The sequence below is a fragment of the Cupriavidus sp. FW305-F7 genome, from assembly GCF_058782875.1.
The window spans coordinates 171,657-228,079 of record NZ_JBYSYC010000001.1; the positions used below are offsets into that span (position 1 = coordinate 171,657).

47 protein-coding genes and 8 pseudogenes (2 of these 55 cut by a window edge) are annotated in these 56,423 nt (G+C 64.2%); 33 read left to right on the forward strand and 22 right to left on the reverse strand.

What is annotated here, in order from left to right:
* The 3 genes and pseudogenes from AC3WL8_RS00775 to AC3WL8_RS00785 all read left to right on the forward strand — a co-directional run.
* Positions 1-323, forward strand: the end of a protein-coding gene (locus AC3WL8_RS00775) for an efflux RND transporter periplasmic adaptor subunit (protein ID WP_492377764.1). The gene continues 646 nt to the left of window position 1, outside the view; only the last 323 of its 969 coding nucleotides appear in the window; its start codon lies off the left edge, out of view; it ends in the stop codon at positions 321-323.
* Positions 320-1,801, forward strand: coding sequence for an efflux transporter outer membrane subunit (locus tag AC3WL8_RS00780; RefSeq protein WP_492377765.1), 1,482 nt, complete (start codon positions 320-322; stop codon positions 1,799-1,801). The genes AC3WL8_RS00775 and AC3WL8_RS00780 overlap by 4 nt, the downstream gene beginning before the upstream one ends.
* 1,201 nt (positions 1,802-3,002) lie before the next feature.
* A pseudogene (locus AC3WL8_RS00785) lies at positions 3,003-3,758 on the forward strand (AMP-binding enzyme); the annotation flags it as partial.
* A gap of 1,325 nt (positions 3,759-5,083) precedes the next feature.
* Here the strand turns inward: AC3WL8_RS00785 and AC3WL8_RS00790 are convergent.
* Positions 5,084-6,010: pseudogene (locus AC3WL8_RS00790) on the reverse strand (IS256 family transposase); the annotation flags it as partial.
* 10 nt (positions 6,011-6,020) lie between these two features.
* Between AC3WL8_RS00790 and AC3WL8_RS00795 the strand changes: the two are divergent.
* Together AC3WL8_RS00795 and AC3WL8_RS00800 are read left to right on the forward strand one after the other, a co-directional pair.
* Positions 6,021-6,374, forward strand: coding sequence for a hypothetical protein (locus AC3WL8_RS00795; RefSeq protein ID WP_228772622.1), 354 nt, complete (start codon positions 6,021-6,023; stop codon positions 6,372-6,374).
* 174 nt (positions 6,375-6,548) lie between these two features.
* A complete protein-coding gene (locus AC3WL8_RS00800; RefSeq protein WP_013952035.1) occupies positions 6,549-7,664 on the forward strand; it encodes a sensor histidine kinase in 1,116 nt (371 codons plus the stop codon).
* Positions 7,665-7,734: 70 nt separating this feature from the next.
* On the opposite strand, the pseudogene AC3WL8_RS00805 reads toward AC3WL8_RS00800, so the two are convergent.
* Positions 7,735-8,697: pseudogene (locus AC3WL8_RS00805) on the reverse strand (AraC family transcriptional regulator ligand-binding domain-containing protein).
* A gap of 296 nt (positions 8,698-8,993) precedes the next feature.
* On the opposite strand from AC3WL8_RS00805, the gene AC3WL8_RS00810 reads away from it, so the two are divergent.
* From AC3WL8_RS00810 to AC3WL8_RS00830, 5 genes and pseudogenes are all read left to right on the forward strand, one after another.
* Positions 8,994-9,338: a hypothetical protein gene (locus AC3WL8_RS00810; protein ID WP_013952033.1), complete on the forward strand. Its 345-nt coding sequence runs from the start codon at positions 8,994-8,996 to the stop codon at positions 9,336-9,338.
* Complete coding sequence (locus AC3WL8_RS00815) at positions 9,328-9,987, forward strand: Dabb family protein (protein WP_211979609.1); 660 nt, start codon at positions 9,328-9,330, stop codon at positions 9,985-9,987. Before AC3WL8_RS00810 ends, AC3WL8_RS00815 begins: the two co-directional genes overlap by 11 nt.
* Positions 9,984-10,859, forward strand: a complete 876-nt coding sequence (locus AC3WL8_RS00820) for an SDR family NAD(P)-dependent oxidoreductase (protein ID WP_013952031.1) — start codon at positions 9,984-9,986, stop codon at positions 10,857-10,859. Before AC3WL8_RS00815 ends, AC3WL8_RS00820 begins: the two co-directional genes overlap by 4 nt.
* A 16-nt stretch (positions 10,860-10,875) precedes the next feature.
* Positions 10,876-11,868 carry an NADP-dependent oxidoreductase gene (locus AC3WL8_RS00825; protein ID WP_041228527.1) on the forward strand — a complete coding sequence of 331 codons (993 nt, stop codon included), beginning with the start codon at positions 10,876-10,878 and terminating at the stop codon, positions 11,866-11,868.
* 29 nt (positions 11,869-11,897) lie between these two features.
* Positions 11,898-13,279, forward strand: a pseudogene (locus tag AC3WL8_RS00830) (DUF1329 domain-containing protein).
* Between the two features lie 242 nt (positions 13,280-13,521).
* On the opposite strand, the gene AC3WL8_RS00835 reads toward AC3WL8_RS00830, so the two are convergent.
* Positions 13,522-14,982: a PQQ-dependent sugar dehydrogenase gene (locus tag AC3WL8_RS00835; RefSeq protein WP_211979608.1), complete on the reverse strand. Its 1,461-nt coding sequence runs from the start codon at positions 14,980-14,982 to the stop codon at positions 13,522-13,524.
* A gap of 258 nt (positions 14,983-15,240) precedes the next feature.
* Positions 15,241-15,862, reverse strand: a pseudogene (locus AC3WL8_RS00840) (MFS transporter); the annotation flags it as partial.
* Positions 15,863-15,864: 2 nt separating this feature from the next.
* On the opposite strand from AC3WL8_RS00840, the pseudogene AC3WL8_RS00845 reads away from it, so the two are divergent.
* The 5 genes and pseudogenes from AC3WL8_RS00845 to AC3WL8_RS00865 form a co-directional block, all read left to right on the forward strand.
* Positions 15,865-16,371, forward strand: a pseudogene (locus AC3WL8_RS00845) (LysR substrate-binding domain-containing protein); the annotation flags it as partial.
* A 324-nt stretch (positions 16,372-16,695) separates the two neighbouring features.
* Complete coding sequence (locus tag AC3WL8_RS00850) at positions 16,696-17,124, forward strand: VOC family protein (protein WP_013952025.1); 429 nt, start codon at positions 16,696-16,698, stop codon at positions 17,122-17,124.
* A gap of 91 nt (positions 17,125-17,215) precedes the next feature.
* A complete protein-coding gene (locus AC3WL8_RS00855; RefSeq protein ID WP_041228526.1) occupies positions 17,216-17,680 on the forward strand; it encodes a YaiI/YqxD family protein in 465 nt (154 codons plus the stop codon).
* Between the two features lie 38 nt (positions 17,681-17,718).
* Positions 17,719-18,303, forward strand: coding sequence for an FAD-binding oxidoreductase (locus AC3WL8_RS00860; RefSeq protein WP_249221156.1), 585 nt, complete (start codon positions 17,719-17,721; stop codon positions 18,301-18,303).
* Positions 18,185-18,544, forward strand: a complete 360-nt coding sequence (locus tag AC3WL8_RS00865) for a BBE domain-containing protein (RefSeq protein ID WP_249678751.1) — start codon at positions 18,185-18,187, stop codon at positions 18,542-18,544. Before AC3WL8_RS00860 ends, AC3WL8_RS00865 begins: the two co-directional genes overlap by 119 nt.
* Before the next feature lies 1 nt (position 18,545).
* Here the strand turns inward: AC3WL8_RS00865 and AC3WL8_RS00870 are convergent, their stop codons facing one another.
* Positions 18,546-18,935: a cupin domain-containing protein gene (locus AC3WL8_RS00870; RefSeq protein ID WP_211979606.1), complete on the reverse strand. Its 390-nt coding sequence runs from the start codon at positions 18,933-18,935 to the stop codon at positions 18,546-18,548.
* Positions 18,936-19,196: 261 nt separating this feature from the next.
* A complete protein-coding gene (gene senA / locus AC3WL8_RS00875; protein ID WP_249221155.1) occupies positions 19,197-20,411 on the reverse strand; it encodes a selenoneine synthase SenA in 1,215 nt (404 codons plus the stop codon).
* Between senA and senB the strand changes: the two genes are divergently transcribed.
* From senB to phnE, 6 genes are read left to right on the forward strand one after another with little or no spacing between them, the layout of a single operon-like run.
* Complete coding sequence (gene senB, locus AC3WL8_RS00880; RefSeq protein ID WP_013952021.1) at positions 20,398-21,393, forward strand: selenoneine biosynthesis selenosugar synthase SenB; 996 nt, start codon at positions 20,398-20,400, stop codon at positions 21,391-21,393. The genes senA and senB overlap by 14 nt on opposite strands.
* The gene (gene selD / locus AC3WL8_RS00885; protein ID WP_013952019.1) at positions 21,390-22,463 is read left to right on the forward strand and encodes a selenide, water dikinase SelD; all 1,074 of its coding nucleotides are present in this window, start codon (positions 21,390-21,392) and stop codon (positions 22,461-22,463) included. Before senB ends, selD begins: the two co-directional genes overlap by 4 nt.
* Entirely contained in the window at positions 22,447-23,298 is an 852-nt protein-coding gene (locus tag AC3WL8_RS00890; protein WP_013952018.1) for a putative selenate ABC transporter substrate-binding protein, read from the forward strand. Before selD ends, AC3WL8_RS00890 begins: the two co-directional genes overlap by 17 nt.
* A gap of 10 nt (positions 23,299-23,308) precedes the next feature.
* The gene (locus AC3WL8_RS00895; protein ID WP_211979605.1) at positions 23,309-24,151 is read left to right on the forward strand and encodes a phosphonate ABC transporter ATP-binding protein; all 843 of its coding nucleotides are present in this window, start codon (positions 23,309-23,311) and stop codon (positions 24,149-24,151) included.
* Positions 24,148-24,969, forward strand: coding sequence for a PhnE/PtxC family ABC transporter permease (locus tag AC3WL8_RS00900; protein ID WP_249221154.1), 822 nt, complete (start codon positions 24,148-24,150; stop codon positions 24,967-24,969). Before AC3WL8_RS00895 ends, AC3WL8_RS00900 begins: the two co-directional genes overlap by 4 nt.
* A 3-nt stretch (positions 24,970-24,972) precedes the next feature.
* Positions 24,973-25,761: a phosphonate ABC transporter, permease protein PhnE gene (gene phnE, locus AC3WL8_RS00905; RefSeq protein WP_249221153.1), complete on the forward strand. Its 789-nt coding sequence runs from the start codon at positions 24,973-24,975 to the stop codon at positions 25,759-25,761.
* A gap of 162 nt (positions 25,762-25,923) precedes the next feature.
* Here the strand turns inward: phnE and ilvD are convergent, their stop codons facing one another.
* Complete coding sequence (gene ilvD / locus AC3WL8_RS00910) at positions 25,924-27,783, reverse strand: dihydroxy-acid dehydratase (protein WP_211979604.1); 1,860 nt, start codon at positions 27,781-27,783, stop codon at positions 25,924-25,926.
* A 224-nt stretch (positions 27,784-28,007) separates the two neighbouring features.
* Here ilvD and AC3WL8_RS00915 point away from each other — a divergent pair, with 224 nt between their 5' ends.
* Both AC3WL8_RS00915 and AC3WL8_RS00920 read left to right on the forward strand, forming a co-directional pair.
* Positions 28,008-28,343: a DUF3175 domain-containing protein gene (locus AC3WL8_RS00915; RefSeq protein ID WP_013952013.1), complete on the forward strand. Its 336-nt coding sequence runs from the start codon at positions 28,008-28,010 to the stop codon at positions 28,341-28,343.
* An 85-nt stretch (positions 28,344-28,428) separates the two neighbouring features.
* Positions 28,429-29,451, forward strand: a complete 1,023-nt coding sequence (locus AC3WL8_RS00920) for a class I fructose-bisphosphate aldolase (protein WP_211979603.1) — start codon at positions 28,429-28,431, stop codon at positions 29,449-29,451.
* Between the two features lie 14 nt (positions 29,452-29,465).
* Here the strand turns inward: AC3WL8_RS00920 and AC3WL8_RS00925 are convergent, their stop codons facing one another.
* On the reverse strand, positions 29,466-30,260 hold the full coding sequence (locus tag AC3WL8_RS00925) for a LysR substrate-binding domain-containing protein (protein ID WP_492377766.1): 795 nt from the start codon (positions 30,258-30,260) through the stop codon (positions 29,466-29,468).
* A gap of 114 nt (positions 30,261-30,374) precedes the next feature.
* Between AC3WL8_RS00925 and AC3WL8_RS00930 the strand changes: the two genes are divergently transcribed.
* Together AC3WL8_RS00930 and AC3WL8_RS00935 are read left to right on the forward strand one after the other, a co-directional pair.
* Positions 30,375-31,346 (forward strand): NAD-dependent epimerase/dehydratase family protein, encoded by a 972-nt coding sequence (locus AC3WL8_RS00930; RefSeq protein ID WP_211979601.1) that lies wholly within the window; start codon positions 30,375-30,377, stop codon positions 31,344-31,346.
* Positions 31,347-31,567: 221 nt separating this feature from the next.
* Positions 31,568-32,266, forward strand: a complete 699-nt coding sequence (locus AC3WL8_RS00935) for an alpha/beta hydrolase (RefSeq protein WP_153955751.1) — start codon at positions 31,568-31,570, stop codon at positions 32,264-32,266.
* A 381-nt stretch (positions 32,267-32,647) separates the two neighbouring features.
* On the opposite strand, the gene AC3WL8_RS00940 is transcribed toward AC3WL8_RS00935, so the two are convergent.
* The 4 genes from AC3WL8_RS00940 to AC3WL8_RS00955 are packed head-to-tail and all read right to left on the reverse strand — an operon-like array spanning position 32,648 to position 36,134.
* Positions 32,648-34,033 (reverse strand): efflux transporter outer membrane subunit, encoded by a 1,386-nt coding sequence (locus AC3WL8_RS00940; RefSeq protein ID WP_013952008.1) that lies wholly within the window; start codon positions 34,031-34,033, stop codon positions 32,648-32,650.
* Between the two features lie 44 nt (positions 34,034-34,077).
* Entirely contained in the window at positions 34,078-35,256 is a 1,179-nt protein-coding gene (locus AC3WL8_RS00945; protein WP_211979600.1) for an HlyD family secretion protein, read from the reverse strand.
* A complete protein-coding gene (locus tag AC3WL8_RS00950) occupies positions 35,257-35,808 on the reverse strand; it encodes a DUF3302 domain-containing protein (RefSeq protein ID WP_492377767.1) in 552 nt (183 codons plus the stop codon).
* Positions 35,805-36,134, reverse strand: a complete 330-nt coding sequence (locus tag AC3WL8_RS00955) for a hypothetical protein (protein ID WP_041228524.1) — start codon at positions 36,132-36,134, stop codon at positions 35,805-35,807. Before AC3WL8_RS00955 ends, AC3WL8_RS00950 begins: the two co-directional genes overlap by 4 nt.
* A gap of 268 nt (positions 36,135-36,402) precedes the next feature.
* Here AC3WL8_RS00955 and AC3WL8_RS00960 point away from each other — a divergent pair, with 268 nt between their 5' ends.
* Entirely contained in the window at positions 36,403-36,849 is a 447-nt protein-coding gene (locus AC3WL8_RS00960; RefSeq protein WP_211979599.1) for a hypothetical protein, read from the forward strand.
* Between the two features lie 94 nt (positions 36,850-36,943).
* On the opposite strand, the gene AC3WL8_RS00965 is transcribed toward AC3WL8_RS00960, so the two are convergent.
* The 3 genes from AC3WL8_RS00965 to AC3WL8_RS00975 form a co-directional block, all read right to left on the reverse strand.
* Positions 36,944-37,450 carry a glycine zipper family protein gene (locus AC3WL8_RS00965; protein ID WP_211979598.1) on the reverse strand — a complete coding sequence of 169 codons (507 nt, stop codon included), beginning with the start codon at positions 37,448-37,450 and terminating at the stop codon, positions 36,944-36,946.
* A 308-nt stretch (positions 37,451-37,758) separates the two neighbouring features.
* Positions 37,759-40,677 carry an ATP-binding protein gene (locus AC3WL8_RS00970; RefSeq protein ID WP_492377768.1) on the reverse strand — a complete coding sequence of 973 codons (2,919 nt, stop codon included), beginning with the start codon at positions 40,675-40,677 and terminating at the stop codon, positions 37,759-37,761.
* Positions 40,677-41,327: a response regulator gene (locus tag AC3WL8_RS00975; protein WP_211979597.1), complete on the reverse strand. Its 651-nt coding sequence runs from the start codon at positions 41,325-41,327 to the stop codon at positions 40,677-40,679. Before AC3WL8_RS00975 ends, AC3WL8_RS00970 begins: the two co-directional genes overlap by 1 nt.
* A gap of 524 nt (positions 41,328-41,851) precedes the next feature.
* On the opposite strand from AC3WL8_RS00975, the pseudogene AC3WL8_RS00980 reads away from it, so the two are divergent.
* A pseudogene (locus AC3WL8_RS00980) lies at positions 41,852-42,318 on the forward strand (DUF1697 domain-containing protein).
* Positions 42,319-42,428: 110 nt separating this feature from the next.
* Here the strand turns inward: AC3WL8_RS00980 and AC3WL8_RS00985 are convergent.
* A complete protein-coding gene (locus AC3WL8_RS00985) occupies positions 42,429-42,836 on the reverse strand; it encodes a PPC domain-containing DNA-binding protein (protein WP_013951999.1) in 408 nt (135 codons plus the stop codon).
* Positions 42,837-43,117: 281 nt separating this feature from the next.
* Here AC3WL8_RS00985 and AC3WL8_RS00990 point away from each other — a divergent pair, with 281 nt between their 5' ends.
* Complete coding sequence (locus AC3WL8_RS00990) at positions 43,118-43,696, forward strand: helix-turn-helix domain-containing protein (protein WP_249221151.1); 579 nt, start codon at positions 43,118-43,120, stop codon at positions 43,694-43,696.
* Between the two features lie 147 nt (positions 43,697-43,843).
* Here AC3WL8_RS00990 and AC3WL8_RS00995 read toward each other — a convergent pair whose 3' ends face one another.
* Complete coding sequence (locus AC3WL8_RS00995) at positions 43,844-45,442, reverse strand: hypothetical protein (RefSeq protein ID WP_211979595.1); 1,599 nt, start codon at positions 45,440-45,442, stop codon at positions 43,844-43,846.
* A gap of 267 nt (positions 45,443-45,709) precedes the next feature.
* Here AC3WL8_RS00995 and AC3WL8_RS01000 point away from each other — a divergent pair, with 267 nt between their 5' ends.
* Positions 45,710-46,828 carry a helix-turn-helix transcriptional regulator gene (locus tag AC3WL8_RS01000; RefSeq protein WP_211979594.1) on the forward strand — a complete coding sequence of 373 codons (1,119 nt, stop codon included), beginning with the start codon at positions 45,710-45,712 and terminating at the stop codon, positions 46,826-46,828.
* A gap of 133 nt (positions 46,829-46,961) precedes the next feature.
* Here the strand turns inward: AC3WL8_RS01000 and AC3WL8_RS01005 are convergent, their stop codons facing one another.
* The 4 genes from AC3WL8_RS01005 to AC3WL8_RS01020 are packed head-to-tail and all read right to left on the reverse strand — an operon-like array spanning position 46,962 to position 51,252.
* Complete coding sequence (locus AC3WL8_RS01005; RefSeq protein ID WP_211979593.1) at positions 46,962-47,150, reverse strand: hypothetical protein; 189 nt, start codon at positions 47,148-47,150, stop codon at positions 46,962-46,964.
* A gap of 57 nt (positions 47,151-47,207) precedes the next feature.
* Complete coding sequence (locus AC3WL8_RS01010; protein WP_492377769.1) at positions 47,208-49,481, reverse strand: xanthine dehydrogenase family protein molybdopterin-binding subunit; 2,274 nt, start codon at positions 49,479-49,481, stop codon at positions 47,208-47,210.
* Positions 49,481-49,969 carry a (2Fe-2S)-binding protein gene (locus tag AC3WL8_RS01015; protein WP_211979591.1) on the reverse strand — a complete coding sequence of 163 codons (489 nt, stop codon included), beginning with the start codon at positions 49,967-49,969 and terminating at the stop codon, positions 49,481-49,483. Before AC3WL8_RS01015 ends, AC3WL8_RS01010 begins: the two co-directional genes overlap by 1 nt.
* Entirely contained in the window at positions 49,966-51,252 is a 1,287-nt protein-coding gene (locus AC3WL8_RS01020) for a c-type cytochrome (RefSeq protein ID WP_211982241.1), read from the reverse strand. The genes AC3WL8_RS01015 and AC3WL8_RS01020 overlap by 4 nt, the downstream gene beginning before the upstream one ends.
* 428 nt (positions 51,253-51,680) lie before the next feature.
* Here AC3WL8_RS01020 and AC3WL8_RS01025 point away from each other — a divergent pair.
* A pseudogene (locus AC3WL8_RS01025) lies at positions 51,681-52,816 on the forward strand (FAD binding domain-containing protein).
* 147 nt (positions 52,817-52,963) lie between these two features.
* Here the strand turns inward: AC3WL8_RS01025 and AC3WL8_RS01030 are convergent.
* On the reverse strand, positions 52,964-54,079 hold the full coding sequence (locus AC3WL8_RS01030) for an amidohydrolase family protein (RefSeq protein WP_211979590.1): 1,116 nt from the start codon (positions 54,077-54,079) through the stop codon (positions 52,964-52,966).
* A 407-nt stretch (positions 54,080-54,486) separates the two neighbouring features.
* Between AC3WL8_RS01030 and AC3WL8_RS01035 the strand changes: the two genes are divergently transcribed.
* The 3 genes from AC3WL8_RS01035 to AC3WL8_RS01045 form a co-directional block, all read left to right on the forward strand.
* Positions 54,487-54,975 (forward strand): VOC family protein, encoded by a 489-nt coding sequence (locus AC3WL8_RS01035; RefSeq protein ID WP_211979589.1) that lies wholly within the window; start codon positions 54,487-54,489, stop codon positions 54,973-54,975.
* A gap of 2 nt (positions 54,976-54,977) precedes the next feature.
* Positions 54,978-56,201, forward strand: a complete 1,224-nt coding sequence (locus AC3WL8_RS01040; RefSeq protein WP_211979588.1) for an FAD binding domain-containing protein — start codon at positions 54,978-54,980, stop codon at positions 56,199-56,201.
* Positions 56,202-56,298: 97 nt separating this feature from the next.
* A protein-coding gene (locus AC3WL8_RS01045; protein ID WP_211979587.1) for a DUF485 domain-containing protein crosses the window boundary here: on the forward strand, positions 56,299-56,423 show its start. Its footprint extends 238 nt past the window's final position; only the first 125 of its 363 coding nucleotides appear in the window; it begins with the start codon at positions 56,299-56,301; its stop codon lies off the right edge, out of view.

Consider the following 56,423-nt stretch of genomic DNA (forward strand, 5'->3'; position numbering starts at 1 on the left):
GCGAGTCCAAGGTGCTACACGGCCACGTGCAGAGCATCGCTGCCGGTATCGAGGATCGTGACCGCACCGCCGGCTCGAATCTGCTGCCCAACGTGAACCCGACCTTCAACTGGGTGCGGCTGGCGCAGCGCGTACCGGTGCGCATCGCGCTGGACGACATGCCCGTCGACATCCGCCTGGTAGCGGGCCGCACGGCCACGGTCTCAGTGGAAGATCAGCGTGGCGGCAAGACCAGCGCCGCCCCGGCCGCCGCGGGCCTCACGTCCCAGGGTGGCCGCATGATCGCGCGGGGCCAGGCCGCCAGGCAGGAGTCGGTCCGGTGAAACGCTTTACGCTAGCCCTGATCTCCGCCATGGCGCCGCTGCTGTTCGCCGCCTGCACCACGGTGGGGCCGGACTACCGTGTGCCCGAGCAGGCAGCCGTCAAGGCGCCCGAGGCCAATGGCCCGTTCGCCGGCACCGATCATCCTGCCGTCTCTATCTCGCCCGTGCCTAACGGCTGGTGGCGCCTTTACGACGACCCCAGGCTCGACGCGCTGGTGCAAGAGGCGCTGGCTGCCAACACCGACCTTCGTGTAGCGGCAGCCAACCTGCGCCGCGCCGTCGCCACCTACCATGAGGTGGAGGCCGAGAACCTGCCGCGGGCGGCGGTGAAGGCAAGCGCCGAGCGCGGCCTGATTGCCGGCGAGACTCTTCTGCAGGAGGAGAAGTTGCCCGTCATGAACTTCGGCGATGTGGGCTTCGGTGTTTCCTACCTGATCGACTTCTTCGGCAAGCTCGCCCGGGCTGACGAAGCGGCGCTGGGCGCCGCACAGGCCAGCCAGGCAGCGCTCGATCAGGCCCGCGTCGTCGTCGCCGCCGAGACGGTGCGCTCCTACGTGGAAGGCTGCGCCGTCACGCACGAACTCGCCGTGGCCGAGCACCAGCTGGCGCTACAGGAGCGCGGCGTCGAGCTGACCCGCAAGATGGTGGCCGCCGGCCGCGGCCAGCCTCTCGAGTTGCTGCGCGCCCAGTCGCAGGCCGACACGCTTCGCTCCGCGATGCCAAGGCTGCGGGCCGGGCAGGAAGCGGCGCTCTACCGCCTTGCCGTGATGCTGGGCAGGCTGCCCACCGCAGCGGCCAAGGACGACTACGCGTGCCATGCCATTCCGAAGCTGACCCAGCCGCTGCCGGTGGGCGACGGTGCCGCGCTGCTCAAGCGGCGTCCCGACGTGCGCCAGGCCGAGCGCGTACTGGCTTCGGCCACCGCCAGGATAGGCGTGGCCACCGCGGACCTCTATCCGTCCATCAGCATCGGTGCCTCGGCCGGCTTTACCGGCGTCCTGGAGCACCTCGGGCAGCCGCAGACTGCGCACTGGAGCTTCGGGCCGTTGATTACCTGGAACATCCCGACCAGCGGCACTCGCGCCCGCATTCACGGCATGGAGGCCGGTGCGGACGCCGCGCTGGCACATTTTGACAGCGTCGTGCTCAAGGCATTGCGTGAGACCGAGACCGCGCTCAGCGCCTACACGCACGAACTGGAGCGCAACCAGTCGCTGCACGATGCGCGCGACAAAGCCAATGAAGCCGCGCGTCAGAACCGGCTGCTCTACACGGTTGGCCGCGCGCCCTACCTGAGCAGCCTCGACGCGGACCGCACGCTGGCCAATAGCGATGCCGCGCTGGCCGCATCCGACGGACAGGTGGCGTTGGACCAAATCAGTCTGTTCCTGGCGCTGGGTGGCGGTTGGCAGGACGCGCCCAACGTGCGCGAGCAAGTCGCCACGGCACGTTCGGACTCGACCACGTCCGGCCATTGATGCGCTCTGTGGCCTGTCCGGCGGCGCCGGATAGGCAAAGAGGGGAGGTGCGTACCGCCACATCGGAAAGTCATTCCGTTGGAAGGTCCAAGCTAAGCGAAAGCGCCGGCTCGCGTCGGCACAATAAGGGCCCAGGGCCGGTTGCTGTTCTATCTGCAAGCCGGTCAGCTCCAGCCACCAGCGCTCGGTGTCCTGGGTGGGTGGCGGCGGCAGCGCCCATTGTGTGCCCGGACCTCCGATGCCAGCAATCCGCCCAGATAGCCCGCTTCGGTGCCACGCGAAGGTCCATTTCGCATAGCAATACCATGAGATCATGGACTGCGCCTTCGAGGTCGCACATAGGATCGCCGCGTACTAAAGTGGGAGTGGTGTGAATGGCTCTCCGGCCCGAAAAAGGGGGCGCTATGAACATTGACTACACGCTGACACTGTTGGCGGTGCAGGCATGCTTGTTTGGGTGCGCGACAAGCTTACAAAATGGCCCCCCCGGGAAGTGACCAATGTGCCACTAGTGGCAGCGCCCCGAAATCTCGGAGAGGTCGCAACGGTTTCCCTAGCGCGGAAGGGCGAGGACACGAGTTTCGTGATCGTCGTGGGCGGAGTCTCGCCGCCCCTCACCCTCCCGGCTCGGTTTTACACTTTCATCTATCCCGGCTCATGCGGCAATCTGGCGGCAAAGCCAGCTTACGAGATGAATGAGACCCTGGTTGCAGAAAGTATGACGGTGAGGGGCCCGTGGACGCTGCACAAGGTAGCGCCCATCCATTTCAGAGAACTTCGATCGGGTGACTACGCCCTCGTGGTACGCACCGCGCCATGGGATGGCAGCGTCGACCTATTCTGCGGCAATCTCAAGTCTCATCAGCGGTCCTAGCCTCAGCGGTAATGCCCGCTCGCATCCATACCTTGTTGGTGCAGCATAAGGCGCTTTTTGCCCGCTAGAAGGGGGGCTGGTCCGGCGGAGCCTTACTGGGGGCCTGCATCAACGGCCACCAGTCATCCATTTCATCCTTCGCTCGTCTCGTGTCACTTCTCAATCATCCTTTCCGATCAGGCCACCGTGCTGGCCCTACTTGTCGCGCGCCCGCATTAGTTACGTCTTGCTCGATCTGGCTCGCTGCGCCGACTAGTACAACATCCCGTAAATGGCTTTAATAATTATCGGGCTGCAGATATAGGTGCAGGTGTTGCAGATCGCCATGAGAGCGGCTGGCCGATGCTAGCAATCGCGCGCGGTGCGCCAGGTGGAGACGATCTGTTGGCGAAATGGGGCTCGCCAGGCCTACCGTCGTATGGCTACAAACTGAAGATCGTGGACGAGACAACCGGTGAACCCTGCACGGCCGGCATGAAAGGTGTGGTCGCCGTCGAAGCCCCGCTGCCGCCGGGCTGCATGGCGACAGGGTGGGGGGACGACGCGCGCTATTTGAACACCTACTGGTCCAGCTTTTCCGGCAAGCCGCTGTATTCCAGCTTCGACTGGGGTGTGTGCGATGAGGACGGCTATATCTTTATTCTCGGGCGCACCGACGACGTGATCAACGTCGCCGGGCACCGCCTCGGCAGCCGCGAAATCGAGGAAAGCATTTCCAGCCATCCCGACATCGCTGAAGTAGCGGTGATTGGCGTTGAGGACAAGTTGAAAGGCCAAGTGGCGATGGGGTTCGCCATCGCGCGCAACCCCGAGCGCGTGCAAACGCAGGCCGACCGGATCGCGCTAGAAAACGAGGTAATGAAGACAGTGGAGCGCCAACTAGGCGCCGTGGCGCGACCTTCGAGGGTGTTTTTCATCAATGGGCTGCCGAAGACACGCTCCGGCAAGCTACTGCGCCGGGCGATGCAGGCTGTGGCCGAAGGACGCGATGCGGGTGACCTGACCACTATCGAGGATCCGGCGGCACTGGAACTGGTGCGAGCAGCGATGCAGGGTGAGCAAGAGGGCGCGCCAAAGCAGTAGCTAAGATCAGGTCTTGCCGCGAGAGTTCAATGAGCCATCTACAATGTGCTCATGCCCTTCGCCCCACAATCAGCTAGTTGGCGAGGGATTCGGCGGATTTTTGACGAATCTCGGCCATCCCTCGATCTCACCGTATCGCTAAGGCTTTGTCTCGTTGCTATGTTTGCATGTGTATCGAAGAAGCGGAGAGAAACGGCACAGGCGCGCTCACGCGCTTGCCCTACGGCCTGCGGATGCTGACGTCAGGTGGAATGCTTGGACGGGTTCTCGGCAAGCTTCTCCTTGAATCTACCGGTTGTCCGGTGTCATGACAGAGGCCAGTGGTAAAAACATGGGGAACCGGTCTGACACGCCGCTGTCTCGGCTGAGCGATCTGGTATGGGAAGTGCGCGCGCTCGCCCGCGAAGCGGACAAGCACACTCTTGCGCAGTGTGCCGGCCATAGGCATCAATATGCTGAGCGCCTCGAATCGCTGCTTGACGCCTGGATGACCTCGTTTACTGGTCGTCAGTTGTTGGTATGTTTTGGCGCGGCCCTTGAGTTGGGTGTGATTCCGGAGCGCCATATTTCAAGGTGCATCACGGCCGCAAGCGGCACCCAAGCGAGAGACATACGTGCTCTCTTTTGGGCAGGGATGCGAAGAGTTCAAGCCTCTCGGCTTTCCCCCGGCCGTCGTGCCGTTACCAACGCCGCTAGGGGGAGCGGGCAAAGTGAGGGAGTCTAATAGCGCGCCTTCTACGAAGGCGGCGATGAGCGCCCGCACCTGAACCATCTCGTCGAGCGAACCCGTGCCTGGCAGAGGTGCCCATCGCCCACGATGGCTGCGAAAGGCTGCCCCATAACGATTGCGGTTGATCTCGGTCAGGCGAGCCACAACGATCGGATCTTGATCGTCCAGACGTTTGATCAGCAGGTGACGCCCGTTGGCTTGCGGTGACGATCTGGTCATGACCCAGCAGGGCGCGCAGTTGACGCTGCAGTTCGGCAGCGTAATGTTTGGTGGCCAAAGCAGGCATGTCGGTTCCCCGATTACGATGCGCCGATTGCAGCGAATAGCCCCGGAAACTCCATTTGAAGGGACGTGCCCCTGATTGCGCTCGCGCATAGTCTGCTCGGTGCGCTCGCGCAGGTGTGCGGTGCTGGTATGGCTGTAATGGCTGGCATGGCGCAGCACACGACGGGCGTAGCGGGCAAGCCAATGTTCGATCGGATTGCCCCAGCTTGCGTGCAAACTTTATTAGGGGGTCTGGCCGCTTCTGCCAACCAGGAACCATGTGTGCAGGAGGTGTCAGGAATTCTGTGTGCTGAGGTCGGTTAAATAAATCTCAGCGTAGGGCGTTGGTGAAGCGGTCACCGAAGAGAATGGCGAACTGGTTGGCCGCTTGTTTCCAGGTGATGGGCGGCATCTTCCAATCTTTCTCGATGTTGCGCAAGGCCAGGTACAGCAGCTTGCTGGCGGCTTCGTCGCTGGGGAAGTGGCCCCGGTTCTTGACGATCTTGCGCAACTGCATGTGCATGCTCTCGATGGCATTAGTGGTGTAGATGATTCTGCGCACTTCCGGCGGATAGGCAAAGAACGGGATGACCTGCTCCCATTGCCGCCGCCACATGTCGGCCACCGTCGGGAATTTGCGGCCCCAGACGCTGCCGGCAAAGGCATCCAGCGCAGTGGCAGCGGCATCGGCCGTGGCAGCCTGGTAAATCGGCTTGAGTGCGGCCGCCAGGCCCTTGCGATCCTTCCAGCTCGCCAGGTTCAGTGAGTTGCGGATCAGGTGGACGATGCAGGTCTGGATTTGCGCGGCCGGGTAGACGGCCTCGATCGCCTGGGGGAAGCCGCGCAGGCCATCGACGACGGCGATCAGGATGTCGTCCAGGCCGCGGTTCTTCAGTTCGTTGAAGACCTTGAGCCAGAACTTGGCGCCTTCGGTCTGCTCGATCCACAGCCCGAGCACCTCCTTGCGCCCGTCGGCGCGGATGCCCAGCGCGAGGTAGACGGCCTTGTTCCTGACGGTGCCTTCGTCGCGGATCTTCAGGCGCAGCGCGTCGAAGTAGACAATGGGGTACATCGCCTCCAGCGGGCGCTGCTGCCATTGTTCGACCTCGGCCAGCACTTCGTCGGTGATGGTGGAAATCAGGTCAGGCGAGACCTGCAGCCCATACAGTTCCTGCAAATGGCCCTGAATCTCACGCACGCTCATCCCGCGTGCATACATGCTGATTACGTGGTCGTCGAAGCCGGACAGCCGGCGTTGCAGACTCACCTTGAAACTTTGGCCCGGTAGTGGTTACGCGGACAAGCTGGCGAAGTACCGGGACTACGTGTCGCAGCGCATGAAGTTCTGGGCGGTGCTGCTGTTCTGTATCGCGGTTCCGTCGGAAATTCCCGGTTATCTGTTCGGCTCCATGCATTACCCCTTCCGCAAATTCCTGGCCGCGATGGCGATTGCCGAAGCGGGCTATGCATTTGGTATCGTCGTCGCCGGGGAAAGCCTGGCAATCGATCGGCCCTTACCTTTTCTTATCGCCGTCGGCATCCTGGCGGTCGTCGCGGTGCTGGCGGGCCTGGTGCTGCGTGCGGTCAGGAAGCACAAGTCGGGCGGCCTGCAGCGGCGCTGAACGGGGCCGCCAGGGGTCTGCGGGAGACCACTTTCGCCCCATGGCCGGTCAACCGACGTTTGTGCCGAATCGGTCATGCAAGTCCGTTCCCAACGCTGCTGGAACCGCCGATTACTAGCGTAAGATAAATTCTCAAGCGTGCATTTCCGGGGCTCGCTCTCTCCAGGAGAAGACATGCGACTAGCTGACTTCATCTTGCGGGATACAGGCCGCATTGTGGCGGCGTGGGAGGAGTTTGCGACCACCCTGCTGCCAGCCGCAAGAAACATGGACTCCCTCGCGCTGCGTGACCACGCACCGCAGATCTTGCAAGCCGTGGCGAAGGATTTGTTGACCCCGCAAACGAGGGAAGCTCAACGCGAAAAATCCATGGGACAGGCTCCCAAGCTACTCGGTGCGCCGGAGACCGCTGCACAAACGCACGCCCTCCTGCGGGCGCGCGGTGGCTTCAACATCAATCAACTGGTCGCTGAGTACCTGGCGCTGCGCGCCAGCGTGCTGCGTTTGTGGATTGACGAATGTCAGCCGGCCGCCCCTTATCTGGACGACGTGATGCGGTTCAACGAGGCTATCGATCAGGCAGTCGCGGAATCCGTGGCATTTTTCCATTCGCAGGTAGAGCAGGCTCGCGACCTGTTGCTCGGCATGGTTGGGCACGATATGCGCAGCCCACTGCAGACCATCCAGACGACCGCCTCATATCTGGCGGCGCTGAACGCTGGGGAGAAGGTATCGGAAGCTGCAGCCCGACTGATTCGAAGTGGTTCCCGCATGAATTCTCTTCTGGATGATCTGTGCGATTTCAACCGAACGAAACTCGGCTTGGGCATCAACATCACGCCTTACGACGTCGATCTGGCTGAATTGGTCGCCGATACCGTGGACCAGTTGCGTGCAGCTCATCCGACCCGCCGCATCGAGCTTGAGGTGAAGGGCAACGTGCAGGGTATTTGGGACGGCCTGCGCCTGCAGCAACTGCTTTCCAATCTGGTGCTTAACGCGATAAGGTACGGCGCGCCGGACGAGCCGGTCTGCGTTGCAGTCACCGGCCATGACGCGGAAGTCAGTCTCGAGGTCAGGAACAGTGGTCCCGCCATTGACCCGCTGTCGCTGGAGCGCCTTTTTGATCCGTTGAGGAGAGGCCCGGATCAGGAGAACAAAAATGCGGACGGCCTCGGACTCGGGCTGTACATAGTGAGCGAGATTACCAAGGCCCATCAGGGATCGATCGAGGCGCGCTCCGACCAGACAGGGACCACGTTTGACGTGCGTCTGCCGCGTCGCACGTAACGGGCGCGGGCAGCCTGTTCTCTATTGCCGACAGCTGGATTGACCGCATCACCAACTCCCGTTCACCGCCTCACCCCCTGCTTTCCCGCCTGAAGCGCGTCGGCGCATGCCCGGTCCAGCGCTGGAACGCCCGCCGAAACGCTTCCTCGCTGGCAAAGCCAAGCTGCTCCGCGATTCTTCCTACCGACCAGTTGGTCGTGCACAGGCATTGTTCCGCGTACTCTTGCAGGCTGTGTTCGCGCAGTACCCGGTAGCTGCTGCCGTCGGCAGCGAGACGGCGGCGCAGGGTCGGCTCGCTCACATCAAAGCGCATGGCCAGCTCAGCCAGCGTCGGCAGCCGCGCGCCATGCACCAGCGCTGCGTGCAGGATGCCGTGCACCTGCTGGCTCACTGATACGACCTCGACCGGCGCGCCGATCAGGCGGTAAGGAAAATCTTCCAGGAAGGCGTCGAGCTCCGCGGCCTGGCGCACGACCGGCCGGTCGAGCAAGGCCTCATCGAATTCGAAGCCGTAGGTCTGGGCGCCAGACGTCACCGCGGCATGGAACAAGCCCAGGAAAGGTATGGCGTCCTCGCGCCGGGGATGCGCCAGGTAGACGTGGGTCGGGCGCAGCGGCTGGCCGACCAGCCAGCCGAACAGCAGCATATAGAAGAAGAGCCCGGTCAGGTCCACCAGGCAAGCCGCGGAGGAGTTCGCACGCCGCAGCGAATCCATGCGGAACACCGCCTGCCCTGCGCTTTACCCGAGGCTGAGCGCCCCGGCGCGCGGATACAGCATCGCGCAGAAGTCGGCCGCGCAGCGGATCGCCTCCCTCAGCGTCTGGCTGCTCAATACGCAACGGCACAACAAGTCCACTTCCTGCTTGCGCATCGGGGGGTGGCCGTTGCCTTTGGCGACCAGGGCTTCCAGCCGCTCGATCGCGGCGCGATAGAGCGCGGTGAACCGGGCCGCCGGCGCATGCCCGGATGCGCCGGCGGCAGGTGGAACCTCGACGCCCTGCCGCTTCAGTTCGTCCAGCAGGCGCTGCACCATGCCGTGCGGAACAGGTACGGGATTCCCCGGTATGTGGGCATTCATGGTCGCTGGTTCTGATTGCTTCGGTAGCGATGGTTGATCGTTCGGGTGGGGACTCGGTGCGGCCTGGCCTCCCATAATCATCCCGGCACTTCCACCCGCGCGACAGCTTGCGCACGGCCTGGGCGATGGAGGTTGCCATGCCCTGAACACCATGCCTATACGGGACAACCCATGACCGCGCTTCTCTCCCGCAAACCCCCGGCTCCGGCATCGCAGCCCTGCTGCCCTGCCTGCGCCGCTTGAGACACACCATGATCCACATCCTCGATGAAATCGTGCTCGCGCCCGGGCACCTGCCCACTGTGCTGAGCCTGCTGGAAAGCCAGTACCTGCCCGGCAGCGCCGCCAGGGGCCTGGCGCTGCTGCAGCGCTGCGTGTCGCCGCCCGTGGCGCTGGAAGATGCACCCAATACGTTGTGGCTGCTGTGGCAAGTGGCGGATGCGCCGGCTTACTACGCCATGCGCGCCAGCATCGATGCCCCGGTGCTCGCCTTCTGGTCGACAGTCGACACGCTGTGTGAAGCGCGCCGCCGCCATGTGATGGCCGATGCGACAGCTACGCTGCCCCAGCGCAAGGAGCATTGCGATGCGGCTTGAGACAGCACAGGTGCGATTGCTCGCCGGCTTCTGCTCCGGGACGTGCACACAGGAGCAAGCCCTGCTTGCCCGCATTGAAACGCTGCCGGGCCTGAGCCATGTGGCGATTGGCAGGAACCTGGCGGGAAGCTGGGGCGCTGGCGACTACACGCTCGACCTTCTATTCGACCCGACTGCATCCGGCTCGCCCGGTCACGACATCGGCCTGGTTGCCGCGCTGGACGGCATGGCAGAGGTGGATAGCGTCGCCTATCGCCCGATCTCGGACGGACTGCGCGCCCCTCCACTGTGCCACGGGATCTGGCGCACGCTGATGTTCCGGCTCCGGCCTGAAGCGCCGGACTGGCAGGTCCGCGCACTTGAGCAAGACCTGCTGCGGATGCCCGAGTACATGCCCGGCATCCTCAACTGGCGGCTTGCCCGCGTCCTGTCGCCCGGCACCTGGACCCATGTCTGGCAGCAGGAGTTCGCCAGCACAGACGACCTGCTGGGCGAATACCTGATGCACCCCTTTCATTGGGGCCATGTCGACCGATGGTTCGACCCCGAGTTTCCCGAATGGACAGTCCAGGCGATCTCCCATGCCTTCTGCCCGCTCGCGACAAGCCTGATTGCCAACCACAACCGCACCGAGGAATACGCGCCATGACCGCACACAGAAAACTGACAGGAAAGATTGCGCTGGTAACCGGCGCCAGCCGCGGCATCGGTCGTGCCATCGCGCAGCGCTTCGCGGCGGAGGGCGCGCTGGTGGTTGCCACGGCACGGCGCGCAGGCGAGTCCGAAGACGAACCTGGCACGCTGGCTGAGACGGTTGGCCAGATCCGGCGGCAAGGGGGCAGTGCCATCGCGCTGGCGGCGGATCTCGAGGATCCCGCGCAACGCGACGACCTGGTGGCGCAGGCGGCAAGTGCTGCGGGCGGTCTCGACATCCTGGTCAACAATGCCGGCATGGCGGAATACAGCCGCATCGAATCGATGCCGCTGGAAATCTTCGACAGGACGGTCAAGCACTACCTGCGCATCCCCTTCGTGCTCAGCCGTGCAGCGATCCCGCTGATGCGCACGCGCGGCGCGGGGTGGATCCTGAACCTGGGCTCCGTCACCGCCCTGTCGCCTGCTCGCCCATATCAGGACTTTGACCGGGCTGGCGGGGTCACGGCCTACGCCGCGGTCAAGGCCGCCATCAACCGGTTCACCGAGGGCCTGGCAGCGGAACTGGAGGCCGACAATATCGCGGTCAATTCCGTAGCGCCGAGCACGGCGATCCGCACGCCAGGCAGCGAGCGCTATATCCCGGACGGCTATCCCACCGAGCCAGTGGAGTACCTGGTGGAAACGGCGCTTGCACTCTGCAGCGTGCCGGCCCGGCTGCGCACCGGCCACATCGCCCATAGCCTGCACTTCCCCCTGGCGCACGGGCTGAACGTCCGTACGCTTGATGGCCAGGGCATGCTGCCGCCGCCCGTGATTCCGTCCTGGGCACATCCTGGTTTGAACCACGAACTGTCCGCAAGGTGAGGCCATGGAGAAGAGCATGCGCGCTGTCGTCATTGATCGTACCGGCGGGCCCGACGTACTCAGGCTTGGAGACCTCCCGAGGCCGGAACCCGCTGCCGGCGAAGTCCTGGTCCGCGTGGCCTGTGCCGGCGTGAATCCCGCTGACTGGAAATGCCGCGAAGGCTATCTGAGCCACTTCATGCAGTACAGCTTCCCGTTCGTGATCGGCTTCGATGCCAGCGGCGTCGTGGCAGCGGTGGGAAGCGGCGTCAAGGACTTTGTCCCGGGACAACGCGTGTTCGCGCAGACCGCGGTCGGCGCAGGCAAGTGGGGTTCCTATGCCGAGTACGTTGCGGTCAGCCAGGATTGCGTGGTGCCGATTCCCGACAACCTGGGATTTGCCGAAGCCGCGGCCGTCCCCACCCCGGCGCTGGCCGCCTGGACGGGACTCTTCGACGAAGGCGGACTCAAGCCAGGCCAGACGGTGCTAGTCCATGGCGGTGCCGGCGCGGTCGGCACGTTTGCCGTGCAACTGGCAAAGGCGGCCGGGGCAACCGTCGCAGCCACCTGCAGCGCGGCACGCCGCGACGAACTAATGGCGCTCGGGTGCGACCTGGCAATCGACTACCGGGGCGACGACATCGCTGCCGCCATGCGGGCATGGGCGCCGGCTGGCGTCGACCTGGTATTGGACGCGGTTGGCTGCGGCACCCTGCCGAACGGCATGGACCTGCTCAGGCCCGGCGGCATCCTTGTCGCCATCCTGACGCTGGTCAGTGGCGACAACGGCCCGGATCCTGCCGCAGCCGCGCAGCGCGGCGTCCGCACCGCCGTGGCGTTCAGCAAGATGCCCAGCGGCGCGCGGCTGCGCGAGATCGCAGCGCTGCTCGGCAGCGGGCGCCTGCGACCGCCCCGCATCGAATGCCTGCCACTGGAGCAGGCCGGGCGCGCACTCGATCTGGTCCAGTCGGGCAAGGCGGCAAGCAAGCTGGTGCTGCGTATCGCCGAGCCAGCCAATGCTGGCGCATGACCATGACACCATCGAACGGAGTAAAGACAATGAAGAGCAAAGCTCTCCTGCTATGCACGCTTGCCGGTGCGGTGCTAGCCGTTTCACAGATCAACGCACCTTCCCTGGCCGCGATGACGCCTGACGAAGTCAAGCGCCTAGACGGTCCCCTCACGCCCATGGGCGCGGAACGGTCCGCCAACAAGGATGGCAGCATCCCCGCGTGGAGCGGCAAGTGGCAGGCCACGCCCGCAGGCCTGGCGTTCCGGCCGGGCGATGCATATCCCGACCCCTACGCGTCGGAACAACCGCTGGCAACGATCACGGCCCAGAACCTGGAGCAGTACCGTGCCCGCCTGAGCGACGGGCAGCTCGCCATGTTCAGGCTGTACCCGGCAACCTTCAAGATGGCGATCTATCCCAGCCATCGCGACTTTCGCTATGGCGATGCCGTCTACAAGGCGATCCAGCACCACGCCCCCGGCACGCAGCTGACGAGCGACGCGAACGGCCTCAAGGACTATCCGCCCACCGCGCCTTTTCCCGTTCCCAAGAATGGCCTGGAGCTGATGTGGAACCTTCGCTTCTCTTCCGCCATTGCCGAAGAGGCCGCCGTCTATGACCAGGCAGTCGTGTATCGCGACGGCAAGATCGCGTGGGGCAAGTGGAAATACGACATCTGGTCGCCGGTCAACGGCACCGCATTCGAAAAAGGCTCGCCCCTGATCAACCGGACTTTCGCCCGCGTTGAAACCGAACTGCCCTTACGCGAACGCGGCAATATCATCGTCTCCCACAATTTCTGGGATCGCGAAGGTTCGGATACGGCCAGGACCTGGCAATACAATCCCGGCACGCGCCGGGTCCGGCAGGCACCCGAGTTCGGCTTCGACCAGCCGCTCGGTCCGGGCGGCTTCCGCACCGTGGACGACGATCGCCTGTTCAATGGCTAGGTGAGCGCTACGACTGGAAGATTGTCGGCAAGCGGGAGATCTATATCCCCTACCACAACTACAAGCTGGCCGATCCCGCCGTCAAGTACGCCGAGCTGCTGGGCGCCAACCACGCGGCCCCCGACCTTGTCCGCTACGAACTGCACCGCGTCTGGGTGCTCGAAGCCAAATTGAAGCCAGGCTTCCGGCATCAATACGCGAAGCGCGTGCTGTACCTGGACGAGGACACCTGGATGGCCGTGCTTGCCGACAACTACGATGCCCGCGGCCAGTTGTGGCGGACCAATCTGCAATCGTCGCTTTTCGCCTACGATGCACGGCGCTATTACCCGGCGGTGGCGTTCTATCACGACCTCACCGCTGGCGCCTATCTGGCGGACCGGCTGACCAATGAAGGCAAGCCGGTACGCCTGAACAGCAGTCCGCAGTTCAGTGAAGCGTATTTCTCGCCCGATTCGATCCGGGGGGCGGGGCATTGACTCTCGCACCCATGCAGGCATCCGGATGACTGAGGGAGGATGCCTGCTGTTGGGGCTTGTGGTCGTGCATTGATTCCATCCCTGGATGTTCCCCATGCATAAGTGCTGGAGCTCGACTGCTCCAGTGGCTTGCGCAAGCGCTTGCCTCAGCGCGAGCTCGATTATCGCGTTCATGGGCGACGAGGCGGAAACCAGCGGCGTGACCCCTGCCCGAAGTCGCAGTACTCCCCTAAGCCCCGCCGTTACGGCGTGCCGCCCGACACATCGACCCGATACACCCGCCCGCTCGTCGTCGACGTGCCCGGATCGGCCAGCACGTACAGCGCCTGCCCGTCATCCACGCCAAAGGAGAACACACTGCCTGGGACAGTGACCTTCCAGTCGACCTGTTCGACGACAACGCCGTCGCGATACATGAAGCTCAGCAGCTTGCCCGTGCAAAGGTCGGTATAGAAGTACCGCCCCTGCAGCGCCGGACTGGCACTGCCCCGGTACACATAGCCGCCGACGATGGCACAAGCGCCCGCGTCATGGCCGTATTCGAAGACCGGCATAGTCAGCCCGGTCTTGTCGCACCCGGCCGCACCCACGCAGGCGGTGCCCTCGGTCCGGTTCCAGCCGTAGTTCAGGCCCGCGCTGGTGGCCGGCGCCACGTCGACTTCCTCGCGCTGGTCCTCGCCGACATCGGCGATATACAACAAGCCGGCGTCGAACGAGAACCGCCACGGGTTGCGCAGGCCGAGAGCCCAGATTTCGCCGCGGCTGCCGGACTGGCCGACGAACGGATTGCCGGCAGGCAAGCCGTAGCCGGACGCGCCGCTGACGTCGATGCGCAGCATCTTGCCGAGCAGCGTTCCCGGGTTCTGGGCGTTGCCCGAAGGATCGCCACTGCCGCCGCCGTCGCCCGTGCCGATATAGAGCATGCCCTCCGGGCCGAACGCGAGCTGGCCGCCGTTGTGGTTGGAGAAAGTGCCGTGCGGGATCGACAGCAGCACGGTGCCGGATGCATTGGCGATATCCGGATTCGCGGCCGACACGCTGTAGCGGGCGATGGTGATGGCGCCATTGGCGTCGGTGTAATAGACGTAGAAGCGGCCGTTGGTCCCATAGTTGGGATCGAACGCCATCGACAGCAGCCCGCGCTCGCCGTCGGTCGTCGTCAGCGCTGCGATATCGAGAAACGGTGTAGCGACCAATGTGCCGTTGCGCACGATCCGGATGCGGCCGGCCCGCTCGACCACGAACAGGCGCGAATCGCCGTGGGGCGCGGTCAGGAAGATAGGCGCTGATAACCCGCCGGCAACCTGCGTCAGCGACAACTGCACGGTTTCCGGCGAGCCGTAGGCCACGCTTGCCGAAGCACGGCCGCCCGCGGTCACCGCCACGGTCTGCGAAGGCGGCTGGGGCTTGAGGAGCGTGCTGCCCGTCAGCACGCTGGCGGCACTGATGGTGTAGCTGCCAGCAGCCAGGTTGGACAGCGTAGTCGACTGGGTCACGGTCTGGCGGAATTGGCCAGGCCCCGATACCGTGATGGCCGCCGACGTCCCGGACGGCAGGCCGGAGATGGAGAGCGTCAGCGTGCCGGTGCCGGTGCCCGTGGCGCTGTCACTACCCCCGCCGTCCCCGCCCCCTCCGCAGGCCGCGAGACCCAGGTAGCAGGCGATGAAGAATCGGCAAAGCGAATATCGAAGTGCTTCGGACATGGCGCGCTCCTGTCACGGCTCAGGCACAGCCTGCCATGCAAGAACCGGTCCACGGCCCTGGCACAAGTCCGGCCGGGCTTCCAGCGGCAGGCGCGCCTCGCCTTTGTAAAAGGTACTTCATGCGCGTGGCATCGGCGATACATGCGGGCGCCTGGATCAGCTATGGTGGCCGGATCCGCAAGCTTCCCCCGGCCAGCACTTCATCGGGAAACAGCGCATCCGTCGCCAGGGACGTCCAGTACTGCTCCGGCTTCTGACTCAGGCGGCCTGTGCCATGCCCGAGCGCGAGGCAAGGAAAGTCAGGAAGGCTGCGACGAGCAACAGCGCGGCGCTCGCCACGAACGTGGTCTGGTAGCCGCTGATGTCGAACAGCAGGCCGCCAAGGGTGGAGCCCAGTGCGATGGCCAGCTGAATCACGGCCACCATCGACCCGCCGACGGCTTCGGCGTTCTTCGGCATGGTCCGGGCGATCCAGCTCCACCAGCCAACCGGAGCCGCAGTAGCCGCCAGCCCCCAAAGACCCAACAGCGCCGCGACGGCTGCGACCAGCCGCCAAAGGGGATCAGCGCCAAGGCGATAACCGCCATCAACAGTGGGATGGAGATCAGGGTGCGGTACACCCCCCCGCTTCAGGAACATGACCAATGAGCGTGGTGCCGATGAAGCCTGCAACACCGATGGTCAGCAGAACGAGCGACAACGCGGACATGCTGACATGCGTCACGCCTTCAAGGAACGGCCGCACATACGTGAACAACGCGAACTGCCCCATGAAGAAGGCGCCGCAGGCAGTCATGCCGAGAGCCGCACCGCGGCTCTTGAACAGCCTGAGGACGTTGCCAGAGGCGGCTGCGCGCGATTCAGCCTGCATTGAAGGCAGGCAGGGATATCGTGGCGGATCGCTTCAACGCAGGGGTGCGGCTGGGCGACACCATCGACAAGGACATGATCGCCGTGCCCATCGGCCCCAGGCTGCGCGTGGCCGTGGTGGCCGCGCCGTCTTACTTCGCCGGGAATCCGGCTCGCAAGACACCACGTGATCTGCCAGCGCACCGCTGCATCAATCTCCGGTTTCCAACGCACGGAGGCTTGTCCGTCTGGGACTTCGAGCGCCGTGGCCGTCAATTGAAGGTGCGCGTCGACTGCCAGGTCGTTTTCAACACCACGCCGCATATCGTGATGGCCGCGCTTGAGGGGCTGGGCGTCGCCTTCCTCCCGGAAGAGGAATTCGCACCCCACGTCGAGGCAGGGCGGCTGGGACGCGTGCTGGAAGACTGGTGCCCTCCGTTTGGGGGCTACCACCTGTACTACCCCCGCCGCCGCCAGGCATCGCCAGCCTTTTCGCTGGTGGTGAACGCACTTCGCGTTGGCGGGTCGGCCCGCCGCTAGCGTCGAAGGGAGCGCGGCGGGCGACAGCCGGCTGCCAGGCCACAGTGAAACGACATGCATGCGATGCCGCGAGCGCTCCTGAATCCGCCTGACCGCCGGTCGCCGCGCGGGAGTAGCGGCTACAAGTCAACCGAAACAGGCCTTACACTTATCCAGGACCAGTCCCCCCATGAACCGGCCTCTATGCCAGGCCAAAGCTCGATCGGCGTGGACAGTCATGCTCGTCAGGTAGTCGGCCATTGCGGTCACCCACCCGCTCGCATCCCGTACTTGTGGCCATTGCTTCCGAGCCAAACCGCTCATTCCCAGGGCAAAGGAGAAGCCATGGAAGAGATCGCAAATACCACAGTCTTGTTCATCGCAGGCTTTGGCCCGATTGTTCGTGAAGCGGAGGCAAGCCGCAAGCTGTACAGCCAGACCTTCGGCATCCCCTTCAATGAGGAGAAAGGCGGTTACCTTCATACGGAGGCTCTGCAAGGAGCGAACAGCTTCGCCCTGTGGCCGCTTTCTGAGGCAGCTCAGTCCTGCTATGGCAGCGATTCGTGGCCTGGTGACGTTCCTATCCCGCAAGCCTGGATTGAGTTTGACGTTGATAACGTCGAAAGGGCTACGGCAGAGCTTGAATCACGAGGGTACCGAATGCTGGTCAGGAACAAGAAAGAGCCGTGGGGCCAGACCGTCAGTCGTTTCATCGGGCCGGAAGGGTTATTGGTAGGGATCACCTTTACCCCATCGATGCGAGAAGAGAAATAATGCTGGCCGCAATCAAGGCCGACGTTCCTTCCCATCGAGACGCGCGCAGGCAGTAATATGAGCGTTCCCTCCCTCCATTGGAAGTACCGTGATGCAAGTACTGGTTGACGCAGACGCCTGCCCGGTTGTCGTCAAGGAAATGTTGTATCGGGCCGCACAACGTGTCGAAGTGTGCGTCACGCTGGTTGCCAACCAGTACATGCGCACGCCGCCTTCGCGCTTTATCAAGGCACTGCAAGTGCCTGCGGGCTTCGACGTCGCCGATGACCGTATCGTCGAACTGGTGAGCAGCGGGGACCTCGTGATCACCGCGGACATCGTTCTTGCCGCCGCCGCCCTTGACAAGGGCGCCTATGTGCTCGACCCGCGAGGGAGCTGGTTTAGCCGTGAGAATATCCAGGAGCGCCTGACGATGCGCGAGGTGATGGAACAACTCCGCAGCTCGGGCGTGGATACCGGCGGACCGGCACCGTACGCTCCGCAGGATAGCAAGGCGTTCGCTGGCCAATTGGACCGCTTCCTGGCACGCCATGCGCCGCCAGGTGCCGTCGCCTGAGACTTGCTAGCCATAGCAACGCAGTAGTGGGGCCGGCGATGATCGTCTATTGCGCCGATGCCGCCGATGTCAGCCGTGCCGTGACGTTTGCCCGGTCTGGCGGCTATCTGGTGGCGGTGTGCAGCGGAGGCCATAACGTCGCCGGCTTGCCCGTCTGCGACGACGGCATCGTGATCGATCTGGCGCGCCTGAAACGGATCGAAATCGATCCGGTACACCGCATTGCGCGTGCGGGTGCAGGCCTGAGCCTGGGCGAATTCGACCGCGCAACCCAGTCGCACGGGCTGGCGACGACGATGGGGGTCAACAGCGATACTGGTATCGCCGGGCTGACGCTTGGCGGCGGCTTCGGCAGGCTAGGCCGCAAGCATGGCCTGGCATGCGATAACCTGATCGCGGCCGAGATCGTGCTGGCCGATGGCCGCATGCTCAGAGCCAGTGCCACCGAGAACGCGGACCTGTTATGCCTACGCGAACGCGCCTGGCGGCATGCCACTGCTGGTTTTGAAGCAGGTTGGCGGGGCGATCGCCCGGGTCCCGAGGACGGAGACACCCTACGTAAACCGCGATGCGCTCTACGACTGCTTCCCCATCTCGATCTGGGACGATCCGGCAGACGATGAAGCGAATGTACGGTGGGCGCGCGAAACGTGGGACGCTATCCGGCCGTTCTCGACGGGCGCGGTTTATGCGAATAATCTGGGCGGGGAGGGAGAGGACAGGGTACGGGCCGCCTATGGGGAAAACTACCAAAGGCTCGTCGAGATCAAGAACAAATACGACCCGGCCAACTTCTTTCGTCTGAACCAGAATGTCCGGCCCGGGCCGGTGCGCGGGCTCAACATCGAATCCACCGACATCTGACTCACGGCGCCGGCGATGCCAGCGGCTTCCCCTTCTCGACCACGTACACGCCAAGCACCCGCGTCGCCGTGCTACCGCTGTTGTGGGCGTCATGCACCACGCCGGCAGGCACTACGAACGATTCACCGGCCTTCACCGTGCGTGGCGACTGGCCGTCGATCAGGAGTTGCGCCTCGCCTTCCATAACGTAGCTGATCTCGTCTCCGGGATGCGTATGACGCCCGGCATAGGCGCCTGGCGCCACCTCCACGCGCGCGACCACGGCTTCGCGACCTGGCACGGATACGTCGGCCCGTCCGACCAAGGTGCGGGTCAGGCCCGAACTCTGCGCCAGCGCGCTAGCTGCCATCAATGCCACGGCGCCGAACATGGCCAAATGCTTGTAGTGCATGACGTCTCCTCGAAATTATTTCGGATTTTCGGAGATGGGTATCCCATCTAGTCCCAGCGGACTTTCATATACAGCGATTCGCTAACGTGATGCATGTCTTGGTCCCTGCGTCGGCCTGGCAGCGGCGAAGCCGTCAATTGCGGAGAGTCTTTTCGCCAAAGCCTTCATGGTATGTACGAAACCGAACGGAATTGGCGACGCAACGTGAGACCGTAGCGCTCAGCGCAAGCATTGATATCACCGTGGAGACGCCCTCCCTCCTCAACCGCAGCAGCGGAATCCGACAAAGAGGTCGCCGCGGTGCGGCAGGTAGAAGTTCCGGTAGCGAGGATGCTGCATGCGGGCATGGGTGGCGAACGATCCGCCGCGAACGGAGCGATGCGTGTGAAACCAGGGGGCGGAATATTCCTGGTAGGGGTCGGGCGAGAACCCTGCATAGGGCACGAAAGGATCAGCCGTCCATTCCCACACGGCGCTACCCCAGCGGATCAGGTCATGCGTTGCCGCATACTCCCATTCGGCTTCCGTGGGCAAGCGCTTGCCGGCCCAGCGGCAATAGGCTTCCGCCTCGTAGGCATTGATATGACACACCGGCTGTTCGGGCGGCAGCGGCACCCACTGCCCGAACCAGCGCAACGCCCATTGCCCCGCGATGCCGCCGGCTGTCCGGCGCCAGCGCAGCGGATGCGCCAGCCCGCTCTGTTGCAGCCATGCGCGTCCGTCGTCGGACCACCATTGACGGTCGCGGTAGCCGCCTGCGGCCACGAATTCCGCAAATGCGGCATTGCTTTCGCAAGTGCGATCGATGCGGAACGGGGCGATGTGGACCGGGTGGGACCACTTCTCATTGTCGAAGACGAACCCGTCGCCTCCGATGGGTGACCCCATCTGGAACGTGTCGCCGCCTGCGGCTGCCGAGCCGGCGCCTGGCGCAATGGAAGGCATGCCGAGCGGGGCATGCAGCGGATAATCGAGCGTCTGGCGCATATAGGTCAGCGCCTCCGCATGCATGTCTTCGTGGAACAAGGCGAGCCGGAAAAAATAGAGCGCAGCGTCGGTATCGTCCGACGTGGCGAGCCTGGCGCGAACGTGCTCCAGCACGGCGGCTGCGTAGTCGCGAATCTCGGGGAGCCGGGGCAGCGCAAGATGCCATCGATCCCGGTGGGCGACGCGCATGGAATCGAAGAGGCGGTCGGCGTCCGCCAGCATGGACGGGAGGCTGGCCACCCAGCGGCCGTCCTGACCGGCACGCGGCTCCCGCAGCACCCATAGCTCCGTGAACCAGGCGATATGGGCATACTCCCACAAGGGCGGATTGATTCCTGCATCGTAAGGAACCTGCCATTGGGACGGCGATAGCTCCTGAAGCAGGCCCCACGTGCGCCGGTGCGCCTCGGCAAACGCCGCATCCAGCTCGAACTTGTTTATCCTTCTTGCTGCTGCCCCCTCAGAACCTATCGTCATGCGTCCTCCCAAGGCCACCGTCGCAATTATCAGTCCGGCGCTGCGCAAAGCCAACAATGGCAACTGGCAAACCGCCAATCGCTGGGCCCGGTTCCTGCAGGGGGACTACGATGTCACACTGGCCGCTGAATGGTCGACGGCCAGCCAGGGCGGCGCCCTGCCCGACTGCCTGATCGCCCTGCACGCCCGACGCTCGGCCGAGTCCATCGCCAGGTTCGCCGAGGCTTGTCCGGATCGTCCGCTAATCGTCGTGCTGACCGGCACCGATCTGTACCGCGACATCCGCACCGATGCATCAGCCCAGCGCTCGCTCGCACTCGCCACCCATCTGGTGGTGCTGCAGGACGAAGGGCTCGCCGAACTGGCGGCCGCGCATCGCGCCCGGTGCCGGGTGATCTATCAGTCTGCCCCGGCATGCGCACCCGCGGCGCCCAGCCAGGATCACTTCGACGTCGTGCTGGTCGGCCACATGCGGGCGGAAAAAGACCCGCTGACGCCCATGCGCGCCCTTTCGCTGCTTCCCCACGATTCGCGCGTGCGCCTGATCCATATCGGTGGCGCGCTGGATGACGCATATCAGCAGGCGGCCCTGGCGCTGGAAGCACAAGCCTGGCCCGGCGTGCGGCGCTATGTCTGGCTCAGAAACCTGCCCCATGACCAAACCCGGCAGCACATCCGACAAGCACAGGCCATGGTGATCTCCAGCGCCATGGAAGGCGGCGCCAACGTGATCACCGAGGCCGTCGCCAGCGGCGTGCCGGTGCTGGCCAGCCGCATCCCGGGCAACTTCGGCATGCTGGGCCGTGACTACGAAGGCTATTTTCCGTTGGGTGACGCCGCGCAATTGGCGCTGGTGCTGGAACGCACCAGCCGGGACGCCGGGTTCCTGAACCGCCTGCGGCAGCAATGCGCACTTCGCGCACCGCTGTTTGCGCCGGCGCGGGAACGGGCGGAAGTGAGTAAACTTGTCGCCGACGCCTTGAAACCAGAATGACCCGGAGCCCCGCAGTGGACCAGCCAAACAACGCAAAGATCAAGCTCACCGCCTTCTCCCACGGCGGCGGGTGTGGGTGCAAGATCGCCCCCGGTGTGCTTTCCGAAATCCTCAGGAATTCGGTCGGCTTCCCTGCTCCGGCAGCACTGCTGGTCGGCAAGGAAACCAGCGACGACGCGGCGGTCTACCAGCTCAATGACAGCCAGGCCCTGATCGCCACCACGGACTTCTTCATGCCGGTGGTGGACGATCCGTACGATTTCGGGCGTATCGCCGCCACCAACGCCATCTCCGACGTCTACGCCATGGGCGGAACCCCGATCATGGCGCTGGCGCTGGTCGGCATGCCTATCGAGAAGCTGCCGCCTGAGGTCATCGGCAAGATCCTCGAAGGCGGGGAATCGATCTGCGCCCAGGCGGGCATCCCGGTCGCGGGCGGCCACACCATCGATTCCCTTGAGCCGATCTACGGGCTGGTGGTCCTTGGTCTGGTGCACCCGAATCGGGTCAAGAAGAACAGCGGCGCCGAGGCGGGCGACAAGCTGATCCTCGGCAAGCCGTTGGGCGTGGGCGTGTTGTCCGCCGCGGTGAAGAAGGACAAGCTCGACGCGGCCGGCTATCAAGACCTGATTGCCTGCACCACCAAACTCAACACGCCCGGCCGACTGCTGGCCGAAGTGCCGGGTGTCCACGCGCTGACCGACGTGACCGGCTTCGGCCTGCTCGGCCACCTGCTGGAACTGTGTCGTGGCGCGGGCGTCGGCGCCCGGCTGGACATGGGGCGGATTCCGCTGCTGCCGCGGGTTGAGCGCATGGCCGCCGAAGGGCTGGTGACCGGCGCATCGGGGCGCAACTGGGTCAGCTACGGCAGCGAGGTGGACCTGTCCACGTCGGTCACGCCAAGCCAGAAGGCACTACTGACCGATCCCCAGACCAGCGGCGGCTTGCTGGTGTCGTGCGCACCGGAAGCCGTGGACGAGATCCTGGAGATCTTTCGCCGGGACGGCTTCGCAGACGCTGCGGTGATCGGTGAAATGACGCAAGGAGCCGCCCGTGTTGCCGTTGCTTAAGCGCCTTGCCGCGCTGACCCTGCTGGGCTTTGCCGGCCTCGCCGGTGCCCAGGCTGTCCTGAAGGTCTCGGCCATTCCCGACGAGTCCCCCACCGAGCTGCAGCGCAAGTTCGCGCCGCTCGGCAACTACCTGGAGAAGGAAACCGGCATGAAGGTGAAGTTCGTGCCCGTCACGGACTACGCTGCGGTGGTCGAATCGCTGGCCACCGGCAAGATCGACATGGCGTGGCTGGGCGGCTTTACCTATGTGCAGAGCAAGATCCGGACGAAGGGAGCCACCATCCCCATCGTCCAGCGCCAAGAAGATGCCGCGTTCACCAGCAAGTTCATCACCGCCAACAGCGCGATCAAGTCGCTGGCCGACCTCAAAGGCCACACCTTCGTCTTCGGCGCGCCGTCCTCTACCTCCGGCCACCTGATGCCACGGCACTTCCTGCTGCAGGCCGGCATCGACCCGGACAAGGACTTCAAGACGGTCGCCTATTCGGGCGCCCACGATGCGACGGTGGCTTTCGTGCAGGCCGGCAGGGCCGACGCCGGCGTGCTCAATGCCTCGGTGTGGGACAAGCTGGTTGAGCAGCATAAGGTGGATCCCGCCAAGGTCAGGGTATTTGCCGTCACACCGCCCTACTACGACTACAACTGGACCGTGCGCGGCGGGCTCGATCCGGCCTTGCGCAAGAAGCTGACCGAAGCGTTCCTGCGACTTGACCCGGCCAATCCCGAGCAGCGGGAAATCATGGCATTGCAGCGAACCGCCAGGTACATCCCCACCCGACCGGAAAACTACGCCGGCATCGAGGCCGCAGCCCGCGCCGCGGGCCTTATCCAATGATGCCGGTCTGATGAGCTTCCGCCTGGACGCCGCCAGCGTCAGCTACGCCAACGGACAGCGTGCGCTCAGCCAGATCACACTGGCGGCCAGCCGCGGCGAGCCCATCGCCGTCATCGGTCCGTCGGGAGCCGGCAAGAGCTCCTTGCTGCGCTTGCTGGCAACGTCGCTGCGGCCAAGCGAGGGCCGTGTGGAGGTGCTGGAGCAAAGCCCCTGGGCGGTGTCCGCCGCACGCCTGCGGCAATTGCGCTGCCGCATCGGCATGGTGCACCAGGCGCCGCCGATGCCGCCGCGCCAGCGGGTGATCACCGCCATCCTTGCCGGCCGCCTGGGCGTCTGGCCCGGCTGGAAATCCTTGCTGTCGCTGGTCTATCCGGCAGACATCGATGGTGCCGGTGAACAGCTCGCCCGCCTTGAGCTGGCCGACCGCCTGTTCGACCGGTGCGACCAGCTCTCGGGCGGCCAACTGCAGCGCGTGGGCGTCGCCCGCGTGCTTTACCAGCGCCCGGAATTGATCCTGGCGGACGAACCGGTCTCGGCAATGGACCCGGTGCTGGCCAACCTTACCCTGGGCGAGCTGCGCAGGGAAGCGGATACACGCGCGGTGCCCCTGGTCGCCAGCCTGCACGCAGTGGATCTGGCGCTGCGCTGGTTTCCCCGCATCGTCGGCTTGAAGGCGGGCGAGATCGCCTTCGACCTGCCGGCCGAGCGCGTGACCGACACGCTGCTGCGCGAACTCTATGCCTCCGAAAGCGCGTCACCCCCGGTACAAGGCAGCCAGGCCCTGATGAGCATCGCGGCAGGTGCGAGCGCCGCCATCGATGGCGATACCCCATCCAGGCCGGCGTGCCGATGACCACCCACCCGCGCGATCCTCAGGCGCTGCAGCGCGCAAGCGGCCTGGTGCTCGCGCTGCTTCTGCTGTGGCCATTGTTGCGGCTGTCCCGGTTCAGCCCTTCAGCCTTGTTCGACACCGAAAACCTCAAGGTGATGGGCGCCTTCGTGCGCAACTTCCTTCCGCCCGAGGTTTCGCCCGGATTCCTCGGGCTTGTGGTCAACGCCACGCTGGAAACGCTGGCGATCGCCACCGCGGGCATTGCGCTCGCCTTTGTGATCGCAACACCTCTGGCCGTGGCCATGACGGGCAGCCTGTCGGTGTCGCGCATCGGCCCCGGCCGGGGACGCAAGCCGCGCATGGCGGTTCGCGCTGGCGTGCGCACCCTGGTGCTGCTGCTGCGCGGGGTGCCGGAACTGGTGTGGGCGCTGGTCTTCGTGCGTGCTCTCGGCCTGGGGGCGGCGGCGGGCGTGCTCGCTCTGGCCATCACCTATGGCGGCATGCTGGCAAAGGTCTATGCGGAAATCCTAGAATCCAGCGACAAACGCGCCGTGGATGCCCTGTTTGGCAGCGGAAGCGGGCGCCTGGCGGCACTGTTCTATGGGCTGCTTCCCCATGCCGCGCAGGAGCTGGTCTCGTACACCGTCTACCGCTGGGAATGTGCCATCCGGGCTTCCGTGGTTATGGGTTTCGTTGGCGCCGGCGGGCTTGGGCAGTTGATGGACCAGGCCGTGAAACTGCTCAACGGCGGGGAAGCCGCGACCATCCTGCTGGTGTTCCTGCTGCTGGTTCTGCTGGCGGACGCGCTCAGCGCGCGCCTGCGCAAGCTGATCGACTGAATCATGGCGCACAAGGTCAAGGCCGCTCAATTCTGCATGCGCTGCCTGCTCACCCTGATCGCGTTGGCCGCCGCGGTTTCGGGCAGCTTCGCGTATCTGTCGCTCGACCTGAGCCAGCTCTTTTCCGCGGACGCTGCAGCCGAGATGGGGCGTTTCCTGCTGACGTTCTTCCCGCCGGAGCTGTCATCCGCTTTTTTGGCCAGAACCGCTGGCGGCATGCTCGAAACGCTCGCGGTTTCCGCCGTGGGCACGCTGTGTGCGGCGGTGCTGGGTTTTGGCCTGGCACTACCGGCTTCCGGGCTCTACGGCGATGCGCTGCGCACGTTGTCGCGCTTGCTACTGAACGTGTTGCGCTCGATTCCCGAGCTGGTATGGGCAGCCCTGACCGTGCTCGCCGTCGGCCTTGGACCGTTTGCCGGCACCCTCGCCCTGGCACTGCATACCGCGGGCGTGCTCGGTCGCCTGTTCGCCGAGGCGCTGGAGAATGCGCCGCGCGCACCCGCGCGCGCGCTGACGGAAGGGGGCACTCCTGCCGTGCTGGTCTTCATGTATGGGACGCTGCCCTGCGTATGGCCCCAGTTCCTGGCCTACATCCTGTACCGCTGGGAAACGAATATCCGCGTGGCGGCAATCCTTGGCTTTGTCGGCGCCGGCGGGCTTGGGCAGATGCTGTATTTCGAGCTGTCCCTGTTCCATCTGCCCCAGGCTTGCACGGTGATCATCGCCATGCTTGCCCTGGCGGCCGTGGTCGACACAGCCAGCGCGATCATGAGGGCTGGCTGGCATTCGTGAAGAGCGCCGGCGACGCTTGCGGTTACTTCCTGCGTCCAGGAATCCATGCCGCTCGCGCCTGGAAAAATTGCCAGATCCCACCGCGCAGATCGGCGAAGAACAAAAAAAAGCCGCTCCTAAGAGCGGCCTTCTCGGCAAACGGACTAGCGCTTCACCCCGGGATCAGTCATCCAGCAACGACAAGTCCCGCACCGCACCCTTGTCCGCCGACATCACCAGCTTGGCGTAGGCCTTCAGCGCAGCAGACACCTTGCGCGGACGCTGCTTGGCCGGCTTCCACCCCTTGGCGTTCTGCGCCTCGCGGCGGCTCGCCAGTTCCTCGTCGGGCAGCAGCACGTTGATGGTGCGATTGGGAATGTCGATGCGGATCTTGTCCCCATCGCGCACCAGGCCGATGGCGCCGCCGGCCGCAGCTTCGGGCGAGCAGTGGCCGATGGACAAACCCGAGGTGCCGCCGGAGAAGCGGCCGTCAGTCAGCAGCGCGCAGGCCTTGCCCAGGCCCTTGGACTTGATGTAGCTGGTGGGGTAGAGCATTTCCTGCATGCCGGGGCCGCCCTTGGGGCCTTCGTAGCGCACGATCACCACGTCGCCGGCCTTGACCTTGTCGTTGAGGATGTTCTCCACCGCCTCGTCCTGCGATTCGGTGACGTGGGCCGTGCCTTCGAACACGAGGATGCTCTCGTCCACGCCGGCGGTCTTCACCACGCAGCCGTCGAGCGCGATATTGCCCGTCAGCACCGCCAGGCCGCCTTCCTTGGAGAAGGCGTGCTCGTAGGAGCGGATGCAGCCCTCGGCGCGATCCAGGTCCAGGCTGGGCCAGCGCGTGTTCTGGCTGAACGCCACCTGGGTGGGAATGCCCGCCGGGCCGGCCAGGTAGAAGTTCCTGACGGCTTCGTCCTGGGTGCGGCTGATGTCCCACTGCTCCAGCGCGTCCTTGAGCGTGGGGGCATGCACCGTGGGCACGTCGGTGTGCAGCTTGCCGGCGCGCTCCAGCTCGCCCAGGATGGCCATGATGCCGCCCGCGCGGTGCACGTCTTCGATGTGGTACTTGTTGGTGTTGGGCGCCACCTTGCACAGTTGCGGCACGACGCGCGAGAGACGGTCGATATCGGTCATGCTGAAGTCGATGCCCGCCTCGCTCGCGATCGCCAGCAGGTGCAGGATGGTGTTGGTGGAGCCGCCCATGGCGATGTCCAGCGTCATGGCGTTCTCGAACGCCTTGAAGCCTACCGAGCGCGGCAGGACGCGCGCGTCTTCCTGCTCGTAGTACTGGCGGGCCAGTTCCACGATGCGGCTGCCAGCGCGCTTGAACAGCTGCTCGCGGTCCGCGTGGGTGGCCACCACCGTGCCGTTGCCGGGCAGCGACAGGCCCAGCGCCTCGGTCAGGCAGTTCATGGAGTTGGCGGTGAACATGCCCGAGCACGAACCGCAGGTGGGGCAGGCGGAGCGCTCCACCTCGGCCACATCAGCGTCGGAATAGGCGCTGTCGGCGGCGATCACCATGGCGTCCACCAGGTCGAGCTTCTTGAACTCCATGGCCTTGGTGACGGGGTTGGCCAGGCGCGTCTTGCCGGCTTCCATCGGGCCGCCGGAGACGAAGATCACCGGGATGTTGAGCCGCATGGCGGCCATCAGCATGCCGGGGGTGATCTTGTCGCAGTTGGAGATGCACACCATGGCGTCGGCGCAGTGCGCGTTGACCATGTATTCCACCGAGTCCGCGATGATGTCGCGGCTGGGCAGCGAATACAGCATGCCATCGTGGCCCATGGCGATGCCGTCATCGACCGCGATGGTGTTGAACTCCTTGGCCACGCCGCCCGCGGCTTCGATCTCGCGCGCGACCAGCTGGCCCAGGTCCTTCAGGTGCACGTGCCCGGGCACGAACTGGGTGAAGGAATTGACCACCGCAACGATGGGCTTGGAGAAATCTTCGTCTTTCATGCCGGTGGCGCGCCACAGGGAGCGCGCCCCCGCCATGTTGCGGCCGGCGGTGGAGGTTTTGGAACGGTATGTGGGCATTTTATTGCTGAAGAAATATCGCAGAAAGGAAGCGGGCCACGGGAATAAGGGCCCTTGCGCGCCCGTGCGAACAACCTCTTGAGCTGCGCCCTGGGCAAAGGGGCAATTATCCCACACCGCCGGGGCTGTCTTGCCACCACGCACCTGTCCCGCCTGAGCCCCCACTGACGGCGAGAAGTTGCCTAGGCTAGACGGATCCCGATAACGCTGTGGGAGGACCGGACATGGCTGCCACGAAATCCACCCGCCGGCCGGCAAAGGGCCGCGCCAAAGCTGGCACCAGCAAGGGACGGCGCTGGTCACAGCAGGTAACCGAGCACAGCGACGCGCTGGACCTCGAACCGCACCTCTTCGCTTCGGACAATCCCGAGGAAATTGCCGCTTCGCTCAAGCGTTCCGCCGTGAGCAGCCGGCGCCGCAAGGGCACGGCGTTCCAGTCGGCAATGTCGATGCTCAATTTCTACATCAATCGCGCCGGCCGTCATCTGCCAAAGGCGCGTCGCGCCACGCTGGAAAAGGCCAAGGGCAAGCTGCGCGAAGCGTTCGGGCGGCCACCTTGAGCGGGCACTGCGCGCCCCGCCTTGCTTGCGCGACGGCATTTTCGCGCCAATGCTTGTTCCTATGTCACCTGCACGGAGCCTGATCATGGACAGAAAAAGCGAACTGCAAGCCACCGTGGACGCCCTGGCACAAGCGGGCAGAGGGTTGCTGGCAGCCGACGAGAGCGGCCCGACCATCGCCAAGCGGTTCGAACGCATCGGGGTGGAGTCGAGCGAGGAAAACCGCCGCGCGTGGCGCAACCTGCTCTTGTCGACCCCGGGTCTTGGCGAGTTCATCAGCGGCGTGATCCTGTACGAGGAAACCCTGGGCCAGCGAGCCGACGATGGCACGCCGCTGCCGGAACTGGCGGCGCGCCAGGGCATCGTGCCCGGCATCAAGGTGGACAAGGGCAAGATCGCGCTGGCCCTGGCACCCGGGGACGAGGTCACCGAAGGTCTCGACGGGCTGGCCAAGCGGCTTGCCGGCTATCGCCAGCAGGGCGCGCGCTTTGCCAAGTGGCGTGCGGTCTACAACGTGTCGGACAAGTTGCCGGGGTGGGCTGCCGTGCAGGCCAATGCGGAAGCACTGGCGCGCTATGCCGCGATCTGCCAGGAAGCGGGCGTGGTACCCATCGTCGAGCCCGAGGTGCTGATGGATGGCGCGCACTCCATGGCCCGTTGTGCCGAGGTCACCGAGGCCGTGCTGCATGCAGTCTTTCATGCCTTGCACCGGCATGCGGTGGTGCTGGAACACATGCTGCTGAAGCCAAGCATGGTGCTGCCCGGCAAGGACGCCGGGCACGCGCCGCCGGCCGAGGTCGCCATGCAGACCGTCCAGGTGCTCAAGCGCACGGTGCCGGCAGCGGTGCCGGGCATCTTCTTCCTGTCCGGCGGACAGACTCCCACCGAGGCCACCGTCAATCTGGACGCCATGAACCGGCTTGCCCCGCTGCCCTGGCGGCTGTCCTTCTCCTACGGGCGCGCCTTACAGGAACCGCCCCTGCTGGCCTGGCGTGGCGATGCCGCCAACGCGGCGCAAGCGCAACGGGCGCTGCTGCAGCGCTCACGGCTGAATGCCATGGCCTGCCTGGGGCAATACGACGCGGCGCAGGAGAACGCTGCGGGCTGAGCTTGCCGATGCGCCTACGCCCCTTCGGCGTAGGCGCGCAGCCCCGCAGCCAGCGCGGCAAACGTCACCGCGCATCGCGCGCTCTCGCGCAGGTCCTCGTGCATCGCCACCCAGGTATCCATGGTCATCGAGAACTGGTTGGGCAGAACCCTGACCAGCCGCGGGTCCCGCGCCGCCAGCGCTGACTGGCACACGCCGATGCCAAATCCCGCGCGTATCGCGCCCAGCTGGGCCAGGTCGCTATCGGCACGGAAAGCCAGGGCGTCGCGCGAGAAGGCCTTGAACCTGGCCTGCAAGCGGCGGATAAAGGCGTTCTCCTGATCGAAGCCGATCGCCGCAAAACGGGACAGATCCGCCAGCGACTTCGGCACGCCATGGGATGCCAGATAACTTTCGTGGGCATGCAGACCCAGTTCGATCCCGCCGACGCGCGTGGCCACCAGCGCTGCCTGCTCGGGCCGGAACATCCGGACCGCGATATCCGCGTCGCGGCGCAGCAGGTCGTCGGCCTGGTTCGACAGCACCAGTTCGATTTCCAGTTCCGGATGCTCGTTGTGCAGCGCCGCCAGTATCGGCGGCAACACTTCGACGCCGATGACTTCGCTTGCCGACAGGCGCACCGTGCCACGCACGCCCGCGCCGTGGCCGCTGGCGACCCGCCGCATCGCCGCGGCCATCGCGGCAATGCCGGCGGCATAGGGCTTCAGCTCATGCGCCGCGTCGGTCGGCGCGAATCCGTCGAATGAGCGGGTGAACAGCTTCAGCCCGAGGGCGGCTTCGAGCTCCCAGTCTGGTTCGCGCTTGGGCATGGCTATGCATTTATTTATAGTGACCAGCCGATTATAGGCAATTTCCTTTTAGCCCACGAGCTTGCAGACTGAAGCCGCTTTCAGCACTGGTGCCAACTCAAAAGGAGATTCGTCATGTCCAAAGTCGCTCTTTTCGGCGCAGCCGGCGCGATCGGGCAAAGCGTGGCCGCCGCGCTGCGCAGCAAGGGCCGGCCCTATCGCGTGGTCGGCCGCAGCGCGGGCAGCCTGCGCACAGCCTTCGGGACGGACCCGCTCGCCGAGGTCGTCACCTGGAATCCCGATTCGCCCGAGTCGGTGCAAGCCGCCGCCAGCGGCATCGAGACGCTGATCTACATGGTCGGCGTCAACTACTGGCAGTTCCAGCTGCACCCCGAGCTGATGCGCAAGACCCTGGATGGCGCCGTGGCCGCTGGCGTCAAGTACTTCATCCTGATCGGCACCGTCTATCCCTACGGCCGGGTCCAGACCGGCAACCCGGTCCGCGAAGACCATCCGCCCGAGCCGCACACGTTCAAAGGCCGCATGCGCAAGGCCCAGGAGGATCTGCTGATGCAGGCCGATGCCAGCGGGCGGATCCGCGCCACGGTGCTGCGGCTGCCTGACTTCTATGGCCCGGGCGTGCAAGCCAGCCTGCTGCACCGCGCCGCGCAGGCGGCCGTGAATGGTGGCACGGCTGACATGATCGGGCCGCTCGACCAGCCGCACGAATTCGTCTATGTGCCCGACGTGGGGCCAGTGGTGGCGCGGCTGATCGACACGCCGGCGGCCTTCGGCAAGATCTGGCACCTGGCGGGCGCCGGTGTCACGACGCAGCGCGAGCTGGTCTCGGAAATGGAACGGCAGACCGGGCGCACGCTGAAGCTGCGCGTCGCCGGCAAGACGATGCTGCGCCTGCTGGGCCTGTTCAACCCGTTCATGCGCGAGCTGGTCGAGATGCATTACCTGATGACGGACCCGCTGGTCATGGACGACTCCGCGCTGCAGCGGCTGGTCGGGCCAATTCGCAAGACACCATATGTCGAGGGTATCCGCCAGACACTGGCCGCGGTACGGGAGACCCAGCCCACGGCAATCGCTGCCGCCTGACAGGCCATCATGAGCTACCCCCTGCCAGGGGCGCCGTATTCCGCATACGTCAACGCTCGCGATCATGGCTCGCTCCGCTGCGCCATTGTTTCTATAGTCGTATGGGGCGCCAGGCCGAGCCTTCGTGGCATCGGTTGAAGCACGGGCCGCGCCGCCGAAAGACCCACGGCGTGCCGCCATGATCGGCGAGCCGTATTCATCCACGAACAGGAGTCCAGGTCATGAGCAACAAGCCTACGGTTGTGTTGGTGCACGGGTTCTGGGGCGGCGCCGCGCATTGGCGCAACGTCATCATTGAGCTGGCACGCAAGGGCTATACGTCCCTGCGCGCCGTGGAGCTCCCGTTGACCTCGCTGGCTGACGATGCCGAGCGTACCCGCAAGATGATTGCCCAGCAGGCAGGCCCTGTCCTGCTGGTGGGGCATTCATACGGCGGCGCCGTGATTACCCAGGTGGGTGACCAGCCGAATGTGATCGGGCTTGTCTATATCGCCGCCTTTGCTCCCGACGCGGGAGAGAGCCCCGGCGCAATCACGCAGCAGCATCTTCCTGCCGCAGCGCCGAACCTGGTGCCCGACAGCGATGGCTACCTGTGGCTCAACCCCGACAAGTTCCACGAGAGCTTCTGCCGGGATCTGTCGCCCGACGAAGCCCTGGTGATGGCGGTGACGCAGAAGGCGCCGCTTGCCAGCACCTTTGGCGATACCATCACTGCGCCGGCGTGGAAGAAAAAGCCGTCCTGGTACCAGGTCTCCAGCGAAGACCGGATGATCGCCCCGGAGAACCAGCAGAAGATGGCGGCCCGGCTCAATGCCAGGAAAGTCGTGACTCTGGCGGCAAGCCATGCTTCGCTGGCGTCCAAGGCAGCAGAAGTCGCGGCCTTGATCGACGAGGCTGCAAGCGAGGCCATCAAGGCGTAGCCACTGCCGACTCTACTTGTCCACGTATGGGGCGGTGTTGATCAACAGGATTTTCTCGTACTCACTGATCTGCGCGACCCGGTGCAAAGTCGTTGAGCGAATCGTAGCCAACACTCGTGTAGAGATGGGGGCTGATGGCCAGCACCCCGACGTGGGCAAGCCCGATCGTAGAGACGTCCGTCAGTGCGTGCGCGCCATCGCCTCGGAATGCGAGGTGCGAATGTCCGTGGCGTTGAAATTTGCTCAACGATTTCTCTTCACCGCAGTCATGGCTTCGGCAAGCGCTTGGGAAAATATCGCGGCCGACTTCGTTCGGCTACAGCCAGGCCCCGGCCCATCCTCTGGTGCAAGAATTTTCGTCTGGAGGCAAGCACAAGCCCTTCATGCACCGGCACCCGCCTCGTCCTTCCAATCACCACCCAACGCCAACAATAGCGCAATGCGCTGGTTAAGATGGTTGGCCTGCACGTTGATAAGATCCATCTCGGCGGCCACGAGTGCCTGCCGCTGCTTCAGCACGCTCCGCGTATCCGAGGCGCCGATACCCGCGCGCGCCTCCTCTCGCAGCACCAGTCCACGGCTTTCATCCACCCGCTCCCGCAGTTGCCTGGTGCGCTCGTCATAACCGGATTCGGCCTGCAGTCCCGCCTCCACCTCGCTCAGTGCCTGCAGCGCGGTGTTGCCATAGGCGATCAGGGCGGCTTTCTCTTCGGCGCTGTAGTAGTCCGCCCTGGCCTTGAGCTCTCCACCCGTGAAGATCGGTGCGAAGAACGAACCACTGAGTCCCTTGATCGGGCTGCCGGCCTGGTTGAGCAGGAACACGTCGCTCCGGATGCCGGTGATGGCTGCGCTGATGGAAATGCCCGGCAGGCGCGCTGCCTCCGCCGACTGCCGCATATCGAAGGCCGCCGCAACACGGTGCGCCGACGCCGTCAGGTCGGGCCGACGCTCGACCAGGTTCGCCGGCAAGCCCGCAGCCGGGGCCGGGGGCATGGCCGGCAGTTCCGGCCCGGTCGCGATTTCTCCGGCGGGATAGCGGCCCAGCAGCAGTTCCAGCGCTTGCGCGGCCTGGCTTCTGGCCAGTTCGGCTTTCCCGATTGCGTCGCGTTGCGCGCGGAGCGCATTCCGCGCTTCCAGCAGCTCGGTCTCCGGTGCTATCCCGATCTCGACGCGCTGGCCGGTGATCCGCACCAGTTCATCCTGAATGGCGGCGATCTGCCGCAGTCGATCCTCCAGCGTCGCGTTCTGGATCAGCGTGAACCATGCCCTGGCAGTGGTCGCCGCGACCACGCGCTGGGCCCAGAGATAATCGTCCCTCGTGGCCGCATATTGCGATTCCGCAGCGCGCGACTGGGCGCGGATGCGTCCCCAGAGGTCGATCTCCCAGCTCGCGCCGATCGATAGGATCTGCGTTTCCGAATTGCCCGCCCTGCCCTTCACGCCTGCGCTCGGGAGCATACCGCTGCGCTGGATGGCGACCAGCGCCTGCGCCTGATGCACGCGCACCGCGGCCAGCCGGAGATCGCCGTTGTACGCAATGGCCTCCCGCACCAGCCGCTGCAGCTCGGCATCGTCGAAGGTCGCGAGCCAGCCATTTGCGGCGGCGCCGGCCGTTGCCGCGTTCGCCCACGTGGCCTGTCCTTCGAGCGCCGGCACGGCCTGGCGTCGAAGGGCCGCGCCCTCGGGCGGTGTCTGCAGGGCGCAGCCGCAAAGCATGGCGACCGGAAGCGCCAGCAGCAAGGTCTTCTTCAGTTGAAACGACGACACGGACTTCCCTCTTCCAAATCTCTGGCAAATCGAATCGAGTGAGCCTAGTGAAGCTTGAACACCAGGTAGTTCAGCTTGGAACTGACGCGCAGGAAGACCATGCGGATAATGTGAAACATCTCCATATGCTCCGTATAGATTGCGCCCGCTCCGACTGCCCCAACCGGAAGCATCAGCCCGCTAGATTGGTCGCGCAGATCGAGCTTGACCGCGAACCGGTTCGGCACCACCTCGGTGGCCCCGGTGTTCGGGATCATGCCGCCCTGCGCAATCTGGCCTTGCGATTGTGCCCAGACGATCGAATTGACTTTCGCCTTGATGATCTCGCCCGGATTCGTCGGCAGATAGATCTCGGCGCGATCGCCCTCCTTGACGTTGTAAAGCTCGTTCTGGTTGTAGAAGGCAACAACCTCCTGCGAATCCTCGACAAAACTGAACGCCGGCGAGAACGGGAACGGCACGAGCATGGTGCCCACGCGCACCTGCAGGTTCACGACCTTGCCATCGGAGGGCGCCCGGTAGAAGGTCTGCTCAAGCTCCCATCGGGCGTTCTCGAGCATGACTTCGGTTTCCGCCCGCTTCGCGCGTGCCGTTGCAATGGCGGCAAACTCCCCCTGGCTTCTGGCCGACAGCTTCTGCCGGGCCTCATCCTCGGTGGCCTGCGCGCTGACCAGCTCGCCTTCCAGTTCACGCTGGCGGGTCAGTGCATCTTCCCGGTCGAACTTTGACCCGGCCCCCGCCGCAAGCAGCGCGTCATGCTCCTTGGCCCGCTGGCGGGCGAGCGACAGCCTGGCCTGCACAGTGCTGACCCGTCCAGCCGCGCCGCGCACCGATTCGCTGAGCTGGCGCGCCGATGCCTCGGCTTCAGCCAGCGCGGCATCGTCGGCCATCAGCCTGCCTTCGAGCTGCCTGACCGAGGCCTGATAGGGAGTCGGATCGATCCGCAGCAGGACATCGCCCTTCTTGTAGCGCCGGTTGCCTTCGGCCGGCAGTTCGACGATGCGGCCGCGGACCTGTGGCACCACCTGCAGGACCTTGCCCACCACCCGCACGTCATGGGAAGACGGGGCCACCACGTTGAGCGTAAGGACCAGCATCGTCATCGCAACCACGGGAATCGTAAACACGATGACCATCGACGTCGTGTTCCAAGGCAGCCATCTGAACTTGAAGAAAATCAGCCAGACGGCGAGCGCGTAGACACCAAGCAGCAGCGCATCCATTCAGATCTGCTCCTTTCCGGCGTGCTTGCCGCTGGCGATGTCCATCGCCGTGGATGCCCGCAAGGTGACGATGTTCCTCGGCCCGTAAGAGACTCCATGCCCAGCTACCTGCGTCGACGGCACCTTGTCATGGCCTGGCGCGTCATCGTCTTCCGGTGCCTTGTCGGTGCCGTACGCGGCCCGGTAGAACACGGGTTTCGTGTGCGCCCAGAGCCAGGCCAGTGGCCACAGCAAGCCCCCAAAGAAGAGCGACAGCAGGCATAGCGAATGGATGGCCTCCTTTTGCGGATGGCGCTTGCGATGTGCGATCTTCTCGGGCCAGATATGCAGCATCCAGAACAGGTAGACCCCTGCCACCGGCACGAAGAACAGAACCACCCAGGAGATGGCATTGGCCGCGGTCTCCAGGGCCTTGCCACTGAGTACGGATGCGAAAGCAGGTTCGCTCGATGCCAGCAGGCCGATGCCCGCCAGTAGATAGGGGCGCAGTTTCATCGAATTTTTTTGAGATGGAGCGTTGGCGCTCGGTTGCACAATGCACGGGCCGGTCAAGAGCCGGTTGCCTCGTTGCGCGGGCCGCCCCGGTAGGCGTCATCGCGCGCGTGTCCCGCGTGCCGGTGGGATGGTGATTCGTCCTCGCCTTCGTCCGCTGACGCAGCGTCGGCGTACAGAAGGTTGTACTTGCTGCTGGCGGGCTCGCCGGCAGCGCGGCAGACCGCGGGCTTCGAGGCAAGTCCGGCTTGCGCGCACGCATCGGGCTGATCTCGCAGACCCTTTGACTCCAGTCCGCGCGGGAGCTGCGCATACGCTTGCCCGGCGCCCGCGATCAGCAGCGCAATGCCAAAGGCCCGGACGGCCGGGCGGCAGTTGTTGATCATGTCTGCAGGTTCCTTCGATTGGATTCGGATGCCGACGACGTGCACCGGCGCAGCCGGTCACGTCTCGATGAGGCCCACACCTTATGGCAGCGGGCCGGTCGCGGCTATCAAAGAACTTCGAAAGTCCGGGTGCGCGGCATGGATCCGCTTTCGGTACGGCGGCGCTTTTCGAATTCCTTTGATAGCCCCCACGGCGTGACCGACCTACCCTGTTCCCCGTCGTACATCGCTCGGGTGTAGTCCAGGCTCGCCCGACCCGCAGAGCCCAATGAATGCTGTTTCCCCTATCGTTGCGGGCCTCGTCGCCGTCGCAGCCGCCAGCGCCCTGTCCGGGTGCGCAATCCCAACCGCCGAGACCTTGAGCCCGTTCCAGGAGCCGTGGCCATGGACGAAGCTCGTCGCCGTCAATCGGACCGATCACGATGTGCTGGCGGTGCGCGCCGGCCATTGCGAGACCGGGCCCTCGTTGCGGCAATCGCAATCCGCGCCTTCGTTCTGCTTCCTCGGCAAGAAGCCCGAGCGGCCCATTGCAATCACCTGGAACGATGCCGGCGCCGGTGCGCAACACGCCTCCACGGTGCCGCTTCCGCCCCTGTGGCCAGAAGATCCCCGCCCCGAGGACTTGACAGGCGGCTACCTGTGCGTGCTGTTGCGCAATGATGCGCGAGTGAGCCTGACCGTCACCGCCAGCGCGCAAGCCTGCGCTGTTCTGTAGCGGATCGCGATTGCAGGATTGCAGGGCTCCACAGGCTGGCGCACTGAGCCACCGTGGACCGGCCATTTCAGCACGGTCCACCTGACAACAGCGCTTACTGCACCGAGTAGCCGCGGCCCGTCATGCAGGCCCGCCAGGCTTGCCAGTACGACGTCATGGCCCAGTCATTGCTGGCTTGCACCTGTGCACTGGCGGCAACGGCCTGGCGGCGTTGCTGGCGATGCGCCACGCCACCCGCGATGGTTCCGACTGCCGCGCCCGCCGCGGCGCCCTTGCCTGCGTCGCCGCCGATCGCGCCCGCCACGGCGCCAGCAGCAGCCCCGCCCGCCGCGCCGCGTATACGCTCACCACCGGGCACGATGACCGGAACCGGCGTGCTTGCCACCCGGTACGGATTGATGCCGGTCTGCTGTCTGGCCCAGCCGTAGCAGGCGCCATCGTCATTGGTCTGCTGATACGCCGATTGCCCTCGCGCCGGATAGGCGTAGGGCTTCTGCAGCATGGTCTGAGCCCGCGCCGTTGCGGCCGTGCCGGGTACCGCGCCCGACATCAGAACGAATGCCGTACACGCGGCAAGCGCAAAGTCTGGACGATTGCTCATAAGCTCTCCTGATGAGGTGCCAGGTCCGGGGCACCCACGGGCGTCGGTCCGTCATGCCCCGGTGATACCGGCGCACGCCCAGGCGTGACGGCATCCGGCGGTGGCAGCCGACGCTGCGCCGCTTGTCCCTGGCCAAGGAAGAAATGCCCGCCGGGGAGGCGGGCAAACTGCGAGGTCTTGCCTGGGGAAATACCCAAGACGGGTGCCTGCAAGACGGTCAGTACCCGTCCCCTCAATGCTGACTGCGCAGGGGTGCGTTCGCAATCACAGGAATTAGAAAGAGGCGGGCCGGCGTGCCGGCAATGCTGCTAGCCAGCGCACAGGCACTGGCACAACTGCCTGAGGCTTTGTGCGATATACGCGGACTGAAGCTCGATCTCGTCGTCCCAGCCGTCCGCATCCGCGGCGTAGTCGCGCAGGTCTTCGCACAGCTCGGCCAGTTCTGACGGCCCGACGACCGCCAGGCCGCCCGCGATACGGTGCAGCAGTTGCGCCAGCCCAGTCATGTCCCGTCCGGCCCGAATCGCGTCGTACTTGTCGAGATCCGCTCCGGTCTGGGCGAGGAATGCTTCGACATATCCGGCAGGAATCCGTGGCAACTCGGGGAGAGCATCGTCACCGGGCGATGCGGCTGTCTGCTCCACGTCCTCATGGCCGACGCCATCGTCACCGCGTGCAAGAACCGACGCCAGCGCGGCGAGAGACATCGGCTTGGTCAGATAGCCAGTGAATCCCCTCGCCCGCCCTTCGGCGACATCCTCGGGCCGTGCGCTTGCGCTCACGGCATAGACGGGGATGTCGATGCCGGCGTGCCTCATTTCCCGAAGCAGGTCGAAGCCGTTCATGACGGGCATGTCGATATCGGTCAGGACCGCGTTCATGCGATTCCCCCTCAGTGCCGCCATGGCCTCGATGCCATTGCCCGCGACGATGACTCTCGCGCCCAGCGCGCGAAGCTGGTCGCGCAGCAGATTCCGGTTCAGCAAGTTGTCTTCCGCGATCAGCACGGCGTGGCCCACAAGCGGCGATGTGGGGCGCCCGACAAGGCCTTCCTCGCTCCGCTTCGGTGGCTGTGCTCCGGTGATGACCGCCAGCGCTGCTGCATGGATGCCTGCGAGGCTATAGCTGGAAACCTCGCGGCCGCCATCCGGCCGTGTCGTCGCAACCAGCGGCCCCAACTGCTTCAGCCAGACGACCGAGGCCGGCTTCGGCCACCAGGCCATGACGTGCCCAGGATCAAATGCCTCGGTCACCAGCAGGCAGTCATAGCTGTCTGCATCCACGGGCTCATCCAGGTTTGAGCGCGCCGACGGCTGGCACGCGCCCCAGTCGAAGTGGTTCAACAATCCCCCGATGCACTCGGGTTCGCGGGACAGCACCAGCGTCCGGTTCGGCGGCAAGCCTGGGCGCACCGGGGGCGGCACCGCGTCGGACACGCCCAGCGGCAGACGAACCGTGACGCGCGTTCCCACGCCCAGGGTGCTGTCCAGCATGATGCGGCCACCCATCCGTTCCACCAGCCGCATGCAGATCGACAGGCCCAGCCCGGTTCCCCGCGCCTGGGCGATCCGATTGTCGGCGACCTGGGAGAACGGCTGGAAGAGCCGGTCCTGGTACTCATCCGGTATGCCGATGCCGGTATCGGCGATGACGATCTCCAGATTCCATTCCAGCCATTGCGCGCGCAGGACGATCTTGCCCGCCTGGGTGAACTTGAACGCGTTGCCAAGCAGGTTGTTGACGATCTGGGTCAGGCGCACGGGATCGAGATCGAGCTGCGAGGGAATGCGGCTGCTGTACACCGCCAGGAAGCTCAGTCCGCGCTGCGCGGCAAGCGGGGCATGGGCGATCGCGATGCGGCCGAGAAGCTCCGTGACGGATACGGGCTGTACCTCGATGCTCAATGCGCCCACGTCGATCTTCGAGAAATCGAGCACGTCGTTGACGATCTGCAGCAGTCCCTCCGCCGACACCTGCATCGCGCCCACCCTCATCCGCTGCTCCGGCCCCAGAGGCCCCATTGCGACGAGTTCCATGTTACCCAGCAGCGAGGCAAGCGGCGTGCGAATCTCGTGGCTCATCGACGCGAAGAAGGCCACCCTGGCCCTGGCGGCCGCTTCGGTCGCGAGCCGGGCTTCATGCAGGAGCCGCTGTGCACGTGCCGCTTCCGCATAAGTGCCGGTCAGGAAGCGATAGTTCCAGTAGCGGTACATCGCGAACAGCAATGCAATCAGCACGGCTGTGATTGCGCCGATGACAATCAGTTCCTCCGTCATCCCCCGAATCTGATGCCCGATCGGGAGCGCGAAGATCAGGTGCCCGAAATCTGCCACGAGTGGCGGGCGGCGCACTGCCCAGCCATAGTCCGGGACCCAGTGGAATAATCCGTCCGGCCGCGCTTCCAGCCTGGCATTCAGGTGTTGCGCGTTGGCCCGTGCGCCGGCCGCGACCAGCGGAGTGCCAAGGCTGTCGAACACGATCGGTTCGGGGATCGACAGGTTGGGCCCGGCAGGCCGCAGTAGCTCGTGCAGCGGGATGCGTGTCAGCACGACCGCGTAAAGCGTGTCTCCCTTCGCGACCAGCGATGCGCCAACCATCTCCGGATCGGTGCCTGCCGCACTGGCCGGGACGCCCAGCCATTCGACGCGTTTTTCCCTCGCGGCCTGCAGAACATCGATATCGCGGCTCCGGAAGCGATCGAGGATCGTCCTGGTGATGAGTGCCGGCGGCATCGGCGGCGGTATCGACCGCGCCGCCGATCCCGATGCATCGGGCGATCCATAACGATACGTCGCACCGCTGGCGATCGAGATCATTTCGATCGACGGCCTCTGGCTGGCGGCAATCAGCGTGCCGACCGACTGGTCGCAGCTCTGCTGCAGCACGTCGTCGGCCGGCGCGGACGGAAAAACCTGCGTGCAGAGGCCGCCCTGACTGCCCGGTGAGAGCGCAAGCGTGCCATTGGCACGCAGTTCCAGGATCAGGTTGCTCGCGGCCAGTGTACTCCGGCGTTCGAGGACGGCATCGACGACACCCTGCTCATACAGGCGGGCCACCTGCTCCTGGGCGCGCAGCGAGCCATTTAGCTGAACGAACACGCCCGTGGAGGCGATTGCCACGGCAAGCAGCCCCAGCAACACAATCACCAGCGAGAAGACCCGGCGTTCCCGCTGCAGATTCCGCTCAACCGCGCGGAGGTCGGGCGACGGCTCGAACGTGCCCTGCATCAGGTCAGACCGTTGTCGCGCGCGTACGCGACGAGGTCCGCGTTGCTGGTGATGTTCAGCTTGCGCATGGCCGAGCGCTTCTGTGTCGCCACGGTTGCCAGCGTGCGGTGGAGGTATCCGGCGATTGCGGTGACGGTGCTTCCCGCGGCGAACATCCGCACGACTTCGATCTCCTTCGGAGACAGCGCGCTGGCGCTTGCGCCTGCCAGCGCGCCGGCGCTCGACATCCTGGCCGATATCCCCGGCGACAAACGCAGGCCCTGGCCGCCGATCGCATCAATGCAGATCTGCCGCAGGATGCCTGGGTCCTCGTTCTTGCCCACGATGCCGGCGATACCGGTCTCCTGGATGCGCGTGAGCAGACCGCCGTTGGTCAGCATCGTAAAGACGACGATCGGCGTGTCGGGGCTGGACTGCTTGAGTCGCCGGATCAGGCGAAGTCCGTCATCGCTCTCTTCGGAACGTCCCATTGTGAAATCCGTAACAATGAGATCGGGCCGGTGCGCCTCCAGCGCAGCGAAAAGCTCCCTGCCGGAAGCGCACATCGCAGAAACCTGGACATTCGGGATCTCGCTCAGGGTGGTCTTGACGGCGAGTTGAATCACCGGGTGATCGTCCGCGATCACGGCGGAGATGGTACGTGGTGGCATGCGCGTTAATTCTCCACACCCCGGATCGGCTCCGGGAGGGTATCTGCTACTACAGCCTGCAATGGATGGTCCGGCCTTGAGGCGAGAAATGCCTTCGCTCGCTCAGCGGCACAATGAATGAATCGGGGTGGCGCGACCAGCCGGGGGACCAGCCTGCATAGGGCTCGCGATTGTATCAATTGGCCCACACATCCATTTGACGAATCGGGTCAGTTGCTTGACTGATCGTCCCACGGGCCGCACAGGCCGCAAACCACTGACGGTGCCGACGGCGTCTTGGGTGACGCCCCGGTCCAGGTAAGCCTTGCCGCCGCGGCCTGCAGGATTGATGGGCAGCGGGGACCTCGTAACTACTGCGGACATAGCTCCATTGACGAGCCGCTGCGCTGGCCAATTGGCCAGCGAACGCCTTACTATCAACATCACCCTGCATTTACCGTTGACCGCAAGCCGTGTAGCGGTTCGCCAGCAATTACGAGATAGCCATGCCCCGATACGTTGCCTTTCTTCGCGGCGTCAGCCCGATGAACGCCCGGATGCCCGAACTCAAGCGCTGCTCGAGGCCGCGGGCTTCTCCGAAGTGAAAACCTTGCTCTCCAGCGGCAACGTCGTGTTCGACGCGCGATCGTGGTCACTGGCCAGCCTGGAGCGACGCGCCGAGAAGGCGATTCAGTCTGAACTGGGCCACAGCTTCGACACCTTCGTCCGGCCGGCCCGCTATCTCCAGGACCTCATCGACTCGGACCCTTTCGCCGAGCTCAGCCTTGCGCCTTCGGCCAAGCGGATTGGCACCTTTCTCCGCAGCCCGGTGCCGCCAGACGTGAAGCTGCCCATCGAGCGCGACGGCGCAAGCATCGTCAAGGCCGGTGCCACGGAGGTCTTCAGCGCCTACGTGCCCGACCCGAAGAAAGGCCCGGTGTTCATGCGCCTGCTCGAACGCTCGTTCGGAAAGGACATCACCACTCGCACGCTCTACACGGTCATCAAGTGAGCCAGGGCATAGGCCTTATGCGTAAGGCGATCGCCCGGACACTCGCACCGACTGGCTGAAACGGGTCGAACGACCTCATTCATCTACGCTGCCCGGGTGTTGTTTCGAGGCTACTCCATGGGCTGTTCAGTCCGTACCACCAGTTCCATGAACCCTGAGTTCTGGTCGTACTCCCGGGCAAAACGATGTTCGGGAAGCAGCGCCAGCAATATCTCCGCGGTTGTACGGACCGTGCAACCGCGTGCCACATGACCACCGAACACTCGCCCGCGCGAGTCCGCAACCGACATATGCAGGTGCGCTCCATCCGATGACAGGGATCCGGCGAGCGTCAGGACTTCCAGATTGCCACGCAGTTCGGTAGGGCCTTCCGCCCCGGCAAATCGCAATTGGGCAACGCTGAGGCTCCCGATGCCCTGGATGACGAAGGCCGCATGCAGCTTGAGCTGACTCAGCACGTCTTCGAGTGCGGCACGCAGATCGTCGCCGGGAGAGAGGCGTAAGGGATGTGCTTGCATCACGCGGCTCCAGGTTGGGGCTTCGTGACAGGTTAAAGCGAATTGAGACCAATCGCAATTGAGCACCAGCTTTCGCTCATTGGCGTCGTGCTCTGCGCGGCACGAGGGTTTCGACGGCCGCCAACTTCCGGCCGGGGTCGGTCGCGTAACACGTTACGTTACACGTAACGCCTCCCCCGCGGCTGCCAGTCGCCCGCAAAGGCCGGCAGGTCTGCGTCAGCCTCCCGGAAACCCGCAGCGGGCCTGGCTCCCGCGCTTGCGCGCGATGGCACGAGGCTGCCTTGCCAGAGTTGGCATTGCCCTTGCTGGTTCTGGTGCAGGGCGCTGGCCACGAAGCCAACGCCGGCAAACCGGAGGAGACAAGGATGAGCTGGACGAACCGTGGAGCGGCCGCCTGGGAGCAAGTCCTGGGGCGCAGCCGCGAGGCACATGCCGTGGTGATCGATGACATGCCGGTGTACCGGCACGGAGTCATGCGGCTGCTCGGGGAAATGCCGGGCATTGGCCGGGTCGAACTCGTGGAGACGGATGCGCTGGCGGCACGCAATGCGCGCCTGCCGGCTCCGGCATTGCTCGTGTTCGGCATGCCGCCGGATCTTGCCGACGGCTGGCACCTGCTGCGCCTGGCCAGCCTGGTGCTGAAGCCAAGGCGCCTGCTGCTGGTCTCGGATAATATGTGGCTGCGTCTGCCGCCAGGCCTCGACGACCGATTTGCCCGCTCCCTATCCAGGTCCGCTTCGCTCGCAACGGTCGAACGGGACGTGCGCGCGCTACTGGAGCTTCCGTCCGCTGCGGAAGCCCCGCCCGGGCAAGACGCCGGGTCCGTAGCCTTCCAACGCCCGTTCCACGTGCTCGCGTAAGCCGTTCATGCGGCCACGGACTGCCTGCAACGGCCGCGCACTACTTATAGAGCTGCGGCGAACCCAGCACGAAAACTCTTGCGCTCCGGAGAAATAAAAAGGCCCCACGGGTTATGTGGGGCCAGACGGAACTGCAGGCAAGTCGCCTTACGGCCGGTCAACCGAAATATCGTAGAAACTATTGGCCGGATTGACGCTGATCGCCACGGTCAGGCCTGTGTTTGCCACGTTCATGCCGATAACCTCAGCGGCATTTGGTGCGGCAGGGCGATAACGCAGCCCATCCGACGGCATGTTGGTATGCCAAAGATCGACGCGACCGTCGTTACGTTGACGAGTATAGGTATTTGCTGCCGTGTCGACGGACGTCACCGTGTTCGAATACTCCGAGATTTCGGTCCCCCCGTTGATATTGATCACAGCATCCCAGTAGGCGTTGACGGCCCCCACGGCCGGCAGACCACGCGGCGTCGGCCGCTTTGCGATCATGAAGCCGCCCTGGTGCACGATCACAACCGCGACGCCGCCATCGACGCCCTTGAAGGCGAACGCTCGGGCCGTTCCTGTCGAATCCGTGACATTGAATCCGCCATCCGCGTTGACTGACACGACCGGAAGGTCTTCCGCAGGCCAGGGCGAGCAGCCGCTCAACCCGCAGTCGGCACCGCTGGCGAACTTTCCAGTGCTGTCCACGGTGAACTTGATCAGCCCCGGCGCGAGCGTGCCGCCGCCCTCGGGCCGTTCGAAGCCCATGGCGATCCAGTCTCCGGTGATTTCGCTCAGCGGAATGGTCTGGTCAGGAATCACCAGGCTGGATGGGCCGTTGCGGCGCTCAAGGCCGATACCGGACTTGGAGACCAGCAGCCTGGCGTCGGTGTTGCCGAAGCGGCAGGCCTGCGTGTCGTTCGCCTGGAATTGTTCGACCGCCCCGGTCGTATCGTTCGTCTGCGTCAGCTTGACCGCATCGATTGTGAACCTCTGCACGCTGTTGGCAGTGAGGCCAACCTTCTGGTACTTGCCGCTGCGGAACGTCGCGCAGGTTGCCGACGCGGGCTGGAGAATGGTTTGCACGCCGGCTGCCGAGCCGCTATTGGACGCGACAGCAGCAGACAGCTGGGAAAGGGAGGTTTGCGACGACTCGAGCGCGGCGCCGAGCGTATCGAGCTTCTGGTCAAGCGCATTGCCCGGCGTGTCGCCGTGCGCGGCGACCAGCGTGCCCTTGAGCGGGTCCACGCCAGCGAGATCGACCGTCCCGGAAAGGATCAGTTTGACGGACTCCACCGCAGTGGCTACACCGTCCGTGGTCAGCTTCGCCTGTGCCTGAGCGTCAAAGCTGTTGAAGAAGTCCTGGGTGCTGCCGCCTGCGATCGACGCAGTGATCAGTTCGGTGAGAGGCGTGATATTGGCGGCGGCAGTCGTGCCGGTTCCAGCTTCCACGACGGAGTGAAGGATCGTGCCGTCGGGGGTCGTTACGCTGAGCACGCACGGACGCGTGGCGTCGGGAATGCTGATGGTAAACGTCCCGTCGGCGGCTGTGGTGGCGGTACCACTGCCGTTGGCGCACTTGGCCTGGACCGTGGCATTGGGCAACGCGGAACCCACGGCGGCCGTTCCCGCGATGGTGGTGGCCGGTGTGCCAGGCGTCGACGGCGTCGATGGCGCCGACGACTGGGTGTCCGAGGACCCGCCTCCGCACGCGGTCAGTGCTGCCGCTGCAATAGCGGATATTAGAAGTCTGATTTTCATGGTTTTGATTTCCCCCTGTCGTATGAATGAATGCAAGCTCGTTGCCTCACCCGTTCCCTGTGGGCGATCGAAACCACCCGGGGGCGATTCTGCGAAGAACGCAGAGCGACGCGCATCATTCATTCAGATGAAAATCTGCAGATACCCCCAATGAGAGGGGCATAAATCCCCTGACAGCTTGGGCAAGCTAGGCGGGTCCGTAAGAGACCGTCAGCGTCGCGACAATCAGGCAATCGCTGAATTAGAGAGCTTTGGGGAGAAGGGGAATTGCCAAGGGATCATCTCATCGGGGACCTCTATGAGGCCGCAGTCCGGGAGGACGGCTTTCTGGAGGTGTTTCAGACAGTCGCCGAATCATTGGGCGCCAATGTATTCCATATGTTCAGCTGGGATGCACTGCGCAACGCCCCGCGTCTGTCCATCTACACGCCCGACAGGGACTGGGATGCCATCGTCGAGAGTTACGATCAGTACTACGGCGCATTGGATCCACGGCGCAGCTTTGTCGAATCCGCGGCCCTAGGCGAATTTGTCTGCTGCCAGGACCGCCTTACCGAGCAAGACGTTGCGCGCAGCGAGTTTTTCCAGGACTACCAGCTTCCGTCAGGGTTGCGCTATCTGCAGGGCGTACGCCTGGCTCGCGCCGGCAGTGATGACATTCTGCTGGGCTTGCTGCGAGCGAAAGACAGGCCGCCATACACACTGGAAGAGCGCGCCGCGGCGGCGGGCCTGGTCGGGCACCTGCAGCGCTCCATCAACCTCTGGCAGGACGCCAGGATCCTGCATCGCGACGCCGCGCTTGGCAATGAACTGATGGAGCAGCTGGGCCTTGCGGTGTTCACGCTGGACAGGCGTTTTCGGCTGGTCTTTGCCAACCAGGCTGCCGAAACGATGCTGCGCGCAAGCGCCTGTTTGAAACTGGAGCATGGGCGCCTGGCCGCGGCCACAGCCGCCGAGAATGATGGCCTGCAGGCGGCCATGGCGCGCGTGGGAAAGACGCGCAAGGGCGAAAGCCCGGCGTTGCGGGCCGCATCGGGAGCCTCTCCCGAAATATTCCTCAACATCGCATGCGTTCCCGGCCAGGACACGCGCGCGGCGTTTGGCGATGCAACCCTCCTGGTTACAGCCAGGCGGCGCGGCACGGCGCCGCTGGTAACCGCAAGACAGTTGCAGGGGGCCTTCAGGCTGTCAGCGGCCGAGGCGGCTGTGGCTGAAGCGTTGATTTGCGGCAAGACCCCTGACGAGTACGCCGCCAGCGCCAGGGTCTCGCTCGCCACCGTGCGTACGCAGTTGCGGGCGATTTTCGACAAGACAAACACGCGATCCCAAGCGGAAGCCGTTGGGGCAATGCTGTGGGTGCTGTCGCAGGCGGGGGGTGATCGCTAGGATGGCCTGATGCCGGGGCGCCCGCATCGCCGCGCGTGCCTCCTTCATCCATGTAAAAGAACCGACACGCCGCTCGCCAGAGTAAGGGGGCCCGAGACTCCCTTGCGCAATCCGTTGGAAAAAGCCGTCCGCCCTATCTTTCCAAGCGAGCGCCAAGCAGAACCCCGATTGCTGCGATAGCAAAGTACATCAGGTTTCCGATACGCAGGCCGGCTGCGCCCACCGAGAGGAATAACCTGCTGGCGGACAGGAAGAACAACGACAGGAAGAAGAGGTTCTGCGCACCCGCACCGCCGTGGCGCGCTGACAGGTAGAAGTTCATGCGTCAGGCAGGAACGTTCGAGCCAAACCGGTGCGAGAATAGCCGTGCCGCATTGATTCAGTGGTCTGAATCCAAAATTAACCTGCGCAGACTCTCTCCGGCCAGTGGCATTTCGTGAAGCCGCTTGCCCGTCGCATCAAAAATCGCATTGGCGATGGCACCGCTGGTCGGCCCCATTGCCGCCTCGGCGACGCCCAGGAACGGACTACCCGACCGGTCGATCAGATGAGTGTTAATGCTCGCGGGCACGGCCGAGAAGCGCATGATCGGGTAGCTGCTCCAGTCAAAGCTTCTGATTTTTTCCTGATCGTATTTCAGCTCCTCATAGAGCGTCCAGCTGGCGGACTGAATAATACCGCCCTCGATCTGGTTGTGGATGCCGTCCGGATTGACGATCTGGCCGCAATCGACCGCCACCTCCGCACGCTCGAGTCGCACATCGCCGGTGGCCTTCTCAACGTAGACTTCGACAGCAATCGCGACATAGCCCATCAGATTCTTGTACTTCGCAAAGCCGAATCCAACCCCGTATCCAGGCTTGCGTGGTGGGCGAGGCCATCCGAACTTTGCTGCCGCGAGACGAATGACATCCTGTGCCCGTGAATCGTCGAGATGCTTCAGGCGAAATGCCACCGGATCGATGTGCGCCGCTGAGGCAAGCTCATCCATGAAGCTTTCGATGGCGAACACGTTGGTATGCGCCCCGAGTGATCGCATCGCCGACGTGTTGAGGGGCATGGTCGGCGAGAAATTGTTGACTACCTGAATGTTCGGGAGCTTGTAAAGGGGTATCGCATTTCTGTCCCCTCCCCCTTCCGGCTGACGCATCGGCACGGAAGGCGCCGAGACAAAAGGCCTGGCAAGCAACCGCGCCGGGACCAGACGTCCGGCATTCACTATACGCTCGTTGTGGGAACTGCTCCAAAGCGCATACGTCCAGTTTACGATCGCACCACTGGCGTCAATCGATGCGCTTAACTCACTGACCATCGCCGGTGTGAAGTGGTCCCACATATGCTCCTGGTCTCTCATCCACTGGAGACGCACCGCCCTGCCGGGCAATTCGCGGGCGAGCAGCGCGGCATGCGCCGCCGCATCATCGGCGCCATTGTGCCCATAGCAGCCGGGTCCCTCCACATGGATGCAGCGCACTTTGTCCTTCGGCATGGAAAGCATCTCGGCTAGCGCGTCGCGCAACGGATAGACGCCTTGCGAGTGCGTCCATACGGTCATACGACCGTTCTCGAAGCGCGCAATGGAGCAGGACGGCCCGATCGAGCCATGCATCAGGTAACGCTTGGCAAACCTGGCGCTAAGGGTTTTTGCCGTCGGGGGAGATGGCGACTTTGTGTTGGCGACCTCTATCCTTTCGGTTGCAATTGACTTGAGCTCTTGATGCACGGTGGAAGGGTCGGGAAGCTTCCGACCGGGACTCCAACGGCTGCCCGCAGACAGCTTCCGCTGCGCCTCCACGGCCTGCCATTCGCCTTTTGCCACCACCGCCAGCAGATCGCCGTCCCTGACGATTTTGAGCACACCAGGCAGGCGCATTACCTCGTCTTCGTTTATCCCGAGCAATCTGGATCCATAGGAAGGCGGCAGCACGGCACGGGCATGGATCATGTTGTCCATTTGCATATCCTGGACGTAACTGGCAGCCCCGGTGACCTTACCGGGGATATCCAGTCGTTGCACGGACGTGCCTATCACCCGAAACGTCGAAGGGTCCCTTAGCGGCGATGTCCTGGTGGCCTTCCGGTGCAGGTTCACGGTCTGCACGAGTTCACCGAAAGTGAGTGAGCGTCCGTCCGGGGCGCTGACCCTGGCATCCGCCACGGTCAACCTGGCCCGGTCCACGCGAAGCCGCCTGGATGCAGCCTCGACAAGCAGTCCCCGCACCTGGGCCGCGGCATTCAGCAGCGCGCTGCCACTGTCGGCCATCGTATGGCTGCCAGCTGTCAGTCCCTCGTCTGGGGAGGCGCCAGTGTCTGCCGTCAGGAAGGTGATCAAGGATGGCGCCATATTCAGCTCTTCCGCGGCGACCTGAAGCAGTGCCGTGCGCACCCCGGTACCAAGCTCGACCTTTCCTGTGTATACGGTCACCTTGTTGTCCGGCGCGATCTTGATCCACGCATCGAGGAACGGATTGGTCTTCAGGCTCCCGGCCAGCGTCTCCAGTTCTCTGGATACGTACACCGCCGCGCCTTCGTCGGCAATGACTTTCTGAGCCCTGGAATTAGCGCCCGGCAGGAGACTGAAGCCGACAACCAGCGACCCCGAGATCAGGAAGCTCCGCCGACTTTGATCGAAATCGTTGTCGTCGGTACTCATCACGCGCCTCCCACCTTGCCGTGACGCCCCTTCCCCTGCGTGTTCACAGCGGCTCGGATCGCCGCCAGAATCCGCATATGCGTGCCGCAACGACAAAGGTTCGGTTCCATATGCGCCCGCAACTCCGCTTCCGTCGGCCTGGGGTTCTGCTCGAGCAGTGCCTGTGCGCGCATGATCATGCCCGCGATACAGTAGCCGCACTGCGCTGCCTGATGATCAATAAAGGCCTTTTGCAACGGCCCGGGCTTCTCTTTGGTGCCGAGGCTTTCAATGGTTCGCACCGGCCGGCTGCCAATGGCGGAAACGGGCATCAGGCAGGAAAAGACCGGACGGTCGCCCACGATCACAGTGCATGCGCCGCATTGGCCAAGGCCACAGCCGAACTTCGCACCATGGAGTTGCAGTTCATTACGCAGGGCGTAGAGCAGCGGCGTGGACGGATCGATGTCGAGATCGTGCCGAACCCCGTTTACGGTGATATTAATCATCTCGAATTGTTCTCCATTCTGATCTCGGACACCGTTTTCGCGACTTCCGTCCATGCCGGCTCCTGAGAATAGGCGGCACGCAGATAGCCCGCAAGATCAGCAAGCTGGTCATCACGCAAGGACTCAGAGAACGGGGGCATGAAATGGATTGACCCCGCGCCTTGCCAAGGGACGCCGTTCATCAACATCTGAATGACATTGCGTGGGCTTCGCGCATTCACGGCCGTGCTGGAGGCAAGCCCTGGACGTCCGCCAATCGCCTGCATCGGTGCGCCATTGCCATGACAGGCGGCGCATGCAGCATTGAAGAGCGCTTCGCCGCGACGCACGCTATCGCCTTCCGGCGGCCTTCCCACATTGGAGACTGGCTGCATGGCGGCCACAGTGCCGGGCTTTTGAATAGAAAGGATGTAGGTCGCGATTGCTTCGACATCGCTCACGGGCACAGTGGCGAGCTCCTGCGTCACCGGGAGCATTGGACCTGCTGCGGCACCATGCTCGCTGGCGCGGCCGGTGCGAAGGTAAGTCACGAGCTGCGCCTTGGTCCAGGGGACTACCGCACTGCCCAGCGCATCCAGCGCCGGTGCCTCCCAACCGTCGACCAGCCCTCCCCCGAAGGCCTTTCCGGACTTCTCGCCACCAATCAGGTTGAGGGGCGAATGGCACGCCGCGCAATGTCCGGTGCCGTCGACCAGCATGCGCCCCCGGTTCCACTCTGCGCTCTCGGATGGCTCGGGCTTTTGTTCCCCTGGTTTCAGGAACAGGACGTTCCAGAAGGCCACAAACGGCCGAAAGTTAAGGGGAAAGATCAGATCATTGTCCGGAGCTTTTGCTTCAACCGGATCCAGGCTCATCAGGTAGGCATAGGCTGCGGCAATGTCGCCGTCCGACATCCTGGTGAAGTGAGTGTATGGGAATGCCGGATAAAGTTGATGACCATCGCGCGCTATGCCACGACGCATCGCTCGCGTAAATGCCTCCAGGGACCACGAGCCAATGCCCGTGGCGGCGTCAGGGGTGATGTTGGTCGAATAGATCGTGCCAAAGGGCGTCTCCAGCGGCAAGCCACCAGCAAACGGTTTCCCGCCCTTGGCGGTATGGCAAACGAAGCAATCACCAAGTGCGACGACCCGAGCGCCATAAATCCTCGTCTGACTGTCCCATGAACTGACCGGCGGTGCAGGCACGCTGGCAAGGGTCGGCTCCCACATGTTTACTGCTGCAGCACTGCAGGCCACCACCGTGGCGCTCAGTGCAGCTATTAGCAGATTCCTCTTTCTCATCGCTGCACCATTGGAGATCAACACTTCACTCGATGTCAATTTGCCGGCAGCACCCCCGATGTGCCCGCCATGGGCCAGCAACGATACGCGCTGTCGCTCAAAGGGAGGACGGGCGCCTCAGACACCCGCTCGCCTGACACAACCCTGGGCGCGCCTCCCGAGCGAGCTTTCAGCCATTCTAGTAGCGCACCGCGGCTGCAAAGCATTGCTTGGCACGCAAAGCTCGGTTGCGCGGGCACCCTCTTCCGATCTGTCATGACCATGCCTATGCTTGCCCCCACACTCCCTTGTCAGGGGCAGCCGACTTTCTGGATGAGATTTGACATGACCGACGATCTGATATGCCCATGGCCCCCAGGCGCGCTCGCGAGCTTGACTCGCATACGCGCTGGCTTTCGCTTCAGTGCCGGCGCGGTGAGGTCCGTGCTATGACTTCGCACAAGCGTCGACGGGCCATTGTGATCGGCGGCTCGCTGGGGGGACTGTTCACTGCATCTGTGCTGCAGGCGATCGGGTGGGAAGTGGCCGTATTCGAGCGCTCTCCCGGGCAGCTGGAAAGCCGGGGCGGCGGATTGGTCCTGCAACCGGACGTACTGGAAGCGTTTCGATTTGGCGGCGTCCGGAGGCCGCCGGAAATGGGAGTTCGGTCGAAGTATCGAATCTTCCTGGACCCTCATGGCGAGATTGTCGAGCGGCTGCTTATGCCGCAAACGCAGACTGCATGGAGCATCCTGTACAGTCTTCTCAAGGAATCGCTGCATCCCGGCCTGGTTCATGCTGGCGAGGCACTTGTCCGTCTCGAGCAGCTTGGAGATGAGATGCTGGCAACCTTTGCGAGTGGCCGGGTGGAGCGTGCTGACCTCCTGGTAGGTGCCGACGGGCCCCGTTCCACCGTACGGCAATGGTTGTCACGGGGCGATGCGCCGGCCTATGCGGGCTATGTCGCGTGGCGCGGGCTGCTGCCTGAGGGAAGCCTCGATCGGGAGGTTACAGCACGCCTTACCAATGCGTTTGCATTTCAGCAAGGCCCGGATCATCAAATGCTGACCTACCTCATTCCAGGCGAAGACGGCTCCATACGCCCGGGCGAGCGGCGCCTGAACTGGGTGTGGTACCGCAACCTGGCCGCAGGGCGATGCTGGATGCGGCCCTGACGGACCGGGACGGCCGTCGGCGCTCCCACTCCATCCCGCCGGGCGCGCTGAAATATCTCCATGGCGACGCGTTGAGGAAGGCAGCAAGCCTGAGTCTGGCGCCCGTCTTCCAGCGACTGCTGCTGTCGACAAAGGAGCCCTTCATGCAGGTCATCCAGGATTATCAGGCTCCAAAGATGGTCTTTGGACGCGCGATCCTGCTTGGCGACGCAGCCTTCGTCGCCCGGCCCCATACCGGGGCCGGTGCGGGCAAGGCAGCCGCCAATGCCCTGGCACTCGGCAAGGCGCTGCGTGATACAGGAACGGACATAGATATAGGCCTCGCGACTTGGCAGCAAAGCCAGTGGGCAGAGGGCAAGCGCATGGCCCAATGGGGCATGTCGTTGGGCAGCACGATCATGGGGTTGTAGCAGGTAGCGGGCCACACGATGGCCAGTAGACGGGGCGCTTAGCCTGAGCCTACCACCATGCAACGGCTCGTCATTGGTGCAATCCGGCGACCGCGTGAGCGTGCCGCCAGCATGGACTACATTCAGCCAGTGGCTATGCCTGAGAACTCAAAGGTTCAGCAGACGTGCCGCGTTGCCCCCAACGACCATGCGCTTCTGGTCATCAGGCAGAGCGAGACGATCCAGGAAGCGCACGGGTTGCTCATAGCCCATGTCGAAGCAATAGTCGCTGCCCAGCACGAGGCGGTCCGCCCCAATGTTCCGAATGAGAAAGTCAAGGGTTGGGCCGGAGTGCGAGATCGTATCGTAGCTAAACCGGCGCAGGTAGCTGCTGGGCTTCTGTGCCAGGCGCTTCGTTTCCGAACGCATCGACCAGCCCGCATCTATCCGCCCGACAAGGATTGGCAGAGCGCCACCCGCGTGAGGCAGAGAGAAGTGCAACGCGGGATACTTGTCCAACACCCCGCCCAGAATCAGATGGGACGCAGCGATCGCGGTATCAAACGGATTGCCGAGCAAGTTGCTCAAATAGAAGTCGGCCAGTCGCGCGCCGCCGACTGTTTGCTGGGGATGAAGAAAGATCGGCAGATTCAGCTGCTCGATGCGCTTGAATATCGGCGAAAACAACGGGGCATCGAGGTCACGATTGTTGATGTTCGTTCCCATGTAGATGCCGCGCACGCCCGGTAATCCCGCCGCAAATTCAAGTTCATCGATCGCGTCGTTCGCATTCAGCATCGGCAGCGTTGCCAGTACGACAAACCTGGTGGGATGCTTCCGGTGGACATCGGAGGCCGCGGTGTTCCATGCTCTGGCGAGCTTTGCATTGAGTGTGCGATCGGCCCAGTAGACCATTGGCACACTCAGGGAGATGGCCTGGACGTCGACCCCTGAATTGTCCATGTCCCGGACGCGTTGCTCCACGTCGATAAATTTCATGGGCAGGGGCCCCAGTCCGCCGGCAGGCGTCTGGAACGTGAAGGAGTCGTCGTTGCGGAAAAAGTGGCCGCCGAACTGCTTCCCTTCACCACCCAGAAGCCCCAGGAAGCTTTCGGAATAATAGTGCGCGTGTATGTCGATCGAAAGCGGTTTGCCGGTGCTCGCAGCGGCCGTGGACGGCTGCGAAGCCAACGCTGGCAATCCTGCCATCATGCCCGCGGCGATTGCACTCACCGAACCAAGCAGTCGACGCCGGTTGGGCGATACGCAGCAAGGACAATCCATGTCTCTGTCTCCTTTTATTGTTGAAGTTTCAAGCACCACTTGCCTTCATCCGGCCTATTCCGGCGTGTGGCCAGCGCGACTTGGAGGGCGCTGACCATGCATACGCGGAGTACAACGCCAGTCAATTTATCGAATGATTATTTGCGTGGCAGTGTAGGACGGTGGGCTCCAATCAGAAAGCGCAGAAAGATCGGGGATTACCCTATTGTCGCGGCTCGATGTGCGCCGGCGGCGGGGATCGGCGCCAGGACGCGGCCCGATAAGAGTCCAGCTACGCTCTCTTGGTCGCACACCAGCCGATAGCACCTAGGGTAAATCCTCACACGCATCACGCTTGGCCCTCCGAACCAGCTCGCCTACAATTTATCTACCGATCACTTATCGATCGATAAATAGCAGAGGCAACCATGGCAATTACGAAACTAGCGCACTACTCGATCCGCACCACGGACCTCGACCGGTCGTGCGCCTTCTATCAACGCATTCTTGGTTTCCGTCAGGGATATCGCCCGCCGTTCGATTTCCCCGGCACCTGGCTGTACCTGGGAGATGACGAAAGCGAGTTCGGCGTGGTGCACATCATCGGCGTCGATCCAGACAACCTCGGCGGCCTGAGTGCCTATCTGGGTGACCGTCATCTCCCGGTTTCCGGCACCGGCACCGTCGACCACATCGCCTTCCTTGCCACCGGTGTTCAGGAAATGTGGGCGAAGCTGAAAGCCGAAGGCATGGCCTGGCGCGACCGCACGGTGCCGAGCCTCGGCCTGCACCAGGTGTTCATCGAAGACCCGTCTGGCGTCACCATCGAGCTGAATTACCCCGCCGCAGAAGTCGCGGGCCTTGACATCCCAGGTGGCAGCGCGACTGCGCACAGCATGGCAGTGACAGGAGAATGATCATGACAATGTTTTCCAGGCAGCCCAAGGCGATCGTAGTGGGTGGCTCGCTGGGCGGGCTCTTTGCGGCCAATCTTCTGTCTCGCGACGGCTGGGACGTCGAAGTCTTCGAGCGTGTTCCTGAAGCGCTCGCAGGCCGCGGTGCCGGCATTGTCACGCACCCCGAGTTGTTCGAAGCGCTGGCCGCGGCAGGTGTCCAGGTCGACGATTCGATCGGTGTGCGCGTGCAGTCGCGCCTGACGCTGTCACAGGACGGTTCAGTGCTCTCGCAGCGAGAAATGCCTCAGACGCTGACGGCGTGGGGCAAGATGTATCAGGTGCTGCGCGCAGCCTTCCAATTGGGTTGCTATCGACCGGGGGGAAACGTGGTTTCCGTCGAGAGCGAGCCGGGTCGTGCCGTCGTGACCCTCGATGATGGCTCCGCGCATTCTGCCGATCTTGTCATTGCCGCCGACGGTTTTCGCTCCGCGCTGCGCGAGCGTCTGCTGCCTCATGTCCAGCTCCAGTACGCGGGCTACATTGCGTGGCGCGGCCTGGTGGACGAAATGGCGCTCAGCGAGTCCACGCGGGATGCGCTGTTCGAAAAGTTCGCGTTTTGCCTCCCACCGCACGAGCAGATTCTCGGCTACCCGGTGGCCGGCCAAGACAACAGCACCCAGCCCGGCGAGCGACGCTATAACTTCGTGTGGTATCGCGCCACCAGCGAGGACATCGATCTGCCCAATCTGCTGACCGACGCCAGCGGCAAGCGCTGGTCGGGTGGTATTCCCCCTACGCTGATCCGCCCCGAGGTGCTCGCGGACATGGAAGAAGCGGCGCTGACCCTGCTCGCGCCCCAGTTTGGCGAAGTCGTGACAAAGGCCGCGCAACCGCTGTTCCAGCCAATCTTTGATCTTGAAGTCCCGCGCATGGCGTTCGATCGCGTCGCGCTGTTGGGCGATGCCGCCTTCGTGGCGCGACCCCACTGCGGTATGGGTGTGACCAAGGCTGCAGGCGATGCCATGGCACTGGTGAAGGCGCTGCGGGCTCACGACACCGTGCCGGCGGCGCTCGAAGGCTACAGCGCTGAGCGCGTTCAGGTGGGGGCGGCGATCGTCCAGCACGCCCGCCACCTCGGCGCCTACATGCAGGCCCAGCTCAAGGACGAGACCGATCGCCAGATGGCCGAGCGCTATCGCACGCCGGAAGCAGTCATGCGCGAGACGGCGGTGTCGACGCGATTCTGATCGCATTACCGCATACCGCTATCCCCGGCGGCGGTGCTCTGCCAGCCAGTTACGCTGCCGCCAACAATAGAGAAGATCCGTCCAAATGGAGACAAGCATGGAACACCTTGCCGCAACGTATCCGCCAAGCGGTGATGAGGCAACATCGACGCCGCTTCCCCCACCCAATCCGGTGCTCAGCAACCCGGCATTCCAGGCGCTGGTCCGCGCGCGCCGCAGCTT

Coding starts and splice junctions, on each gene's coding strand:
- AC3WL8_RS00800 (WP_013952035.1), top strand. CDS start 6,549: ATGCGACTAGCTGACTTCATCTTGCGGGATACAGGCCGCATTGTGGCG.
- AC3WL8_RS00810 (WP_013952033.1), top strand. CDS start 8,994: ATGATCCACATCCTCGATGAAATCGTGCTCGCGCCCGGGCACCTGCCC.
- AC3WL8_RS00815 (WP_211979609.1), top strand. CDS start 9,328: ATGCGGCTTGAGACAGCACAGGTGCGATTGCTCGCCGGCTTCTGCTCC.
- AC3WL8_RS00820 (WP_013952031.1), top strand. CDS start 9,984: ATGACCGCACACAGAAAACTGACAGGAAAGATTGCGCTGGTAACCGGC.
- AC3WL8_RS00825 (WP_041228527.1), top strand. CDS start 10,876: ATGCGCGCTGTCGTCATTGATCGTACCGGCGGGCCCGACGTACTCAGG.
- AC3WL8_RS00835 (WP_211979608.1), bottom strand. CDS start 14,982: ATGTCCGAAGCACTTCGATATTCGCTTTGCCGATTCTTCATCGCCTGC.
- AC3WL8_RS00850 (WP_013952025.1), top strand. CDS start 16,696: ATGGAAGAGATCGCAAATACCACAGTCTTGTTCATCGCAGGCTTTGGC.
- AC3WL8_RS00855 (WP_041228526.1), top strand. CDS start 17,216: ATGCAAGTACTGGTTGACGCAGACGCCTGCCCGGTTGTCGTCAAGGAA.
- AC3WL8_RS00860 (WP_249221156.1), top strand. CDS start 17,719: ATGATCGTCTATTGCGCCGATGCCGCCGATGTCAGCCGTGCCGTGACG.
- AC3WL8_RS00870 (WP_211979606.1), bottom strand. CDS start 18,935: ATGCACTACAAGCATTTGGCCATGTTCGGCGCCGTGGCATTGATGGCA.
- senB (WP_013952021.1), top strand. CDS start 20,398: ATGCGTCCTCCCAAGGCCACCGTCGCAATTATCAGTCCGGCGCTGCGC.
- selD (WP_013952019.1), top strand. CDS start 21,390: ATGACCCGGAGCCCCGCAGTGGACCAGCCAAACAACGCAAAGATCAAG.
- AC3WL8_RS00895 (WP_211979605.1), top strand. CDS start 23,309: ATGAGCTTCCGCCTGGACGCCGCCAGCGTCAGCTACGCCAACGGACAG.
- AC3WL8_RS00900 (WP_249221154.1), top strand. CDS start 24,148: ATGACCACCCACCCGCGCGATCCTCAGGCGCTGCAGCGCGCAAGCGGC.
- phnE (WP_249221153.1), top strand. CDS start 24,973: ATGGCGCACAAGGTCAAGGCCGCTCAATTCTGCATGCGCTGCCTGCTC.
- ilvD (WP_211979604.1), bottom strand. CDS start 27,783: ATGCCCACATACCGTTCCAAAACCTCCACCGCCGGCCGCAACATGGCG.
- AC3WL8_RS00915 (WP_013952013.1), top strand. CDS start 28,008: ATGGCTGCCACGAAATCCACCCGCCGGCCGGCAAAGGGCCGCGCCAAA.
- AC3WL8_RS00920 (WP_211979603.1), top strand. CDS start 28,429: ATGGACAGAAAAAGCGAACTGCAAGCCACCGTGGACGCCCTGGCACAA.
- AC3WL8_RS00925 (WP_492377766.1), bottom strand. CDS start 30,260: ATGCCCAAGCGCGAACCAGACTGGGAGCTCGAAGCCGCCCTCGGGCTG.
- AC3WL8_RS00930 (WP_211979601.1), top strand. CDS start 30,375: ATGTCCAAAGTCGCTCTTTTCGGCGCAGCCGGCGCGATCGGGCAAAGC.
- AC3WL8_RS00935 (WP_153955751.1), top strand. CDS start 31,568: ATGAGCAACAAGCCTACGGTTGTGTTGGTGCACGGGTTCTGGGGCGGC.
- AC3WL8_RS00945 (WP_211979600.1), bottom strand. CDS start 35,256: ATGGATGCGCTGCTGCTTGGTGTCTACGCGCTCGCCGTCTGGCTGATT.
- AC3WL8_RS00955 (WP_041228524.1), bottom strand. CDS start 36,134: ATGATCAACAACTGCCGCCCGGCCGTCCGGGCCTTTGGCATTGCGCTG.
- AC3WL8_RS00960 (WP_211979599.1), top strand. CDS start 36,403: ATGAATGCTGTTTCCCCTATCGTTGCGGGCCTCGTCGCCGTCGCAGCC.
- AC3WL8_RS00965 (WP_211979598.1), bottom strand. CDS start 37,450: ATGAGCAATCGTCCAGACTTTGCGCTTGCCGCGTGTACGGCATTCGTT.
- AC3WL8_RS00970 (WP_492377768.1), bottom strand. CDS start 40,677: ATGCAGGGCACGTTCGAGCCGTCGCCCGACCTCCGCGCGGTTGAGCGG.
- AC3WL8_RS00975 (WP_211979597.1), bottom strand. CDS start 41,327: ATGCCACCACGTACCATCTCCGCCGTGATCGCGGACGATCACCCGGTG.
- AC3WL8_RS00985 (WP_013951999.1), bottom strand. CDS start 42,836: ATGCAAGCACATCCCTTACGCCTCTCTCCCGGCGACGATCTGCGTGCC.
- AC3WL8_RS00995 (WP_211979595.1), bottom strand. CDS start 45,442: ATGAAAATCAGACTTCTAATATCCGCTATTGCAGCGGCAGCACTGACC.
- AC3WL8_RS01005 (WP_211979593.1), bottom strand. CDS start 47,150: ATGAACTTCTACCTGTCAGCGCGCCACGGCGGTGCGGGTGCGCAGAAC.
- AC3WL8_RS01010 (WP_492377769.1), bottom strand. CDS start 49,481: ATGAGTACCGACGACAACGATTTCGATCAAAGTCGGCGGAGCTTCCTG.
- AC3WL8_RS01015 (WP_211979591.1), bottom strand. CDS start 49,969: ATGATTAATATCACCGTAAACGGGGTTCGGCACGATCTCGACATCGAT.
- AC3WL8_RS01020 (WP_211982241.1), bottom strand. CDS start 51,252: ATGAGAAAGAGGAATCTGCTAATAGCTGCACTGAGCGCCACGGTGGTG.
- AC3WL8_RS01030 (WP_211979590.1), bottom strand. CDS start 54,079: ATGGATTGTCCTTGCTGCGTATCGCCCAACCGGCGTCGACTGCTTGGT.
- AC3WL8_RS01035 (WP_211979589.1), top strand. CDS start 54,487: ATGGCAATTACGAAACTAGCGCACTACTCGATCCGCACCACGGACCTC.
- AC3WL8_RS01040 (WP_211979588.1), top strand. CDS start 54,978: ATGACAATGTTTTCCAGGCAGCCCAAGGCGATCGTAGTGGGTGGCTCG.